This is a genomic window from Sulfuriferula plumbiphila, assembly GCF_009938015.1.
Taxonomy (GTDB): Bacteria; Pseudomonadota; Gammaproteobacteria; order Burkholderiales; family Sulfuriferulaceae; genus Sulfuriferula; species Sulfuriferula plumbiphila.
This window is the reverse complement of the sequence record NZ_AP021884.1, coordinates 3077250-3133017: the sequence shown is the minus strand read 5'-3', so window position 1 is coordinate 3133017 and position 55768 is coordinate 3077250. Positions and strand designations below refer to the sequence as shown.

Below are 55768 nucleotides of genomic sequence, written 5' to 3'. Positions count from 1 at the left end.
GATGTGGCGGCGCAAGTGCTGACACTTGATCGCCAGGGCCATGTCACCGAGCGCAGCGCAGCCGATTACACCCTGGGTTACCGCCATGTGGCATTGAACAGCGGCGCAGAAGAGTGGTTCGTCGGCGCCTGGTTCCGCCTGGCGCGCGGCGATGGCGCGCTGTCCCGGCAGCGCATCAGGGAACTGCTGAACCGGCGCATCGCCAGTCAGCCGCTGAATCTGCCCAATGCGGGCTCGGTATTCCGCAATCCGCCGGGCGATTTTGCCGCGCGCCTGATTGAATCGTGCGGCCTGAAAGGGATGCGTATCGGCGCCGCCCAGGTGTCGGAAAAGCACGCCAACTTCATCGTCAACCTTGGCGGAGCGACGGCGGCGAATATTGAAGACCTGATCGATGAAGTGGAATACCTGGTGAGCAGGCGCACCGGGGCGAGACTGCTACGCGAAGTACGCATCATTGGGACAAGACTGTGAGCAGGGTAATGAAAGCATTTGGAAAAGTCGGGGTACTGCTGGGCGGGCGCTCGGCCGAGCGCGAAGTGTCGCTGAAAAGCGGCGCCGCGGTGCTGGCCGCATTGTTGCGCCAGGGCGTGGATGCGCACGCGTTCGACCCGGCCGAACGTGATTTGCCGGACCTGGCGCGTGCGCATTTTGACCGCGTCATCATTGCGCTGCATGGCCGTTATGGCGAGGACGGCACGATCCAGGGCGCGCTGGAACTGCTGGGCATCCCGTACACCGGCAGCGGCGTGATGGCCTCGGCGCTGGCGCTGGACAAGTGGCGCACCAAGCTGCTGTGGCAGGCAGCAGGCGTGCCCACGCCGGAGTATGCGTTGCTCGATGCAGAAACGGATTTTGATGCGGTGGTGCGCAAACTGGGCCTGCCGATTTTCGTCAAGCCGGCGCGTGAGGGCTCCAGTATCGGCATGAGCAAGGTGACTGCGGCAGGCGATCTGAAGCCCGCCTGGGAAAAGGCGGCACAGTCTGACACGCTGGTACTGGCAGAGCGCTTCATTGGCGGAGGCGAATACACCTGCGCGATTGTGGGCGACAGCGTGTTGCCGATGATCCGCCTGGTGCCGAAAAAGGATTTTTACGATTTTGAAGCCAAATACCTGCGCGACGACACCGAGTACCGCGTGCCCTGCGGCCTGTCCGCTGCCGAGGAGCAGGCTATCCAGGCGCTGGCGCGCAAGGCATTCGAGGTGCTGGGGTGCAGCGGCTGGGCGCGCCTCGATGTGATGCTGGATGCGGCGGGCAAGCCGTATTTCCTGGAGGCCAACACTTCGCCGGGAATGACCGACCACAGCCTGGTGCCGATGGCAGCGCGTGCGGCCGGCATGGATTTTGACATGCTGGTGCTGAAAATCCTGGAGTCGGCCCGTGTGGGATGACGAAGTCGCGCTGGCGCGCCTGACCCGCTGGAGCCTGTGGGCAACCGCAGCCATCGTGCTGTGGGCGTTGCTGGTGATGGCCGCGCGCCTGCCCTGGTTCGACCTGCGCCAGATCAAGGTGAATGGCGCCCAGCATGTCACGCGCGAGCAGGTGGGCCTGGTGGTGTACCAGCACTTGCGCGGCAATTTTTTCTCGGCGGATCTGGAGGCGGCACGTGTCGCTTTCACCAAGCTGCCGTGGGTGCGTAGCGCCAGTGTGCGGCGGCATTGGCCGGATGCGCTGGAGGTGACGCTGGAAGAACACAAGCCGCTGGCGCGCTGGGGCGACGACGCATTGCTGAACACCTACGGCGAGGTATTCCAGGCGGCGACCGCGCAACCCTTGCCGTTATTGTCCGGCCCGCCCGGCAGCGAGAAGGAAGTGGCGCAGCGCTATGCCGATTTCAGCCGCATCCTGCTGCCGCTGCACCACCGGCCAGTAGAAGTGGCGCTGAGCGCGCGCCGCGCGTGGAGCATCCGCCTGGATGATGGCATGAGCATCGCGCTGGGGCGCGAACACATGGACACGCGCCTGGCCAGTTTTGTGGCGCTGTATCCGCGCACCCTGGCCGACGTGGCAACACCGGTGACTTATGTGGATTTGCGCTACCCCAATGGCTTTGCGGTGCGCGTGCCGGTCGCCGCCGTCAGGCATGCCGCATTACACCACGGTGAATTCAGCCAGAATCAATTACATACTGCCCGCATGGTAACGGGGCAAGGAAAGCAGGGATGAGCAGATACAAGGACACGCGCGAACTGATAGTCGGCCTCGACATCGGTACTTCCAAGATTCTCGCGATCGTAGCGGAGGTGTTGCCGGAGGGCGGGCTGGAGGTCATCGGCATGGGCAGCCATCCGTCGCGCGGCCTGAAAAAAGGCGTGGTGGTGAATATCGAATCCACCGTGGGCGCTATCCAGCGCGCGCTAGAGGAAGCCGAGTTGATGGCCGACTGCAAGATCCGCGAGGTATACACCGGTATTGCCGGCAGCCACATCAAGAGCTTCAACTCGCATGGCATGGTGCCGATCAGGGACAAGGAAGTGACACAGCTCGATGTGGACCGGGTAATCGAGACCGCGCGCGCGGTGAATATTCCCACCGACCAGCAAATCCTGCACATCCTGCCGCAGGAATATCTGGTGGACGGCCAGGAGGATGTGCGCGAGCCGCTCGGCATGAGCGGCGTGCGCCTGGAAGTGAAGGTGCACATTGTTACCGGCGCGGTGTCCGCTGCCCAGAACATCATCAAGTGCGTGCGCCGCTGCGGGCTGGAAGTGCGCGACCTGGTGCTGCAGCCGCTGGCTTCCGCGCTGGCCGTGCTGACCGAGGACGAAAAAGACCTGGGCGTGGCGCTGGTGGATATCGGCGGCGGTACCACCGACATCGCGGTATTTACCCAGGGCGCGATTCGCCACACCGCAGTGATACCGATCGCCGGCGACCAGATCACCAACGATATCGCGCTGGCGCTGCGCACCCCGTTGAAGGACGCAGAAGACATCAAAATCGCCCACGGCTGCGCGCTGCGTCAATTGGCCGGTGCGCACGACATGGTGGAAGTGCCCGGGGTGGGCGAACGCGGACCGCGCCAGCTGTCGCGCCAGACCCTGGCCGAGGTGATCGAGCCGCGCGTGCTGGAACTCTACGAACTGGTGCAGGCCGAGCTGCGGCGCAGCGGGTTCGAGGAACTGATGCGCTCCGGCATCGTGATTACCGGCGGTTCTGCGGCCATGCAGGGCATGGTGGATCTGGGCGAGGAGGTGTTCCACATGCCGGTGCGGCTGGGACTGCCGCAATACACTGGCGGCCTGTCGGAAATGATGCGCAACGCGCGCTATGCAACGGGCGTGGGTTTGTTGCTGGCAGGCATGGATCAACAGGAGCGGCATCAGCCGATGAAGCTGTCAGGGAGTTCGGTAAAACAAATATTCGAGCGGATGAAGGGCTGGTTCAGGAATTTTTGATGGGTTGGCAGCAGCGGGTTGAACAAACAGGCGGTTCGGGCAAGTTTTGATTGGTTAGATTAAGGAGATGGCAATGTTTGAAATCGTGGATACACAGACGCAGGATGCAGTTATTAAAGTCATTGGCGTGGGCGGCTGCGGCGGCAACGCGGTTGACCACATGATCGATTTTGGGGTGCAGGGCGTGGAGTTCATCAGCATCAATACCGACGCGCAGGCGCTGCACCGCAACAAGGCCAAAATCCAGCTGCAGCTGGGCACGGGTGTGACGCGCGGGCTGGGCGCAGGCGCCAATCCCGAAGTCGGTCGTGAAGCCGCGCTGGAAGACCGCGAGCGTATCGCCGAGTTGATCGAAGGCGCGGACATGCTGTTCATCACCGCCGGCATGGGCGGCGGTACCGGCACGGGCGCAGCGCCGGTGGTCGCCGAAGTCGCCAAGGAAATGGGCATCCTTACCGTGGCGGTGGTCACCAAGCCGTTCATGTTCGAAGGCAAGCGCGTGCGCCTGGCCAATTCCGGCATCGAGGCACTGGCGCGGCATGTGGATTCGCTGATCATCATCCCTAACGAGAAGCTGATGCAGGTGCTGGGCGAGGACGTCTCCATGCTCGATGCCTTCAAGGCCGCCAACAATGTGCTGCATGGCGCAGTGGCGGGTATCGCTGAAGTGATCAATTGCCCCGGTCTGGTCAACGTCGATTTTGCCGACGTGAAAACCGTGATGTCGGAAATGGGCATGGCGATGATGGGTTCGGCCGTGGCAAGCGGCGCCGAACGTGCGCGCCAGGCCGCCCAGCAAGCGGTGGCCAGCCCGCTTCTCGAAGACGTCAACCTGGCAGGCGCACGCGGTGTGCTGGTGAATATTACTGCCAGCGCCCACCTCAAGATGCGCGAGATTCACGAGGTGATGAACACCATCAAGAGCTTTACTGCCGACGAAGCGACCGTAATCGTGGGTGCAGTGGTGGATGAAAACATGGGCGAAGAACTGCGTGTGACCATGGTCGCAACAGGTCTCGGCAGCCCGGTGGCACGCAGTCAGCCGAAACCGGTGATTGTCAAAACCGGCACGGATGATTTCGTTGCCACCTCGATGGATTATCAAAGCATGGAAGCCGAGCCCGCGGTATTCCGCAACAATCGCCGTGAAGCGCAAGTCGAGGCAATGAAGCAGTCGGGCATGGAACTGCTGGATATTCCGGCATTCCTGCGTAAACAGGCTGACTGAACTGCGCCCGGCTGATCCGGCCTGTTTGGGGCCTGTGCGAATCCGCGCTATAATGCGCTGATTCATTTGGGATATTTGCAATGATCCGGCAACGCACACTAAAAAACGTGATTCGCGCCTCGGGCGTGGGCCTGCATACGGGCGAAAAAGTCCTGATGACATTACGTCCGGCAGCGCCCAATACCGGCGTGGTGTTTCGTCGCGTCGATCTGGCCAGTCCGGTCGATATGCCGGTTTCCGCCGGGCTGGTGGGCGATACCCGGCTGTGCTCCACGCTGGACAATGGTCACGCCAGCGTGGCCACAGTCGAACACCTGATGTCCGCGCTGGCGGGCCTGGGCGTGGATAACGTGTATGTGGATCTGGACGGTCCGGAAGTGCCGATCATGGACGGCTCGGCATCGTCGTTTGTGTTCCTGCTGCAATCGGCGGGGATAGAGGCGCAGAACGCCGCGAAAAAATTCGTGCGGATCAAAAAAACCGTCGAGGTGGTGGAAGGCGACAAACGGGTGCGTTTCGAGCCCTTTGACGGGTTCAAGATCAGCTTCACCATTGATTTCAAGCATCCGGTGTTCGAGAAATCCGGCCAGGAAATCACCCTCGATTTTGCCAGCACTTCCTACATCAAGGAGGTCAGCCGCGCGCGTACTTTCGGCTTCATGCAGGAAGTTGAATGGTTGCGCGCCAACGGCCTGGCGCTGGGCGGCAGCCTGGACAACGCCATCGTCATGGACGAGTTCCGCGTGCTCAACAACGACGGCCTGCGTTACGAGGACGAGTTCGTCAAACACAAGGTGCTTGATGCCATCGGCGACCTGTACATCCTCGGCCATCCCATTATAGGCGCGTTTTACGCGCACAAATCCGGCCACGCGCTCAACAATCGCCTGCTGCGCACTTTGTTGCAGGATCAGAGCGCCTGGGAATATGTCAGCTTTGACGACGAGGCGCGCGCGCCTGCCGGTATCCGGCAACTCCACGCCGCGGCGGTGTAAGTGGCGTGATTGTCGTTCGCCTGCTGTTTGTGCTGACGCTGCTGGCCCTGGCGGTTTCCGGCGGCCTGTATCTGTTCACCGGCAACCGGCGCTATGTCCAGTTTGTCTGGAATGTACTCAAGTTTGGCGTGGTGCTGGTGCTGATCTTCGGTGCGCTGGTGGTGGCTGAGCGGTTTATGCTGCTCTGATTGCGGCGTCCCGGCGCCGCTGCCAGCGGCATATCTGTTGACGCCAGCCTGCCGATTCCTGTGCGTTTCATGGCGCGCATATTTAAATATTCCAGTGTATGGAATATTTCTCCCACCCGCTCCGTCTATATTCGTGGAGCGAGCCAGTTTATTAGCCTGCCTTCGTCATTAATTAAAACCAAATGCGTAAACGCAAGGAGACAGCATGAAATCGAATCTTATCGGCAGTTTGATGATAACCGCTGCCCTGCTCGCAGCAGGCGCAAGTTTGACCGCAACAGCTGCCGGCACCCAGCCGGTCAGCGCATCGTCCGGAGAAATGAAGGGCCTGGCCAAGCAGAAAGTCGTGTTTCAGGTCAGTGACGCCGACCCCAAAAAATGGAATCTGACACTGAATAATGTGAAGAATATTCAACATGATCTTGGCAAGGGGAACGCAGATATCGAAGTCGTTGCCTATGGTCCCGGCATTGCCATGTTGAAACTGGATTCGGAGGTCGGCACGCGCGTGGCAGAGGCGCTTGGCTCGGGTGTGCAGGTCGTTGCCTGCGGCAACACCATGACCAACCTGAAGCTCACCAAAGAGGACATGTTGCCGAATCTCGGATACGTGAAGGCCGGCGTTGTGGAGCTGATGGAAAAACAGCAACAAGGCTACGCCTACATTCGCCCATAGCAGTCTGTCCCGGCCATGACGCCGCCTCGCGCCTTGCCCTGTGACAAAATCCATCCGTTTCTTTTGTTCCTCTGGCGCCGGGACAGCGCTTCGGGTAACGGCTGGCAATAACAGGATGTACATCGCTTGATCATGCAGCCACCGGTTTTTGTCGGTGGCTGTAATCTTTTGACAGGCAACCAGCACGCGTGATGTTCCCGCGCAAGCCGGGTCTTGCAGGAAGTCCATTCATCCCCCCTATCATGCCGTCTGTCGGCCCGCAGTGGACACAATCCAGACACTGGGTTCTGATACCAGTGCCTGGGCTATTCAGGCTTGAGATTAGCCCGGGCGGTCACGGATCATTACCCAACAGGAGAAGTTCATGTTTACTAAAACCCATATTGCTGCCGCACTGGGCGCAGCACTTTTGACCGGCGGTGCCAATCTTGTATTGGCTGCGGGCACGACCACCACCACGGTTTCCGGCGCTACCACCAGCACTGCCAGCACAAGCATCGCGACACCCAAGCAACCGCTCAGCCAGGCATTGACCAGTGTTGGCAAAAATCTTGACAAAAATCCGGACAATCGAGGGCTGAAAAACGCCAGGGAGCAGTTGGAACGCAATCAGGCGCGCATTGAAAAAACCGAAAAGCACGAAAAGGTGGAGCGCGTCGAAAAAGCCGAGCGTGTGGAAAAAGCGGAGCGTCCAGAAAAAGTCGAACGCCCGGAGAAGGTCGAACGCCCGGAAAAGGTCGAACGTCCCGAGAAGGTCGAACGTCCCGAGAAGGTCGAGCGTCCTGAGCAGGTCGAACGTCCAACCCATTCGTAATGTTCTGGCATTTCCAAGGTAAAGCAATGAAAAACATGACACAAAGTGCGATTCTGACTGGCGCCCTCGCTGCCATGATCATGGTCTCGGCCCAGGCAGCCGCCGGGGACTCCGGCTTCGGCCTCACCACGGGCCTGGACTACAGTTCGGGCAAGTACGGCGGCACGCAGTCCACCGACATCCTGTACATTCCTCTCACCGGCAGGTACGAAACCGGGCGCTGGGTTTTCCAGCTCACAGTTCCCTATGTCCGGATTACGGGTCCCGGCAACGTGACCCAGGGGGGAATCGTGTTGCGGTCTGCCCGGACGACACGCACTACCGAAGCGGGTCTGGGGGATGTCGTGGCGGGTGCCACCTATAACGTCTATGGCGAAACCGGGTCGAACCCATTGCTGATCGACCTGACCGGCAAGGTCAAGTTCGGAACGGCGGATGAGAAAAAAGGCCTGGGCACCGGCGCCAACGACTATTCTGCGCAAGTGGATATGTACAAAACCGTTGGCCTGTTCACCGCCCTGGGCACGGTGGGTTACAAGGTGATGGGCAACGCCCCCGGGCTTAAGCTGGACAACGTGTTCTATGGCTCGGTGGGCGGGGTATACAAGATCACGCAGCTAACCAGTGGCGGCCTGATCCTCGATCTGCGTCAGAAGGTAACGCCAACCGGCGCGTCGCAGCGCGGGGTTACCGCGTTTGTCAGCCACAAGATCAACCAGGACTGGAAAGCCCAGGCCTATGTAGTGGATGGCTTTTCGAATGCCAGTCCGGACTGGGGCGCGGGTGCAATGCTCACGCGGTCTTTCTGACCCGTACGCCACTGCCCGGCGATCTCTCCTGAACACCGCGGGATGGCAGAACGGGACCCCCCGGTCTCGTGGTTGCGGTGCCCGGGGAAACTGCGGTTGATCGACGCTAATCCGGACGGTGCCGGGCGAGCAAATGGTCCAGTGCGGACTTGAGCTCGCCCGCCTCCAGCCGGTCACGCAGCTGCGCGATATTGTCCAGCCCGGCGCGGCTGATTTCCCGTTTGTGCAGCGCGTGCATTTGCACCGCTATGGCCTGGGCGCGCACCTTCACCTGCAGGTTTGCCGTTGCTACGCCCTTGCCGCGCAATGCTTCTGCCAGCGTGGGTAACAGCTGACGCAGTTTGGCGGCGGCAGCGCCGTTGCCGCAATAAATCGTGACCTCACCGGCATCGCTTTTCCCGATATGGGATACCCCAGCCAGACTGGCTGGAACCACTGTCTCCCAGATGCGCTGCAAGGCGAGCAGCGCCTGAACCTGCGCAGCGAGCTGCCGCAATTTGTCGTTCTCGGCAAGAAAGGCGTGAGCCTGGCGGGCAGGCAAGGTGGGGCGCATGGGCTGTCTTCGGAATGCAATCCTGAGTATGGTAACATTGCCAGATTTTCTCGCAACGCGTCAAGGATTTACCCCTTAGCCATGATCTCTTCCCTGCTGAAAAAAATGTTTGGCAGCCGCAACGAGCGGCTGGTCAAGCAGTATATGGCCAAAGTCAAGGCCATCAATGCACTCGAACCCGCCATCCGGAAGCTCACCGACGCCGAATTGCGCGCCAGGACGGATGAATTCAAGTCCCGCGTGGAAAACGGAGAAACCCTCGACCAGCTGCTGCCGGAAGCGTTTGCGGTGGTGCGCGAGGCGGCTCATCGCGTGCTGGATCAGCGCCATTACGATGTGCAGCTGATCGGCGGCATGGTACTGCACGACGGCAACATCGCCGAGATGCGCACCGGCGAAGGCAAGACCCTGATGGCGACCTTGCCGTCCTACCTCAATGCCTTGTCGGGCAAGGGGGTGCACATCGTTACGGTGAACGATTATCTGGCCAGCCGCGATGCCGCGCAGATGGGGCGCATCCATAATTTCCTCGGCCTCAGCGTCGGGGTGAACCTGTCGCAGATGCCTCACGACGAAAAACAGGCCGCCTACGCCGCCGACATTACCTACGGCACCAACAACGAATTCGGTTTTGACTACCTGCGCGACAACATGGTCTACCAGGTCTACGAAAAAGTGCAGCGCGGCCTGAATTTCGCCATCGTGGACGAGGTGGATTCGATCCTGATTGACGAGGCGCGCACACCGCTGATTATTTCCGGCCAGGCGGAAAACAGCACCGAGCTGTATCTGGCGGTGAACAAGGTCATCCCCAGCCTCACCCGCCAGGAAAAAGAAGACGGCGAGGGCGATTACTGGGTGGACGAGAAAGCCCACACCGTGCTGCTGTCCGAGGCCGGACACGAGCGCGCCGAGCAGTTGCTGACCGACGCAGGCCTGTTGCCGCCGGGTTCCAGCCTGTATGAAGCAGCCAACATCGGGCTGATGCACCACATCTATGCCGGGCTGCGCGCCCACGCGCTGTATCACCGTGATCAGCACTATGTGGTGCAGGACGACGAAGTGGTGATCGTGGACGAATTCACCGGGCGGCTGATGTCCGGGCGGCGCTGGTCGGAAGGTTTGCACCAGGCGGTGGAGGCGAAAGAGGGCGTGGCCATCCAGAAAGAGAACCAGACGCTGGCATCGATCACCTTCCAGAACTATTTCCGTATGTACAACAAGCTGTCCGGCATGACCGGCACGGCCGATACCGAAGCCTACGAATTCCAGCAGATTTACGGGCTGGAGACCGTGGTCATCCCGACCCATCGTCCGATGATCCGTATCGACAGGATGGATCAGGTGTTTCGTACCGCGGCCGAGAAATACCAGGCCATCATCAACGATATCAAGGATTGCTACGAGCGCGGCCAACCGGTGCTGGTGGGCACCACCTCGATCGAAAACAACGAATTCCTGTCCTCCCTGCTGAAAAAAGCCAGGCTGCCGCACGAAGTGCTCAACGCCAAACAGCACGCGCGCGAGGCCGAGATCATTGCCCAGGCGGGTAAGCCCAAAGCCATCACCATCGCCACCAACATGGCGGGCCGCGGTACCGACATCGTGCTCGGCGGCAGTATCGAGAAGGAACTCGAAGCCATCCGCCTGGACGAGAGTCTGCCGGAGAGCGTTAAGCAGGCGCGCACCGAGGCGCTCAAGGCGGATTGGCTGCCCCTCCATGAGGCCGTGCTGGCCGCCGGGGGGCTGCATATCATCGGGACCGAGCGCCATGAATCGCGGCGCGTGGACAACCAGTTGCGTGGCCGCTCCGGGCGCCAGGGCGATGCCGGTTCCAGCCGTTTTTACCTGTCGCTGGAAGACCCGCTGCTGCGTATTTTTGCCTCCGACCGCGTGGCGGCGATCATGAACCGCCTGAAAATGCCCGAAGGCGAAGCCATCGAGCATATCTGGGTCACGCGCGCCATTGAAAATGCCCAGCGCAAGGTGGAGGCGCGCAACTTCGACATGCGCAAGCAGTTGCTCGAATACGACGACGTATCCAACGATCAGCGCCGTGTGATCTATCAGCAGCGCAATGAATTGCTGGAAGCGGATGATATTTCCGAAACCATTCACGCCATGCGCGCGGATGTGCTGAAGAATATCGTCGGCGAATACATCCAGCCCGGCAGCATGGCCGAGCAGTGGGACGTGGCCGGACTGGAACGCGCGCTGGCGGCGGAATTCCAGTTGCAGCTGCCGCTGCAGGAATGGCTGGAGCAGGACAGCAAGCTCGACGAAGACGGCCTGCGCGAGCGCATCGTGGCCGAGGCCAACACGCGCTACCAGGACAAAGTCACGCATGTGGGCGAGCCGGTGATGCGCCACTTCGAGCGTGCAGTCATGCTGCAAAACGTAGACAGCCACTGGCGGGAGCATCTGGCGGCGCTTGATCACCTGCGTCAGGGCATCCACCTGCGCGGTTACGCGCAGAAAAACCCCAAGCAGGAATACAAGCGCGAGGCTTTCGAGTTATTCTCCACACTGCTCGAGACAATCAAGCGCGAAGTCACGCAAACCACGGTCACCGTGCAGATCCGTTCGGAACAGGATGTCGAGGCGGTCGAGACAGTCAGCCCGCTGGCCAATGTGGAATACCGTCACGCCGATTTTGACGAGGTATTGGCAGACAATCCCGATGCCGCCGAAGCCCATGCACCGGCGCAGCCGATACGCAATGAGGACAAGGTGGGGCGCAACGACCCGTGCCCGTGCGGATCAGGCAAGAAATACAAGCATTGCCACGGCAAATTGAGCTGACGCGCTTTGGGGTGACGCCTTGCCGCGTTACCCAAACCAACCCGAACGATACTGATGAAACGACCCCGCCTTCCCCGCACACCGCGCCTGAGCCGCGACGCCAAACAGCTGCTCCGCCTTGCCATCGCGCTCAGTGTATCGGCCAGCCGTGTGGAAGACCGCTTTTGGGCGCACCAGCTGGATGCGCAGATTGATAGCGTGCTCGACAAGGGCCAGGAAGACACGCTGGAATCCGCCCTGGATCAGCTCTGGACCGCCAACCCGCCGGCCTACGATGCGCTGGCGCAGGCCATCGAGACGCGCAGCAGTGGTCTGCTCAGTGCAGACGGACAGGATATATTGCTGATTGCCGTGCCGGTACAGGCATGGTCGCGTTACAGCATTGCGGCGGGCGCGATTGCACCGGCGCGGCTAATGGAACTGCGCACCCAGTTGCACGGCCATGTGCTGGCGGCGGGCGCCCGGCTGGCGCTGGCGGATGTCCTGTTCAGCCCGGACCAGTTGCCGCGCGGTTTTGCCGCTACACGCACGTTTGCGCGCGGCCTGGCAGATGCCGCCGGGCAAGAACAGGACATGCATGTCGACCCGGCCAGCCTGGCGCAGGTCATTCCCTTCGTTGCCGATGTGCGCTATGTGGTGGGCGCGGTGATGGTTGCGCCGGGTACAGCGGTGTTTCGCTGGCAGGAAGCGCAGCACAGCCGCGAGCAGGTAATGCGCGACTGGCAGGCGTACGGCGGCGCAGTGCTGCAAACCATGCTGCCCGCTTGCATCATCGAGGCGCTGCTGCCCAATGCGTATTTCAACGCCTGGCGCGAGTCCGACCTGGCCGGACGCGGCTGGGGGCTGCGTGCCACGATGGACTATCTGAATGCCGTGCTGGCGCTGCCCGCAGCCAGCCTGTGCGCGGTGATAGCGCCATTCCATGACCATGTGCTGGAAGAATATCGGGTCGGTTTTACCCGGGTGGGCTCGAACGACGTGCTGCATGGCGTGGTGTGGCCGCTGATTGGTAATGAAGACGAAAACACCGAAGTGACCAGCGAAATCGAGACCATCGTGCGCGCGGCCGGGATTGGCGAAGTGCTGATGCTGAGTGAGCGGATGCCGCTGGAATATTGTGACGACTGCGGCGCGCCGTTGTTTCCCAATCCCGAGGGTGAGCTGGTGCACGCGCAAATCCCGGAATCGGCCGAACCTGCCCCGCATCTGCATTGAACCTAAAAACCGTAGTTGACCGCTCATTTCCCTCATGAGAGGCGCATGAATACTGAGTGTTCCGCCTTCGTTCGCATTCACCTTCTGGGTGACATCGCTACGCGCCCGCCGGTACGTCCGGTCGCGCGCCTGCCTTTGTCGCGCCTCGTTGCAGGCCCCGGCCTGCCGCCTCGTTGCTGCGCGGCAGCCACACGCCCAAACGCACCATCGGGCGCGTCCAACTGCGGTTTCTAGGTTGAACTTGAAAACGGCGTTATGCACGAGGAAGCAGTGAAGGCAAAAGGCAAGCATGGCAAGGGAAAAAGCAAAATCTAATTCCAATGTGAATTGGACTTGGATTTTTCCTTTTGCCTTCTTGCCTGCCTCCGTGCTCCGCGGTTAACTGTTTTTTCCAGGTTGAAAATGCCGCGCAGCGCGAGTTCATTGCGCGCGATGGCCATGCCGGTTTTTTCATCCCCAGTGCGGCCCGCCCGCACTTGATCGCACTGGCTTCCACACGGTGCCGGAACCCGCGGCGCCGGCCCTGATTGCCCTACAGTCTGCGCTGCCGGTCGCCCTGGATAAAGCCCAGCAGGGCAATGTCCAAGCCCTTGCACAAGGCGATCACCTTGAACAGTTCCCCCATCTCGGCGGGGCTCATCAGTTTTTGCAATGCGCTGGCCTGGGGCAGATACGCGCCGGCATCGCTTGCCGGAGTGAGCGCCAGCAGATCTGTTATGCCGCAGTTGATGAGAAATTGCGCCTGGCTGGTGTAGCCTGCCAGACGCATTCCCGCCTCGATGCCGGCTACGGCCATCGCGGTGAAATCCACATGGGCGGTGATGTCCTGCAAGCCGGGAAAATAGAACGGATCAGCGTGTGCACGATGACGGTAATGGCACATCAGCGTGCCCTGATTGCGTTGCGCGTGATAGTACTCGCGCTCGCCAAAACCATAGTCGATCAACACCAGCGCGCCGCGCTGCAGGCACTGCGCCAGGCTCCTGATGAAAGCGCTTGCCGCCAGATTGATTTCGCTGAGATAGTCGGCGGGTACGTCAAGCGCGCGCGCAGCATCATACAAACGCCCGGCGGTAAGGGCCTGGTCGCGCCACATGAAGGCGTTATCCGCCCACCCCACGCCACGCTCGAACACGGCACCCTGCGTCCAGCGCAGCAGATTCACCGGCATGGCGTCCAGCACTTCGTTCCCCACCATGCAACCGGTGAAAGTTGCGGGCAATGTATCCAGCCACTGCACCCGCGCCAGCATTTGCGGTGCCTGTTGCAGGATGGTCGTGCGCTGGCGTTCACGCAAGTCGGCGCTCACTTCGAGGATGTAATAGCGTTGCGGCAGGCAGTCCAGCAGCGCCAGTTCGTTGAGCAGATCGCATGCCAGCCGCCCGCTTCCGGCACCGGCTTCCAGCACGTCGCCGCCACAGGTTTGCAGCACCTGCGCCACCTGCCGCGCCAGGCTGCGGCCAAACAGGGGAGAAATTTCCGGCGCGGTGACAAAATCCCCCGCCGCGCCGAATTTGGCTGCCCCGCCGCTGTAATAGCCCAGGCCGGGCGCATACAGCGCCAGCTCCATGTAGCGGGCGAAACTGATCCAGCCGCCGGCCTGGTGAATGGCATCCGCTATATGGCGGGAGAGCACGGTACTATGGGCGAGGGCTTGCGGGCCGGGTGTGGGCAAAGACATGTGGCTTGATTGATAATCGGCAAACCTGAGAGGATAAGGAATAAAGCAATGCAAGGCAAAACAGTATTGATTACGGGCGGGGCAAAACGGGTGGGCGCAGCAATCTGCCGGCTGCTGCATTGCGAGGGCGCCAACCTGATGGTGCATTACCATACCTCGGTGCAGCAGGCGCGCACACTGCAGGACGAACTCAACGCCATCCGCGCGGATTCGGTGACCCTGATCCAGGGCGATTTGCTCAAAACCGAAGCGTTCCCGAACATGGTCGCGACCACCGTGGAAACCTTTGGCAGCCTGGACGTGCTGATCAACAACGCCTCCAGTTTCTACTCCACGCCGGTAGGCGAGATCACCGAAACCAACTGGAACGACCTGATCGGCACCAACCTGAAAGCGCCGCTGTTCCTGTCGCAAGCCGCGGCCAATGAACTGCGCCGTCGCCACGGCTGCATCGTCAACATCGCCGATATCCACGCCGAGCGGCCAATGAAAAGCTACGCGGTATACAGCATCGCCAAGGCCGGCGTGGTCGGGCTGACGCGCTCGCTGGCCAGGGAGCTGGGGCCGGAAGTGCGCGTCAACGCGGTCGCGCCGGGGCCGGTCTTATGGCCTGAAGACGATGCCATGTTCGACGAGCTGTCACGCCAGCGCATCATCTCCCACACCATACTCAAACAGGCCGGCGAACCTGAAGACATCGCGCGTGCGGTGCGCTATCTGGTGTCCGATGCCGGCTATGTGACCGGGCAGGTGCTGACGGTGGACGGCGGGCGCAGCGTGCGCTTGTAACAAAATAGCCGTTTTCAGGCTCATGTAAAATACATGCCGTTAAGCGATTGATAAAACGAACAGCTAAATCATGCGGCTTTCCCAGAAAACACAGAAAATTATCCGCGATACCGTCCATGAGATTTTCGGTGTCGAGGCGAATGTGAAACTGTTCGGATCAAGGATTAACGACGATGCACGGGACGGCGATATTGATCTGCTCGTTGAGCTGCCTCGATCACCGCGGAGCTGGAACGCAAAACCATGCGATTGGTCGCCAGGCTGCAGTTACGCATCGGCGACCAGCCTATCGATGTTCTGGTGCTTGACCCCTTAACACCACGAAAACCGATCCATGAGCAAGCCGCCAGTACGGGGGTAAAACTATGAAACCCACCGCAGGCTTGCCAATAGCACGATTTCTGCAAACCCTGGAAATAGTCGCGCGCACAGGAAAGCATCTGTCCTATAGCTGGAACAGCCTGTTCAGTCAGCCTATCGATGCGGCGTGGGTGCGCAACTTGGAACAAGATCCCGGTTGTGCCGAGCGACTCGAAGCCTTCGTGTCCCGTTTTGGCAGAATGCAGGATACGATGGCGGATAAATTATTCCCGCGCTGGCTGCTTGCGCTCGCCGAGACGCCGGGCAGCCAAATCGAGACACTCAATCGCGCCGAGCGGCTGGGCGTATTAAGCAGCACGGAACAATGGCTGGAAGCGCGCAATCTGAGTAATCGTCTGGTTCATGAATACATTACCGAGCCTGAAAAATTTGCCGAAGACCTGGCGCTGGCCAAAGAATACAGCTTGCTGCTGCTGGATACCTACAACCGTTTGCGCCAGGACGCAATCGAGCGCATGGGGCAGGAAGCGGAAAGCTTGCCTGAAGCGTTGACTTTGCCGCGACCGGGGTGAGAACACGCTAGACGAGAAACCGTTTCGAGAGATGTATCTTGCCCTGCTGAGAAAATACTGACGTAGGTCGAAGTTTGTTTATCATGAAATCTTCTCTTGAGTTCTTTTTAAAACCGCCTACGATGTTTATCAACTGATGATAAAGTAATCCATGCAGGCCGATACCGGACTTGAAACACTCCGGGATCTCAACGGCTATACCATGGACCAGGAGGGCGGCTACTGGGTCAAAGTCGAAGCCTGGCGAGTCCCGGTAACAGCTGATATTCCGCACGGCATCCGCTATTCGCTCACGCTGCACGAGCCGTACGGAAAGCGGATTTTGGGCTACGACAACAGCCACGCCATAAAGCCGCCCAGGAAATTCAAGTTTGTGGGTCAGCGTCTGCCGTATGATCACAAGCACCACCACGCGGCGGACAAGGGCGTCCCTTATGAATTCAAGAATGCCTACCAGTTACTGGCCGACTTTTTCACCGAAGTGGACCGCGTATTAGAGGAAGCAAGGAAATGAAAAAGATCGCAATCGGGATCATGTCCCAAGAGAAAATCCGCGAGCGCATGTTGGCAATCGCCAAGGGCGAATACAAACCCAAACCCGGCGAACCCAAAATCTGGTTCACCTCGATGAAGTCCCTGGCCGAAGTTCTGAGCGACGAAAACCGCGCCCTGCTCAACACCATTCGTGACGCACAGCCGCAATCCATCAGCGGCCTGGCTGTCATTACCGGGCGCAAACCCGGTAATCTTTCGCGTACACTGAAAACCATGTCCAATTACGGGATTGTGGAAATGCGCCGGGAGAATCGCCATGTGCGGCCCATCGTCAAGGCCACGGAATTCCAGATTCTTGCGGCATAGCAAAGGGCTTAAACCGCGGGAGTATCGCTCACGACAATCTGGATGAGAAACTTATCCGCGAAACGGCCCATATGACGGTAGAGACAGAGCGATAGCAAGGATCACCTGATGATCCCGACTCGATTACATTTCCAGTCACATGAATACGCAGCTGAATATCATGCGAACCAATTTGACGGAGCATTCCGCATTGTATAGACTTGCGTTTATACATGTCAGTTTCAGGAGTGAATCATGGCCGAAGCCGTTCTTGATATTAAGCAGTGGGGTAATAGTCTGGGTGTCCGGCTGCCTGCGTCGGTCGCCCGTGAAGCGCATCTGCGCGTTGACCAGCGGGTGCGTATTTCGGTGGAAGGCGGGCAGGTGGTCATTACGCCAGTCCCGGATGCTCCGCTTACCCTTGAGCAACGGCTGGCACGCTTTGACCCGGCGCGGCACGGTGGTGAAGTGATGGCAAGTCAAGCTGTCGGGGCAGAGCGTTGGTAGTCGCAAAGCGATCTGCACCCGGCAGGCGCGGCGCCTGGGTGCCTGATCGCCAAGCGGTCATCTGGATTGACTGCAACCCGCAAGTTGGCCAGGAAATGCGGGATATTCATCCATTTCTGGTACTCTCGCCACGCATTTTTAACGAGAAAACTTCGCTGGTCCTCGGCCTGCCCCTGACCACGGCAACATACAATGCCGATAATCCTTTTGCCGTGGCGGCCGGACAAGCCAGGGGACGCAAGGCAGGGCAGACCAGTTATGTGCTCTGCCACCAGCCCAAGTCCTTTGATTGGCGTTTACGCGGAGCCAAGCCACATCCGATCGGGTCATTGGCCGACGGCCTGTTTGCACAGGTATGTGAGCGCCTGAATCAGATCATCCGTGTGGGTTAGCGTGGGTTTCAATGAAATGTTTTATGGCTCTTGCCAGATGATTTACGGTGTCCGGCATTACCGCGCGCGCATGGGGAATAAAGCGGAAAGCCTGCCTGAAGCGTTGATTTTGCCACGACCGGGGTGATGACAGGCTGGATGGGAAACCGCTTCGTGGGATGTACTTGCCGAGCAGAGAAAATACTGACGCAGGTCGATGTTCGTTTATCATGAAACCTTCTGTTGCACTTGACCAGAAACGCAATGCTGTGCGCGCTTTGGCAAGCCACTTTCGCGTCGCCAACCCGCGTGTGTTCGGTTCCGTGCTGCACGGCAGCGACCACGACGGCAGTGACCTGGATTTGCTAGTAGACGCATTGCCCGGCGCTACCCTGTTCGACCTTGGCGGCTTGCAAGTCGAATTGGAAGAACTGCTCGGCGTCCCTGTCGATCTGCGTACCCCCGGCGACTTGCCATCGAGGTTCCGCGATCAAGTGCTTGCGGAGGCCACTCCGGTATGAGTGAGAGGCGCCTTGTTGATTACCTCGATCACATGCTTGAAGCCGCCCCGGCAAACATGCAGCTACGTCGAAGGCATGGTCAAGGAAGACTTTCTTGCCGACAAGCGTACTCAGCAAGCCGTGATCCTGAATATCGTCATTTGGAATAAATCCAAAAGGCTACCCAGCGGGTAGCCTGTTCCTGTCGACCATCACCATCCTGGAACTGTAAACCGGCGCGCTCCTGGTCGAGCGCCGCGACCCGGCGCAAGGTGCCATTCTCCGGACCTGGTTGGGCGGTCACATCCTGCCGGCGTTTGCCGGACGCGTGCTGGCTGTCGATACCGCTATCGCGCAGCGTTGTGTGAGGCTGCATGTGCCCGATCCCCGCGCTGATCGTGACGCCCTCATCGCCGCAACGGGCCTGGTACATGGCATGACGGTGGTAACGCAGAACGTGGCCGGCTTTGAGCTGACTGGCGTTCCGCTTCTCAACCCCTGGAATCAATGACAAAGGCCACGGCCTTACTGACGCATGATGGCGTTGGGTGGGTGGCATGGATTGGTGAGTAAGGCGGGAAAAATAGGGGAGTTGAAGGCCGACCTGCCATTGCCCGGCATTACGTTACCCAATTTAGGTGTTCCTGTACCAGACGCCGACTATCCGGTTCATGGAACGCGCAGGTGAACCTCATGCGAACCAAGCAGTTATATGCTTTGTCGCCAACTCAAGTCCTTTAAGTGGCGTATACGCCAGAAGGGGTAAAAGTTGGACGAGAACCTGAATTTAATGTACATTTAAATGTATGTTCGAATGTACAGAGGCTGTTATGAGACAAGTTGCTTTTACTGAACTGCGTAATCACGCCAAAGAGTTTTTCGATTTGGTGGAAACAGGCCAACCCATTCGGGTCTTACGTAATGGGAAACCTATCGCAGACATCGTGCCCATCGTACCTGACCTACCTTCATGGAAGCGCAGAACCGTACAACCGTTGGTGCTGGACGGCGTTTCAATCAGCAAGCTGATTCTCGAAGATAGGGAAGATTGAATAGATGCGGGTTTTCTTTGATTCGTCCGCATTCGCCAAGCGCTACATACAGGAGGCCGGTACAGAAATAGTGTTGTTGCGGTGTGACCGCGCTACAGAAATTGGGCTGGCTGTCATCGCCCTACCTGAGATTATTTCGGCTTTCTGTCGCCTGCAACGCGAAGGGAAAATTACGCAGATCCAATACCAACAGTTAAAGCAATCACTACTATCAGACGTTGAAGACTTGGCGATTTGCGATTTGACCACCGAAGTTATTCATCAATCAATTTTGAGCCTGGAATCCAATGCGCTTCGCGGGATGGGCGCGATCCATATTGGTTGCGCCGTGGCATTCCAAGCCGAGATATTTGTATCGGCAGATAAGCGCCAATGCGAAGCTGCGGCATGCGCCGGACTCAAGGTGGAAAAAGCCTGATCAATGGGGAGAGTCAAGCGCGTGGTCTGCACTTATCAGGCGGGCAAGGATTGTACGCCGCGCTAAACTGTAAACGAGCTCGCCTTCCGTAATGACAGGGACACCCAGGGTAGCCATTGGCATGGCTACCAGCGCTTGGTGACAGCCGGATGCTCCTTGATCAGGCGGCGCGCCGTATTGGTGTCGAGTGTCGAGCATGTGCCGCTTCATTCGCTCCAGCCCTCGAAGGGGTCGCGGTCTGCGCACTGTTTGCGCTCATTCTCGTCCAACCCAAGTCCTCTGATTGGCGGTTACGCGGGGCCAAACCACACCCGATCGGATCATTGTCCGATGGCCTGTTTGCACAAGTGTGTGAATGCCTGAATCAGATCATTCGTGTAGGTTAGCGGGAGTTTCGATGAAGTATTGCCGCGGGCATGGGCAGAGCGCAAACAGATTCAGCTTGCTTGGCTTGCGCCGGGATGTGATTGAACGCATGGGACTGGATGCGGACAGCTTGCCTGAGGCGCTGACGCTGCCGCGATTTTGCTGAAAGCAGCCCGGCATACCCGCCGCCAAACTTACCCATATACCATTGCAAGCACATGTTTTTTCATAAACCGGCTCAGCGAACAATTTCCCTTCCGTCGAATCGGTTACAATCCGGGCTCGATCGCGATTTTTTACTGTCCATGGCCTTGTTTTCCTTGCCGATTCCGCCGAATTTATCAGCAAAATCACCAGTTACTGGACATCCGGGTTTGCGCGCTGCATACGCTGGCATGACCCCGGGTCGTCATTCTCTGGCTGATCGAAGCATCCCCATCGGTTCAGCCAAAGCTACTCAGGGAACGAATCGGGCCAACGCCGAGGTATCTGCATGAATCCACACGCATCCCAACCGACCTCGCTCATGGCATTGGCGCGCAGCCTGTGGCGCAACCGGCAGCTCATTGTCCAGATGACGCGTCGCGAAGTCGCCGGCCGCTACAAAGGCTCTGTCCTGGGTCTGGCCTGGTCGTTCTTCAACCCGGTGTTCATGCTGGTGGTGTACACCTTTGTCTTCTCCGAAATCTTCAAGTCGCGCTGGGGAGGGGTCGGCGGCGATGAAAGCAAAACCCAGTTCGCTGTAATACTGTTCGTTGGCATGATCGTGATGAGCCTGTTTACCGAGGTGCTCAACCGCGCCCCCGGCCTGATTATTTCCAACGTCAATTATGTCAAGAAGGTCGTGTTCCCGATTGAGATACTGCCAGTCATTGCCATGGGCGCGGCATTGTTCCATAGCCTCATCAGCCTTGGCGTGCTGCTGGCCGCCTTTGCGCTATTCAATGGCTACCTGCACTGGACGGTGATTTTTGCCCCGCTGGTGGTGCTACCGCTGGTCATCCTCACCCTCGGCTTTGGCTGGATGCTGGCCTCCCTGGGCGTATTCCTGCGCGACGTGGGGCAAACCATCGCCATCATTACCACTGTGCTGATGTTTCTCACCCCTATCTTTTATCCGATCACTGCAGTGCCGGAAAGATTCCGCCCGTTCATCATGGCCAACCCGCTTACCTTCATCATCGAGCAAGCGCGTGAAGTGCTGATCTGGGGTCATCTGCCCAACTGGATGGGTTTGGGTATTTACACCCTTGTTGCCACCGTCATTGCATGGGCCGGCTACGCCTGGTTCCAGAAAACCAGGAAGGGGTTTGCCGATGTCCTCTAACGATATCGCCATCCGCGTCCAGAACCTTAGCAAGTGCTACCAGATCTACGACACCCCGCGCGACCGGCTCAAGCAGTTTTTCGCCCCTCGTCTGCAAAGCTTGGTCGGGCAAACGTCCAAGCAATACTTTCGCGAGTTCTGGGCACTCAAAGACATTTCGTTCGAGATCAAGAAAGGCGAGACTGTCGGCATCATTGGCCGAAATGGTTCTGGCAAGTCTACCCTGCTGCAAATCATCTGTGGCACGCTCACGCCCACCAGTGGCAGCGTGGAAACCCGAGGCCGCATTGCCGCACTGCTGGAGCTGGGCTCCGGTTTCAACCCCGAATTCACCGGGCGTGAAAACGTCTACATGAACGCCGCCGTGCTCGGCTTGAGCAAGGAAGAAATCGACGCACGCTTTGACGACATTGCCGCTTTTGCAGACATAGGGGATTTCATAGAGCAGCCGGTTAAAACCTATTCCAGCGGGATGACGGTACGCTTGGCGTTTGCCGTCATCGCTCATGTGGATGCGGATATCTTGGTGATTGATGAGGCATTGTCTGTAGGCGATGCCTTTTTCACCCAAAAGTGCATGCGCTTTTTGCGAAAATTCATGGAAAAAGGGACGGTGTTATTTGTTAGCCATGACACAGGTGCAGTAATTAATTTTTGTCAGCGAGCCATCTGGTTAAATAAAGGCATTTCAAAATACCAAGGTGAGCCTAAAGATGTGGCACAAAAGTACCTTGCTGAATTGTATGAGTCTCAACAAGGTGAAAGTGTAGCGGTACCCAATGTGAGTCATAGTGATAATAGTTTACCTACTGGGCAACTGCGTGACATGCGCTTGGACTTCATAAACACAACAAACCACAGGAATGATATAGAGCTTTTTAGCTTTGTACCCGACGCAGCGAGTTTTGGAAAAGGCGGCGGTAACATTACTTTAGTGCAATTGCTTGATGAAACTGGCCAGCCTTTGGCATGGGTAGTGGGTGGTGAAAAGGTGAGGCTTATAATTACCTGCCTTGCAAATACCAACATGTTTAGCCCGATTATAGGTTTCCTTGTCAATGATCGATTGGGGCAGCCAATTTTTGGTGACAATACATTCAACTTTTCTAAACAATCACCGCTTATTATTTCTTCAGGTGAAAAGTTTGAAGCTGAGTTTGAATTTAGAATGCCCATCCTCCCAATGGGTGACTATTCGATCACTGTCGCGTTAGCGGAAGGAACCCAGCAAGATCATATTCAGCATCATTGGGTGCATGATGCACTCTCGCTGAAATCACATAGCAGCAGTGTAAGCACAGGATTGGTTGGGGTGCCGATGAGCAACGTTAGTGTGAGTGTTAGATGAAGAAAAATAATTTGTTAGATATCGCAGCGTTCTCTCCTGATTTACTTCAGTCTCCGAGCGCTTGGCTGGGGCATTTGCCTTTTGCGGCGTGGGTAAATCATGAGGTCTCCCCCAAGATATTTGTCGAACTGGGCACCCATTACGGCCATTCATACTTCTCATTCTGCCAATCAGTTGTAGAAAAGGGTATTGTAACTAAATGTTATGCCGTTGATACATGGCAGGGAGATGAACACGCTGGCCAATACAACGATGAGATTTTTTCTGGCGTAAACGCGTATAACGAAGAACACTATGCGGAGTTCTCCCAATTGTTACGGATGACCTTTGATGATGCCGTAAGCTATTTTGCGGATGAATCGATAGAATTATTGCACATTGACGGTCTGCACACCTATGATGCGGTTCACCATGATTTTGAGACTTGGTTGCCCAAACTTGCCCCCGGTGCTGTTGTCATATTTCACGACACCAATGTTCGCGAGAAAAATTTTGGGGTGTGGAAATTATGGGAAGAACTGCAAGCGCGTTACCCGAATAATTTAGAATTTGTGCATTCACACGGGCTCGGAGTGTTGCAGTTGAATAATGCTCAAGATAACAAGAAACTGGAATGGCTTCAACCCAACTCACCAGAAAAGCAAAGATTGATACATTATTTTGCTGCGTTGGGATCGCGGCAATTGGAGCGTTATGATTTAAACGAACTCAGGCAGCAGTTCGCCCTCCTCAACCAAGCCATGGCCGAACGCGATGGGCAGCTCGCCCTCCTCAACCAAGCCGTGGCCGAACGCGATGGGCAGCTCGCCCTCCTCAACCAAGCCGCGGCCGAACGCGATAGGCAGCTCGCCCTCCTCAACCAAGCCGTGGCCGAACGCGATAGGCAGCTCGCTGTTGTGTACACGTCAATTAGTTGGCGAATTACCCAACCCTTGCGATTTGTTGATCGTCAAGTTAAGAAAATTCTGCGCATATTTAACATTTAGACAGCAGATAGATTCGATATTGTGATTTGGCTATTCAGAAAGTGCATGACTTAGGATTGGAATACTAATTGATTGATCACATCTACAAGGTTTATTGCTATTGGCGCACTCATGGGACCGCTACACTACGACAGCTCATTTTTCGTAAGCTGGCATATAAATTCCGGCGTCCTACCGATCAATTCCAGCATCCTACTGAGCAATTTCTGGATTCAAAGCCTGACCACAACAGGGCTATAGACGTTGCGCAAATTTCTCATGCCCGCTTCCAGGCGGTCACACCTTTGCGCACCTATTTTTTGCCGGAGTCACAGACACGTCGCGTAAACATCGTGACCGACAGTATCAGTAGTGGCAGCTTGTTTGGTGGCGTAGGTACCGCCCTGATTTTTGCGGCGCTTCTTGCAAATAAATTGAATGCACAGTTGCGGATTATTACCCGTACGGAACGCGCTAAACCTGAAAATGTTGACCATGTCCTGTTGCTATATGGCATAAAGCTAGAACACGAAGTCCAGTTCAAGTTTGCAGCGTTTTACGATCAAAAGTACGAACTTGATATTGTCAAGGACGATTTGTTCATAACCACTTCATGGTGGACCACCGCAGCCACATTACCGAGTGTGCCTAACGACAAAATCATTTATTTGCTGCAAGAAGATGAGCGGATGTTTTATCCATTTGGTGATGATCGGCTTAGGTGCGAAACAATTTTACGCAATCGTAATATCCGTTTTCTAATCAATACTAAATTGTTGTTCGACTACTTGGTCCATGACGGCTTTGATAATATTGCCGCTCAAGGAATGTGGTTCGAACCAGCTTTTCCGGTCCAAGTTTTTCATCCTGGAGCAAAGGATCAAGGCGGCAAGCGCAAGTTTTTCTTCTATGCTAGACCGAACAATCTGCGTAATCTTTTCTATCTGGGCATTGAGGTCATTGAGCAAGCGATCGTGCAGCAGGTTCTGGATCTTGAACATTGGGAGATTTTTCTGATCGGGAAAGATATTCCAACAGTGACGTTCAACGACGGCTACACACCGATCAAATGCGAAAATTTCTCATGGTCAGAATATGCGGAACTGGTGGGTACGGTCGATCTTGGGTTGAGTCTAATGTATACACCCCATCCGAGTTATCCACCGCTCGATCTGGTGGCAAGTGGTGCTGTAGTGGTCACTAATCGATTCGCCAACAAACGTGATTTGAGCGACTATTCTGCGAATTTAATTTGTGCGGATCTGGACCACAATGCGCTCGTCGATGCGCTCCGGCAGGCGGTGGCCATTGCAATGGATTCCCGCGTACGCGAGCAAAATTATCGCAACAACGGGCTTCTCACTGACTGGCAACAGGCGTTAGATGGAATCATTCAACAATTATCCGGAGAGGCCTGATGTTTGCTTCCAACATTCCGGAGGTGCCGTATTCGGATCCGTGGATCGCCCCGCTACATGAGCGTATTAAGACGCTTGCACGCGGCAAGCGCCGGGTAGCCTATTTTTACGAAACTGCTAATAACAGCACCTTTCGTTACCGCGCCTACAACATGGTGCAAGTTTTAAACGATGACAAGAATCGCGATGTTTCGGCCAGTTATTTCTTTTTGAACGACTTGTACCGGATGGATGAAATTGCTGAATACGCTGATCTACTTGTGATATGCAGATCAGGCTATAGCCATCGCATTAACCAGCTGATAACGAGATTTAGAACTCAACGAAAGCGCGTGCTATTTGATATAGATGACTTTGTTTTCAACACGAGCTATGCCCATCTGATCATAAGTACGCTGGGCCAGGATACCGACCAACCCGAGATATGGGATTATTGGTTTGCCTATATCAGTCGAATGGGCGAGACACTGCGCTTGTGCGATGGCGCCATCACGACTAACGACTACTTGGCTGCCAGAATCACGGAGTTTTCAGGGTTGCCGGTGAACGTGGTGCCCAACTTTATAAACAAGGAACAACTGAATCTTTCCGAGATGCTGTTTCGTAGCAAAGAAGTATCGGGGTTTTCAAGAGACAATAAAATTTGCCTCGGCTACTTTAGCGGCTCCCCATCACATAATTTGGATTATGCAATCATCACATCCGCACTGGAAGGTGTGCTGGAGAATGATCCGAGAATCGAGCTTATGGTCGTGGGATACATTGAAGCAGGGCCAGAACTGAGCCGATTTGGTCGCAGGATCAAGCGCCAGCCGTTCCACGATTATGTCAATTTGCAACGTCTCGTCGGTAGCGTCGAGTTCAATCTAATGCCCTTGCAGGTGAATGATTTCACCAACTGTAAATCCGATCTAAAATACTTTGAAGCGGCGATTGCCGGTACGCTAAGTATCGCTTCGCCTTCCAGTACCTATGCCGCTACGATCCGGGACGGAGAGAATGGTTATATCGCTCAGGCACATCAGTGGGCATCTGTTATTCAGCGGGCGATAGAGAACATCGATACGTATCCTGATATGGCCGCGACTGCTTATGCTGATGTGCGCTTAAAGTATGCTTGGTTCAACCAACGTGAAAGTATTCTCCAAGCATTGGGTATGGAATGAAACTTATGCAAATTACTATTCCAATTTCAGGATTCGGTGAGCGGTTTCGTTGTGCAACTGCTTCTCAGGCAGAAACGCAATCCGGTAGAGGCCAATGACACAGTCGCATGAAGCGGGCGTTGTTGCCGTGGTGGTGACCTATCAGCCTGTACTTGTAGACTTGGAAAAACTTTTAGATGCGCTGATCCCGCAGGTTGAGTCGGTAGTAGTGGTGGACAATGGTTCTCATGCAGATTTGGAAGCTTGGAACAATAAGTACCAAACACATGCGGTTAAATTTGTTTTGTTAGGTGAGAATCGAGGCATTGCTGCTGCGCAAAATGCTGGTATTCAATGGGCGCGTAATCGTGGGGCACGATTTGTTCTGTTAATGGATCAGGACAGCATTCCCGCGCCTGATATGGTTGAGAAACTGGTTTCTGCTATTTCTGAACAGGCTTCACCGGCTACGGCAGGGCCGCGATATCTGGATGAGCGGCAAGATAACCCTCCGCCATTCATCCGGATTCGTGGCTTGCGCTTGGAGCGATGTGCTTGCTCGACTGGGAAATCCGTCGTTCCAGTGGATTACCTGATTTCCTCAGGTTGTCTGATACCGATGCCGGTGCTGGATAAGGTTGGCGGCATGCGGGATGATCTGTTCATCGATTATGTTGATATCGAATGGGGTTTGCGTGCACGCCATCATGGCTTTCAAAGCTATGGGGTTTGCTCTGCCCACATGCAGCACAGCCTTGGGGATCACCCTATCGAATTCTTTGGTAAAAATATCCCCTTGCATAGCCCGCTCCGGCACTACTACCATTTTCGAAATGCGGTGCTTTTATACAAAAAGCCGTGGGTGCCATTGAACTGGAAGCTGGTGGATGGCTGGCGCTTGTGCCTCAAGTACGTTTTTTATTCACTGTTTGCAAAGCCACGCATGGCTCACTGGCGCATGATGACGTCGGGTGTGTGGCATGGATGGCTGGGTAAGACGGGGAAATTTGAGAGGAGTTGAAGGCCGACCTGCAATTGGGCGGCATTACGTTACCCAATTATGGGGTATCCGGATTTGAGTGTGTTTTTTCCGCATCGGCGGGCGGATGTTCACTTGGAGTGAAACCGGACTTGTTGCTGCTGATCAGTCGATATTCATTTATCGTGAAACCGGATTTTGCTGTGGAAGTCTCGCATGAAACCCTCTGTTGCACTTGACCAGAAACGCAGTATCGTGCGCGCTGCGGCCCGAATGGTTCCAGGATGAAGGATGGCGACCCCCGCAGCGTTCACCTCGCGAAACTTGTCTTCTGTTTTGAAGAGCAGTTCCCGATATGGTTTCGTGGCAAATCGATGCTCGCCAAACGCAACAGGCCCCGCCCCCACCTGACAACGGGAGATTGGGGCTGGGGTTGTTGTCATTGCGCATAAGCCAGGAATAGAGGCTGCGGAAGGTTTCGGTCGGCAGTCTTCAAAGCTGTGCACGGTTTCGACGAGATGTGCCAATTCTCGCAACAGCGCGGGCTTTCAAACAACGGGGGTAGAGCTCCTGAATCCCTGGCATTACGGTGCGGTTTAAAGTTTCGACACATGCCAGGTTGTTCATGGCGCGGCCAGTCTGGGCAGATTTGGCGGAGATTGGGTAAGCGTGTGTTCGGCATCTGGATGTTGCCGCTCAGTCACCTGTTTGATGGCTTCAATCTTGATATCTTCTGTGTAACGCTGCTGCTCGCTCATGGCATTTCCGGGTGAACCGTGGTTCAAGGTTCAGGAAGTGTCTGGAAAAGACAGGGCGATTCAATCATGGGTGTCGTGGCGACGTTGACAGATATCAATCTATTGCTCGCACAAGTGAAAAAAGGGCATCATTCGTATGATTTATGTATAAAAAGAGGTCCGGTATGCGGGTGTCCATGCAGGAATTCAAGTCGCATTTGTCTCGTTATGTCCGGGAAGTGCAATCGGGACGACAGATTGAGCTCACCTCGCATCGCAAGGTGGTGGCGCGCCTGATTGGCGTACCTGCTGCTGAAAGTACCGGATTGTCGTGCCTGTTGGCTGCGGGCACGGCCAGTTGGCAAGGCGGTAAGCCCGCAGGCGCTGAACTCCGCTTACAGGCGCAGGGTGTACCCGTTTCTGCGATGGTGCTGGAAGATCGTGGATGATTCTGTTTTGCGACACCCCGGCACTCATAAAGCTCTACATTGTCGAGGAAGGCAGTGATGTGCTCAAGACGCAGTTGAGTTCGGCCGAGGCGGTCGCGGTCTGCCGCATCGCATGGGCAGAGGCGCATGCGGCATTGTCGAGGCGTGCGCGAGAAGTGCCACAGGATGCGTTGGTCGTCGAACAGGCAAAGGCAGCTTTGGCAGCAGATTGGCCGCACTTTGTGGTGCTGGAAATCGACCAGGCGCTGGTGGAGCGTGCGGGTGAATATGCAGATACTTTTGCGCTACGTGGTTACGACAGCATACAACTTGCTGCTGCTTATGAAACGGGGCGCATTTCGCAATTACCCATATTTTTTGCTTGCTTCGATATTCGATTGAACAAGGCAGCCAGGCTCCTGGGCATGTCATGTTTCTGATTACGTGAACTACCCCGCCATGAATGACGGAGCTTCCAACTTCAACGACGCTGTCAGCCGAATGGCTCGCCATGTAAGCCATACCGCCCGGCTATTGGCGCTCAACGGTACCTATTTGGCATCGCCGCTTTATAATTGCATTGCTTCAGAATATGCACCACACCAAATATTAAACGCAATACTACGCAAATATGTATATAATAGACGACATATTACGCAAATGACCGTAACTAGCTCGACCTGTTTAGCGCGAGGCTACGCAAACCTTAAAAATAAAACATACGCTTAACTACGCCAATGCTATAACATTAACGTTTAATTACGCATTTTGGCATGAGCGAAAACAACTATTCGCATGAATCTACGCAACCCACCCGAAAGCGAGCTGATATTCGCTCCCGCTGCTCAGCGGGCATTGTCCTCACTCATGCAGCGGAAAGTGGCGGCAGGCACCGCCGCCAGAATCAGCCCTGGCGTATTCACAACTCAGCTGACGATACCGCTGGAATCTGTGGTGCGCCGAAACTGGAAGACCTTGCTGGAGCACGAACTGCCAGGAGCCGTGCTCAGCTACAGATCAGCCATACACGGTGGACCCGACAAGGACAACGTCGTTGTGGTCAGCTACGGCAAACGCGCCCCTTCGCGGTCCTACCCGGGCCTGACTGTGGAGGTTCGACCTGGCGGCCCCTTGCCGGGCGATGCCCCATACGGGAAGTTGTTCGTTGCCAGCGAAACCCGCTGGTTGCTGGAATGCCTGGAGGCGGTCAAGGGCAGTGCGTCCAGAACCGTCCCGGCCGAACAAATCGAACTTTATCTGGACAAGGCGCTGCAACTACGCGGGGAGAGCAATCTTAACGCCTTGCGCGACAAGGCACGGGAGTTCGCGCAAGCCCACGGCCGGGAAAGAGAGTTCAAACGTCTGGACAGGATTGTAGGGGCCTTACTGGCGACCCGTAACGCCAGGAGCCTCACCTCAAGGCAAGCATTGGCCAGGGCGGCAGGCAAGCCCTACGATGGCGAATGTCTCAAGCTGTTTGACACCTTGTTCGCCGCTTTGCAGCAAGCAGCCTTGCCTGACATCAAAGAAGTGGCTAACAGCCCTGCAGCGAAGGACAACCAGGCGTTTTTCGAGGCCTATTTCTCGAACTATATCGAAGGCACTGCCTTCACGGTGGAAGAAGCGGAGGACATCGTTTACCGAGGCGCCGTCCTGGTAAACCGCCTTGAAGACACGCACGACATCCTGGGCACCTATCAGGCGGCGACGTCTTCACCTTGGCGCGATGCGTTCCCCAAATCTGGCGAAGATTTCCTGGCCTGGCTAAAATCCGTCAACGGCCTGGTCATGTCCAGGCGCCTGGACAAGAAACCCGGAGAATGGAAAGACAAGACCAATCAGGCCGGCAGCACGGTATTCGTCCATCCCGACCTGGTGCGAGGTACTTTGCTGGAAGGGTTCGACCGCATCACCGGGCTGTCCAGTCCAGCCGCCCGTGCATTCATGGCCATGTTCATTGTGGCCGAGGTTCATCCGTTTATGGACGGAAACGGCCGTACAGCCCGGTTGGCGCTCAACTGCGCGCTGACAGAAGCTGGGTTGTCACGCATCTTGGTACCAACGATATTCCGGGAAGACTATTTGCTGCCACTCAAGGCCCTAAGCCATCAAGGCACACCAGACGCCTACATCAGCATGCTGGTCAGGCTGCAAACTTGGGCCTCTAGCCTGAACTATGCCCAGACCAGAGAAGACTTGCGGGCCCAGCTTACGCGTTGCAACACTTTCCAGGAGAATCGCAACCTCTATCGGCTGATAAACCCCTATTAGCCAATCAACTCCACAGGTTTTTGAAACTGCGTGGATAACGTGGATAAACCTGTTTTGGAAGGCGAGTTTAACTGGTATCCCGCGTTATGCGAGCCGGTCGCGCCGCCTTCTCCTGGCGCTCAACGATAGGCCTCGCGCCGGTTGCCGATCTCGATTACGAGGACGCAAAGCGCGCTGTCCTGTGTGTCGCAGATGATCCTAAAAACCGTAGTAGACCGCTCATTTCCCTCATGAGAGCCGCATGAATACTGAGTGTTCCGCCTTCGTTCGCATTCACCTTCTGGGTGACATCGCTACGCACCCGCTGGCACGTCCGGTCGCGCGCCTGCCTTTGTCGCGCCTCGTTGCTTCGCGCAGCCACACGCCCAAACGCACCATCGGGCGCGTCCAACTGCGGTTTCTAGGATGATTCGATAGTCGCCGACGCGGTAGCGCCAGTATGCGCCGAGATGCGGGCCTGTGAGCGCCTTACCTGTGGTGCGTGGGTCATCGAGCACAGCGAGGCGTTGTCGAAGAAAGCTTGTGATGCGTTTGGCTTCGCCCTTGTCGAGTTTCGCGAGCCGCTTGGCCGCCGTGGCCGTCAGCTCAATCCGCCAAACCAAGATTGCGCTCCACTTCCTCCAGCGTGAAAACGCGTTCTTCGCCCTTGCGGATGCGCTCCATCGTCGCGGCAGCCAGGTAGTGGTCTTCCAGGTCTTTCAGGCCATTCGCGATTAGCTCGCGCAGGTAATATGCCTTGGTACGGCCTGTCTGTGCGGCCAGGTGGTCTAGCCGCTGCTCGATTTCCGGATCGAGCCGGATTGAAGTTGCCATGATATGATGTCCTGATTGAATACGTGTATTCATTGTATCGCATCGTCGTTGCCGGGATGGCCGCGTGCTTTATTTTCTGGTTTCGGGGACGCCTCTCATGCATCCAGCCTATGCTGCGCGCCCAAGTTTTTTCTTGGCTGTTTCACTTGGAGGTCCTGAATTTTTAGCGGCTCCTAAATTACGAATGAGCTTCCCTCGGGCTTTCGTCTGTCAGGGAAGGAGTAAGCCGGCGGCTTTCCAGCCGTGTTCAGCGGTGACCCGGTTTTTTAATCAGGCCCGTCTATCTTTTTCACCATCTGCTGATTTGGGTGTGTACTCCGGCACCCACTCGCGCAGTTTCTGTTTCACTTCCGCCTCCGCCACCACGCCATCCTGCATCAGCCAGTCGAGTGCCGCCGTCAACCACCCGGCATCCACATCGCGCGCCTGGGCGATGCGCAGTTTGGGGTGCGGGGTGGGCAGGGTGTGCTCGTCGTCGGCGAGCAGTTCCTCGAACAGTTTCTCGCCGGGGCGCAGGCCGGAATAGACGATCTTGATATCCTGCCCGGTATAGCCGGACAGGCGGATCATGTCGCGAGCGAGGTCAACGATTTTTACTGGCTCGCCCATGTCGAGCACGAAAATCTCGCCGCCTGTGCCCATCAGTCCGGCCTGCAGTACCAGTTGGCAGGCTTCCGGGATGGACATGAAGTAGCGCGTGATGTCGGGATGGGTGACGGTAATCGGCCCGCCTTTGGCAATCTGCTCCTGGAACTTCGGGATCACGCTGCCCGAGCTGCCCAGCACATTGCCGAAACGCACCGCGACAAAACGCGTGCCTGCGGCTTGCTGCAGGCTCTGGCATACCATCTCCGCGGTGCGTTTGCTGGTCCCCATCACGTTGGTCGGGTTGACTGCCTTGTCGGTGGAAATCAGCACGAATTTGGCGACACCTTGCGCCTGCGCCGCGCTGGCCAGGGTATAGGTGCCGAGCACATTGTTCTGTAGCGCCTGCCAGGCGTTTTGCTGTTCCATCAGCGGCACGTGCTTGTAGGCGGCGGCGTGGAACACCACGGCGGGGCAGTGGCGCCGCATCAGGTCGTCGAGCACGGCGCGGTTTTTAACGTCGCCGATGGCGCACAGGATGGGCACGTCGGCAAAACGGCCGCTGAATTCCTGCTCGATCTGATACAGGGCGAATTCACTCAGCTCGAACAGGATCAGCAGGCGGGGCCGATAACGCGCAATCTGCCGCGCCAGCTCCGAGCCGATCGAGCCGCCCGCGCCGCTCACCATGACCACCTGGTCCGTCAGCAGGCCATGCAGCCCGGCGTCGTCGAGCTGCACCGGGTCGCGCCCGAGCAGGTCATCCAGCTCGATCTTGCGCAGGCTGGAGACGGTTACCTTGCCGCTCACCAGGTCTTCAAAGGCGGGCACGGTGAGCGCCGCCACACCGGCTTCATTGCATAGCTGGGCGGCGTGGCGGCGCACCGAATGCGGGGCGGAGGGCATGGCGATAACCGCGTGTTTTACGTCCATCCGGCTGGCGTGAGCGCGCAGGCTGTCCAGCGTACCCAGCACCGGCACGCCGTGGATATCGCGCCCCTGCTTGCTGGCGGCGTTGTCGAGCAGGCCCACCACACGCCATTCCTTGCTCTGCGCGAGTTCGCGTACCAGCGACGCCGCTGCGCTGCCCGCTCCCATTATCAGCAGGGGTTCGCGCTCGGTCTGCAACAGGCTGGAAAAGCGATGCTCTTTCCAGGCGCGGTAGAGCAGGCGGCTGCCGCCCATGAACAACACCAGCAGCAGCGGGTCGAGCAGCAGCACCGAGCGCGGCACCACGGCGTGGGTGCGAAACATCAACAGCCCGAGCGGCACCAGCAATGCCGCCACGCCCACCGCCATCAGAATGCGGCGCAGATCCGGCAGGCTGGCAAAGCGCCAGATCCCGCGATACAGGCCAAAGCGCCAGAATGCCAGCGCCTGCAGCGGCACCACCCAGGCCAGGGTATCCAGCGCGCTGGACCAGAATTCCGGCGGAATGGCGAGGTTGAAGCGCAGCCAGTAGGCGATCAGCCACGCAGCCGCTGCGGCGCTGAGGTCGTGCAGGAAGGCGAGGGCGGTACGGGGATTAAAACCGATGGATGGAATCATTGAAGTTCAATTTGAAGTCGGGGTCGAGGTGTTGCCAGGATACATATTGCCTTGTTCAAACAGCGCAACTACACGTCTGGTTTGCGTTGCGTCATCGCCGGCAAGCAGAGGGGCGAGAACATGGTATCAATCGCGATCATGACCGGCTTCAACGCCGGTTGCGATGGCGGCATCCATGTTAGTCAGTGTTTTTGCGGGCCCCCTGTAACCAGCGCAGCCCACAACATCCTGCAGTCGCGTCGGTTTGAACGGTTTCAGTGGGCGCAACAATATCCCCCCAGAGGTATCCTCGACCGAGAGCGCGACGCCAGCCTGCCATTTGTGCGCAGCACGGATCTTGATTGGCAAAATGACCTGTCCTTTGCTGGATAGTTTGGTGGTATCCATGGGATACGCCCTTTCCCCATGCAGTAAGAATATAAACAAGATAGCGTATTTGATGGTCCCCATTTGGAACAATCAATCAGGCGATCAGGGTGGTACTCCTGTTTAAGCTTGGGTAATGGCCTGATTTACCTGAAAATCACGCCAGCGGCTGTCCACCAGCCACATCAGTGTAATGAGCACAGCGCCCCAAAGCACTGCGATCAAAATCGCTATGGACGTCGGTGCAGATAAGGTGACCAACGCCATGCCGCCGCTGCCGCCCATCACGGCGTATTCGGCAAGCGCGGTCTGGCGGTGGCTCCAGCCCATGCGGATCAGGCGCTGGTAATAATGCTCCTTGTGCGCGTGCCAGACCTTTTCGCCGCGCCAGCCACGGCGCAGCAAGGTGGCTGTGGCATCAGCGATGAACGGCAAGAACACCAGCACCGGAAACCAGGCCGGCCAGGCATCGTGCACCGCGCCCAGCATGCCCAATCCTGCTGCCAAAAACCCCAGGGAAATCGACCCTGTATCTCCCATGAACACCCGCGCCGGAGGCAGGTTGAAAGCCAGGAAGCCGAGCGCTGCCGCCGCCACAGTGAGCGTCGCCAGCGCCAGCTCGGACTGTCCGTGCGTCGCCGCGGCGATGGCGAAAAACCCGAAGCCGAACAGCGCCATCCCCCCTGCCAGCCCGTCCGAGCCATCCATGAAGTTGTACAGGTTGGTCATCCAGACAATGGCGGCTACGGCCAGTGGCCACAGCCAAGGATTCCAGCCCGTCCCCAGTGCCGCCACCAGCCATACCGCAGCCACGATGTGGGCGAGAAAGCGCACGCTGGTCGGCAGGCCGTAGCGGTCATCGGCAAAGGACAGGACCGCGAGCAGCGCGGCGCCACCCCACAATGCCACGGGTAAAGTGCCGTCCGCCGCCGCCCAGCCCGCCGCGACTCCGGCGACCACGCCGAGTCCGCCGGTGCGCGGGATGGGGGTGGTGTGCAGGGAGCGCTGGTTGGGGTGGTCAAGCGCGATGCGTGCCGTCCGGCCGCGCGACACCAGCCAGACAGTGAGCGCGCTGACCGGCAGCGCCAGCAATGCCAGCCACACGCCGCCCGGATTAAACAATCAGCATGCCCGTGTCTTCGTAGAGATCGTCCAGCGTCAGCATCGGATGCAGGTCGCCGCAGCCCACTTCCAGACTGTCCTCGGGGGAAAGCTCCTGCTCGAACCAGCCCTCGCCCTCGCGCCGGAAAAACACTTTTGCCCACAGGCGCTCGGCATCCACCAGCAGGTAATAACGCAGGCTGGGCAGGGTGCGGTAAGCCTGCCATTTTTCGCGCAGATCCACGCTGGCGGTAGCGGGCGAGAGTACTTCAGCAATGAAGCACGGCGCGCGTTTATAAATCGGGTGGTCGTCTGCCGGGTCGCATACCAGCATCACGTCCGGGTAGTAATACGTCGCCCCGGCGGCCACGCGCAGTTTCATGTCGGCCATGAAAGCACGGCAGGGCTTGCCGCGCGTTACCGTGCGCAGATGGTAAGCGATGTTGAGCGCGATGCGGTTGTGCCGCTCGCTGGCACCGGCTATGGCATACATTTCGCCATCGACCAGCTCATGGCGGGTAGCGGCTTGCTGTTCCAGGCGCAGGTAATCGTCTTCGCTTAAAAACGTGTGGGACTGGGCATGTGACATGGCGGACTATCCTCCAATGTGGGTACCCGGATTTTAACCCAGGCGTGTCTGTGGCGTAAGCCGGGCTATCCGGCGCTGTCCAGCCACGCGCGCGCCATCTGTGCCAAGCCCTCATCCAGCGTGCGCGGCGGCACCCAGCCCAGTTCGCGCCGAATCCGGCGGTCGTCCACGATCAGCGAGCCGGTCAGGCGCTGCACGTCGGCGCGCCGCCCTGCCAGCCCCGCCAGGCCTTCCAATAATGGCGCGGGCAGCGCAAACAGCCGCGCCGGCTTGCCCAGGTGGCGACCCAGGCGGCGCACCAGTTCGGGCGTCGAAACATCCTCGCCATCGCGTACCAGATAAGTCCGTCCCGCTGCAGCGGGGCAGGTGAGGCAGGCGTGCAGCGCGCTGGCGAGATTGTCTATGCCGATCAGGCTGCGCGCGTTGCGGATACCCGCCAGCGGCAGCGGCACGCCGCGTTCGATCCAGCCCAGCAGGCGCGCCAGATTGCCTTTCACGCCCGGCCCGTAAACCAGCGGCGGCCGCACCGTCACCACTTCCAGGCCGGTTTCCCGGGCAACCCGGGCAAGCATTACTTCTGCTTCCCATTTGGTCTGGCCGTAGGGGTCTTGCGGCGCAGGCGCATCGTCCTCCCGAAAGTTCCCCGTCTCTCCTCGCGGGGGAGGGGAGGCCGTCTCCTCGCCGTTCACCTTGATGCTGCTGATGAAAACCAGCCGCTTCACTCCCGCTGCCACGGCCTGGCGGGCAAGCCGCCCGGTTCCGGCAACATTGGCGGATCTGAACGCCGCCAGCGGATCGTCTGCCGTCTCGCGCATCACATGCACGCGCGCGGCGCAGTGGACGATGGCGTCCACCCCAGTGAGCGTACCGCGCCAGTCAGTGTCGGCATCCAGGCCGCCCACGATGCGGTAGTCCACGCCCGCCAGCGGCCGGGCGGGCAATTGCCGCACCGCGCCGGCGACATCCATACCATGCGCCACCAACCGGGCGCAGGTCGCGCTGCCGACGAAACCGGAAGCGCCAGTGATTAATACCTTCATGGGGAAATCACGGTGAGGTTAAGCTGTTTTCTGCCAGTAGCACACGTTCGGCAAGCCTGCAAAATGGGCATCGGATGTGAGTAGCTGGCCCCCGGCGGCAAGTGCGCTGGCATAGACCACAGCATCTGCCATGGCAAGTTTGTACTGTGTGGAAAGATCGGCTGCCGACAGCGCGATGCGAGTGTCAAGAGGCCGCACCAGGCAAACCTCGGTGATACCGATGATATCCAGCGCAACAGCTTCGTTTTTTTCGCGCAGACACCATCTATATAACTCAAACTGCACCAGTGTCGGAACAATCAGGTTGGCGCTGTCAACCAGAAACGGCGCGAATTTTTCTGCTAACAGGCCGTCGGTCAACCATTCTATCCAGCCACAAGTATCCACTACATGCATCAGCTTCGCTCCGTACGGTCGCGCACGTTTTCAAGGTTGGCGCCCTTCAGAAAGCCACGCACTTCGCTAATCTCGCGTCGCGGAATCATGATGATGGCGTCACCCTTGGCAACAAAGACGAATTGCTGCCCGGCTCTAAGTCCGAGGTCATCGCGAAATGCTTTAGGGATGCCAATTTGAAATTTCTCAGTGAGGGTTGCGGTATACATGCTTACTCCTTAAGTGTCGTCTTGAATATTGTAAGAATACAAGGCGGCAAGATGCAGTTCAATATTTATTGAGATATCGCCGAATTGCTCAATCATTGTGGTGGATTTACTGAAATGACAAAATGCGAATTTTTAAATATTCAGCCATGCAATTGTTGTTTTTTCTAAAACATGGGGAAGGAGAGCGAGGCGGGATGAATACAAGCGGAAGTACAGGATTTGTGTTCATTGCACGCAGCGCACATTCGGGCCATAAGCCGTTAGTGCGGCATCTGCGGTTAGCAGAATCAAATGTTGTTGCCAGGCCTGCGCCACCAGCAAACGGTCGAACGGATCAGCATGGAGTGCGGGTAATTCGGCAGCAGCTACGGTATGTTCCGGAATGATGGGCAGTAAGCGCATTCCCGCAACCACCATAATGCAATATGCGTATCGAGTAACAAGCGGGGCGGCATTACGCCGAGTCCTTCCCAAACAAGCGCGCCACTTCGCTCTCTACCGCAGGTGCAAACGCCGCATCCAGTTGCGTAGCATCAATCTTCAATGTCCCCCATCCACCCGTCGCTGGTTGGGCGGACACGACAGGTACAAGACGCACCGCCACTTTACCGGCGCGTGCGATCAAAACCTCCTCACCATCCAGAGCGGCCTGAACCAGTTGCGAGAGTTGGGTTTTTGCCTCATACAGATTGTATTGACGCATCACGTTCTCCATGCACTATTGATCGATCTAGTCTAGTTGGTCAAGATTTGGCAGTCAAAGGCTCACCCGGCGAATGTTACGCGGGTTGTGAGCCGCTCAAATGAGCCGTACCAGTTCCGAATAAGGCACTAGCGCCGAATCGGCGGTGAGCAGCTGCGCAGGCATCTTCCGGATATCGGATTGGGCGCCAGGTGATGAGGCAATTTATTCATCTAACAGCAGGCAACCTGAATAAATGCTTACGGAAATAGCGGCCCATGCTCGACAGATGCCAGCGCATATAGCGCAGATCGCGGCGACTGGCGCGGCGCGCATCATGCACCACGCTTGCCTGAGGACAGGCCATGACCCGACGCCCCCTTTTCCAAAGGCGCGCGCAGATGTCCACGTCTTCGTAGTAGAGGAAGAAGCCTTCGTCAAACCCGCCCACAGCAGCGAAATCGGTTGCACGGAACAGCATGAACATGCCGCCCACCCAGTCGGCGGCAAAAGGTGCTGTGCCCGGTTCGATAGGGTAACAGCTGCCGTCAAGATCAAGGGCTTTTGTAATCAGCCCGAAGGGGCTGGGAAAATGCCGCACGCTGTCCTCTATTTTGCCCTGCGGGTTGAATACGATAGGAGCGACGGCAGCGACATTTCTGTCATTCAGGCAAGCCAGTAAAGCCGGAAAGGGATTCGTTTCCAGGCGGATGTCCGGGTTAATAATGCAAAAATGAGGCGTGTCGCATTGCCCAAACGCCGCATTATGGTTGGTCCCGAAGCCACGGGGTTTGTCGTTATGCAATACCGTGACAGGAAAAGAAAAATCTTCAGGCTGCCATCCCAAACGTTCAGGAAGATTTAGTGTGACCAACACTTGCAAGCTCCGGTGGGATATTCGGCCAAGATCTTCGAGTAGCGCCCCTACCAGGGCCTCTTGCATGTGGCTGACTACAGATAAGGTAATCAGCCGAGTGTCCGGGAGAGGCGTTTCGGCGGCAGACAAATAATTTGGCTGATATAAACCAGCGAGAGTTACATCCATGTTTTAAGGATGCCCCATAATAATGAAGAAACAGGATTGGACTTCCTGATCCATGTCAAAAAAACGATTGCGGCACATCAGCAAAATCGAGAGTGCCGGTACCTATATCCAACGACACTTGGGGGTTCGATTGCGCAATGACCCTTACCGCCACCATTGCGATCATTACAACTGAAATTCCGATTGAGCTGGACAGAAAAGGGTTGGTGAAGCTGACTAAATACACAAATGTGGCAGCCATAAAATATGGCAACGCAAGAAACTGGTGATTCGGATCCCTGATTGCGTGCATCCGCCAGATCAGATAGGCCATGGGCAAAAGCCAGAATATGAGCCACGCCAGTCCTTGCCTGTACAGAATGTTGATGTAAGTGATCTCGATGGCCTCACGCCCAACGATGGTGCCGTTAAAACCTTTGCCGAACAATACTGTTTGCCAATCCAAAATTGACGGTAGTGCGTGCATATCCTTCATTCGTATCGCATCGGATATAACCACGGTCAGCAATGTTTTATTTATCCATACCACACCGATAGCGCCGATGAACAGGAATGTCGCCGCAATCGCCGCGCCTTTGAGGCGGTTGCCAGTATAAAAAAAAGCCCACGCCGCCAAAACCATAAAAACAGACAGCCACACGCCTCGCGTCATGGTGAGTGCTATCGCCAGCATCAGCAGCAGAACCGTGCTTTTCCTGACCCGGTTTTTTTCAGCCGCGAAAAAAAACACCCCAACACCAACATACAGAATTGCCTTGAAGAAAAAGGTGGTGTCTCCCCGAAAGAAAACCTCGGGATGCGTATCGCCCGCAGGATTCAGCCACTGAAATAACTGCCCGGATGTCACAAAACCAGATTTCCATATCGCCATCGTTGCGATGAATAAAATTGCAAGAGTCAATGCCGAAAACTTCAGCGCCTTGCTGACCATCGCCACGTCGTCGATATTTCGCATGACCAGGGCAAAGAAAGGCAGCAGCAAGAAATATGTCTGCGGTCTCAAACCTTTAGCGGTTTCCCATAAGCTTTGACCATTCAGCATTGAGACTGACAGGGAAAACAGGGTCAACGCAATGAATAACACCGTCAGGAAAAGAAATTCACGTGGGATTCTTTCAGGGGATGCCCCTGCACCATTTGCTGGTCGAACCAATAATGCAATAACGAAATACCCCAGCCCAAAGCAAAACAGCACTATGCGGGGCAGGCCTGTGGCATCCATCCATCTGCCGCCGCCGCCAAGGCCAAGCTCAAGGACGATAAGGATCAGTAAAGCTTTGCCAAGAGCCTTCATATATCGCGTTTCTGCTGCCCTTCCCTGGCCAGGCGCACACAAAAAAACAGCCCTAGATTACGCACCACACCGGGTCTAAGGATGCCATGGCGCAGCATAAAAAAACGCCGTGCCAACCAGCTTTTATCCTGCAATTTACTGAACCCCGCGACAAATCCAGCGTGGTCTGGTTCAAGATAGTCACCATAGCGGCGGTACAAAACCTCAGCCTGATGTCGTAACTTGCTGATGTCGGTATGGCCGCAGCCTGAAATCAGCTTCCCGAGCATGGTCCGCCAGCCGTAAGCCTGCGCTCCCACGGCATTGCGGCCATGTTGCCTGTAAGCGACGAGACTCTCGTAAACTGGCTCGACGTGCCCCAAGGCAGCAGCCACCAGAGCAAACCAATGATCGTGCATGACGGCTTCCTGCGGAATAGGCGTGGCTCGCTCAACCAAGGCCCGATTCGCAAGCATAGCGCAGCCGGTCACCGTGTTGCTGATCAAAAGCTGTGCCAAACCATGACGCCTCGCATCCAATCCGGAATACGTCCAGAACGACGGGTGAATCCTCTGCAAATTCCGGTTGACTACCGCAAGGTCGCTGTGCACGAGTATCGGCGTGTCCTTGCCCAGGCGGGCTTCGAGCGCCTGCATGCGTTCCAGCAGGATATGCAGTTTATCGGGCTCCCACACATCATCCTGGTCACAAAACGCAATATAGGGGGCGCTGGATTGACTTAGCAGCCAGTCAAAGCTGCCTATCGCACCGAGTCTACCCTGTTTTTCACCCAGTACAATTTGGCTAGGAAAGCTTTGTGCATAGCGCTGGAGAATATCCAGAGTTGTATCGGTAGACCCGTCATCACGAGCCAGAACGGTACAGACTCCCCCCTTCTGGGCAAGCAGGGAGTCTAGCTGTTCAGCGAGAAAGGCTTCGCCATTGTAGGTCGCCAGCAGAACTTGGATCATGGATGTAGCTAACCAGGGGTTATTTTCTGCAGACAATCACGGCGACTTCGCCGCGACCCGGGAGGAGCACATGCAGCCACCCAATGACCAACCCTGTAATCTGCAGCAAAATGCGACGATGCAGGCCAACTTCAGCATTCATGTCATGTCTACCATCTTTTGCTATCTCGGCTGATGCGTGCCAGATATAGATGGCGCCTTGCATGGATGTAAAACTTTCGACAGTATCGTAGTCGGCGCCGTAGGCCATGCTGGCCAGGGAGCGGGCGGTAAATACCTGCAAATGGCGCGGTGGCTCCAATCCACGCCAGTTTCGCCTATAGTGCCCATGCCCTCGCGAATCTGCATTGGGTGTGAGTGCGACCAGAACCCCTCCTTTTTTGAGAACCCGCCGGCACTCGCCCAGCAATGCGCCAGGCGAGGGCACATGCTCAATCACGTGGCTCATGACCACCGCATCGAAGCTTTCATCCGCAAACTCCTGCGCGGACAGTTGCCCATGCCGCACATCCAGGCCTTTGCTTCTGGCATTTTTTACGGCGTCCTCGTCAAAATCAAGGCCGGTCACGCTCCAGCCTTTTTGTTCCATTGATTGCAGCGTCGCGCCGCTGCCGCAGCCGACCTCCAGCAAACGTCCACCGCGCTGGGCAGACAGATAAAAGACGCTGGCCTCCAGATTCTCTTTCCAGGCGGGATGGATATAGGCGAACAAGCCCAGCAGTTTGTTTATCCAGGAGGCCGAGAGGGGGGCATAACCAAACCGGGCATGAAGATGCGAAGCGCGCACCCGGTCGAGAAAACGTCCCAAGGGGTTACGGACAGAGTTGGGCAGGGAAGCCTGATGCGTATAATAATCGGTGTAAAGTTTGGCCAAGTCGGCTTCTGCGGGCATGGGATCAAGCCATAAGGCGCCGCAATCCGGGTTATGGCATTTTTTCATATCCCACGTGCCCGGCGTATTAAAAAGACGATCCGTCAATTTAGCGTACAACAGGCTGCCTTGCGATCCGCACACGGGGCAATCAGGGCATGGCCGAGTTTGAATTTCGTTATTGTGCATGATTCAGGGGGCAGTGGAAAACTCAGGTTCGAAGAAAGCGCTGGGCTGATTTCCGGATTGCATTCTTCTCTTCTGGCGTGACAGCAAAAAAATAGACCACCAAGATGAGGGCAAGAAAGGCGGCGCCTGTAAAAAACAGTTTCCCGACTGTTTCATCCAGCATCATTCCGGCGGCGAACAGGACTAACAGGGTTGCAAGCATAGGGAATATCTGCCTGCTGGCTGCAGCCATATCCTTGGACAGCCAATGCGCCACCAGGGTCAGTAGCACAGCGTCCACGGCGATCCGCAGCAGCCAGGCGATCGCCACGCCGATAATGCCGTGTGTGTTCAGCAACCAGAACATCAGGGCTATATAAATGGGCAACTCCAGAAGGTGAAGTTTGGCAGTAATATCCGCCCGCCCGATTCCCTGAATGAACGCAAACGGCACTTGGGCATAGCTGTTGAGATAAACGCCCATGGCGAGCCATTGTAAGACAGCGGCGCTCTTTTGCGAAAAATCGCTACCCAGCCAGACGTTCAGCCCCTCTTTCGCAAAAACCACCAACACCAGCACGATAGGCGCCAAAATCACCAGAATGGCCCGTCCGCCCATCGAATAAAGTGCGGCCGCATGGCTTGAGCCATTGTTCTTTGAAGCAGCAAAAGCAGGAAAAAGGACTGTCACTATCGCAGCCGGTATGGCCCAAAGCCGGGTGACCATTTCATAGGGCGTCACATAATAGGCAACGGCTGAAATGGACAACGCCGCGCCGATTACGAAGCGATCCATATACACCATGAACGGTCCGATAACATTGGTCACCGTCATCCAGCCGCCAAAATTCAACAGCCTCCTGATTTCCGAGCGTTCTATGCCCACGTGAGCCCGCAATGACGGAAAAGCGTAGAAACATACCACCGCATGCAAAACTAGAAAGAGGAATCGGATAACCATCAAACCCGCGCAAACATACGCCATGCTTTTCGAGTAGGGCAGAATGGCGAGGGGGACCAGAAAGATCATCATGCCCATCGGAATCCGCAGGGCGTTGATCAGATCAAAGCGCTGTATCGCAGCAAGCACCCCGGCAAAACCGGCGCTCAAAACGACTGCGGGTATTGCCGCCGCAAGCATGATGAAGGCCCATATGGCTTCTTCTCTCAGCGCCTCGGGCATATTGAGCACGGAGGAAACAAACCACGGAGTCAGGCTAGCGGTGAAGATGGCCCCAATCAACGCAAAAACCGCCATCATCAACAAACCCGTCCACGCCAGTCGGGCCACATCTTCTGCGGGGGACTTATCCAGGCGCTCGGCTATCAACTGCGTAATTGCCCGGCCAATCCCCAGGTCAAACAGGCTGAAGTAGCCAATGACCGCCCACGCCAAGGTAAGCAAGCCAAACCGTTCAACGCCAAAACCACGCACAATCAGCGGTATCGTTATCAGCCCGACAGTTAGCGGGAGGGCAAAACCGGCGAGATTGATTAGCGAATTTTTAACAAGCGCCTTACGCGACAATAAATTCTCACCCGTAGCGGGCCGGATTTTTTCAATGCTTGACTTTGACATTCTTGCGTAAAATGGGGTCAGACTCGAATTTATTTGTCATGTGTTGCACGCATAAAATTGGGTCAGGCACCGCTTCTCGGTGGGTGGGAACGGTTCAGCGGAATTCATTGTGTTTTATCCACCGGCGGCAGATTTTTCCCGGCATAGGCCTTTATGCCGTGAAAGGTCTTGTATAACTCACCGGCCGTTTCGCGCGCCTTTGCCGGCGCGGCAGCCAGTTGCGCCAAGTCATCGACATATTCGTGAACGAGATGGTTGCGCAGTCGGCGCATGGCCAGCCACTGGTCTGGGTCACTGACTATGCCCAGCCGTTCTGCGCGGCGCAGGTTGTCCAGGGCAGTGCCTGGTTCTTCGCCTACGGCCAGCAGAAAATGCGGCAGTAACTTATCGACGAGCGTGTCTTGCATGCGGGAAAACTTGCCGACGAAAGATTCCAGGCGGTCTATGCCTTCCGGTGTGGCAAGCTGTCCTTCCAGCCATGCAGGCGATATTGCACCGTGCCCAGGGAAGCGTCGTTGCATGACTGCCTGCAGGGAGTGCGCTTCTTTTTCGACCACGCGCAGTATCTGCCACAGACGATTGATGGTTTCAGTCACAACGGTACCCCGGTTCTGCGTGCTTCTTCGTCGATGGTGCGTAGGGATGTGCCGCGCCGATGGACGACGATGTCGATGCGCTGCTCGCCCAGTCGGCGCTGGAGTGCGGCGTAGAGCTGGAGCTCGCGCGTTAATGCCTGTTCGGCGCTGCCTTCGGCTTCAACGTAGAGGTCGATATCGCCGCCCAGCGCGTCGTCACGCACACGCGAGCCAAACAGCAGGACGCGCGCGCTGTCACCGAAGTGCCGTTGCACTTCTTCGCGGATGGTGGCGCTCTGGGTGTCGGTGAGTCTCATCTTGGCAGGTGCGTCCGATCAATCAGGAATAACGGGGACACGCAGGAGCGCATTGTATCAGCCTCCACTCATGACTGGGGTTCAGGCCACGCCACGCCGCTGCCTGCGTACAGGTCATCCATGCTGATTTGCATATCCGCTGATTCCAGTGTGATTTCATCGTCTGGCGCGAAAATGTCGGCGCTCCAGCCAGCTTCATTGCGGCGGTAAACCTCTACCCAGCGCCGTTCCTGGTCGATCAGCACGTATTCCCGCAGGCTGGCGATGTGGCGGTAGGCGAGCATTTTTTCGCGGCGGTCGATGGCTTCGGTGGCGGGGGAGAGCACTTCAACCAGCAGCACCGTGGATTCGATGTAATCCCTGGGGCTGTCGCTGGCGAGGTCGCCCGGTGCGCAGGTAACGGCGACATCGGGATAGTAGTGGCGGGCCTGCGTGGCGATGCGGACTTTCATGTCGGCGATGAAGGTCTGGCAGCCGCTATCGCGCAGTTTGTTGCGCAGCAATACCGCCATGTTCAGAGAGATCGTGTTGTGCGCCTTGCTGCCACCGGCCATGGCGAAGATTTCACCAGCGACATATTCATGCCTGACCTGGCTGGCGCGTTCGGTTTCGAGATATTCCTGCTCGCTGAGTTGCAGAACAATCGCGTGTTTCATGTCGCACTCCATTGTGGCCAGCTGGTTGGGCGCCGCTTGTTGGTTGGGGTGGGCATCACCCGGCCTGATGATAATAGCTGCGATACCACGCCACGAATTTCTCTATCCCCTCGGCGAGCGGCGTCTTCGGCTCAAACCCCACGTCACGTTTGAGGTCGGCCACATCGGCATACGTAGCCACCACGTCGCCCGCTTGCATCGGCAGGAAGTTTTTCACGGCCGGCCTGCCCGCTGCGCGTTCGATGGTTTCAATGAAAGTCATCAGTTCCACCGGCGCGTGGTTGCCGATATTGTAGACGCGGTAAGGGGCGTAGCTGGTGCCGGGGTCCGGCGCGCTGGTATCGAATTGGGGAGCAGGCGTGGCGACGCGGTCGAGGATGCGCACCACGCCTTCGACGATGTCGTCGATATAGGTGAAGTCGCGCTGCATTTTTCCCTGGTTGAACACGTCGATCGGTTCGCCGCGCAGGATGGCGCCGGCGAATAGCGAGGGCGACATGTCCGGGCGTCCCCATGGACCGTACACGGTGAAAAAACGCAGGCCGGTGGTGGGCAGCTTGTACAGGTGGCTGTAGCTGTGCGCCATCAGCTCGCCGGCTTTTTTGGTGGCCGCGTACAGGCTGACCGGGTGGTCGACGTTGGCGTGCACGGAAAACGGCATGTGCGTATTGGCGCCGTACACGCTGGAGCTACTGGCGTAGACCAGGTGCTCGACCTGGTTGTGGCGGCAGCCTTCGAGGATGTTGGTCAGGCCGACGATGTTGGACTGGATATAGGCGTGCGGGTTTTTCAGCGAGTAGCGCACGCCGGGCTGGGCGGCGAGGTTGATGACGCGCTGGAATTTCTCTGTGGTGAACAGGGTTTCCATGGTGGCCCGGTCGGCAATGTCGAGCTGGATGAAACGGAAGTTGCCATGCGCTGTGAGTTGCGCCAGACGTGCGCGTTTGAGCTTGACGTCGTAGTAATCGTTGAGGTTGTCCACACCGACAACTACATCGCCACGCGCCAGAAGCCGCAGGGCGGTGTGCATTCCGATGAAACCAGCTGCGCCGGTGAGCAGAATTTTCATGGTGTCTCCTGAATTGTTGGGCAAATTCTAGCATGTTCGTTTGGGCTTTCAGGCGCTGTTAGAATGCCCCCATGAAACTGTTTTTTTCCCGTCATGCCTACGCCTTGCTGCTGTTCGTGGCATTCCCTTACACGATGCTGCACCTGCTCTGGCGCGCGCGTCGCCAGCCTGCCTACCTGCGGCACTGGGGCGAGCGCTTCGGGTTTTATCCGGACCGCCCAGCGCAACCGGTGATCTGGCTGCACGCCGTGTCGGTGGGGGAGACGCGTGCCGCGGTGCCGCTGGTGCAGGCGTTGCTGGCGCGTTATCCCGGGTATCGGATTTTGCTGACGCATACCACGCCCACCGGGCGCGCGACCAGCGAGTCGCTGTTTGGCGAGCGGGTGTTGCGGGCGTATCTGCCCTACGACTACCGTTTCGCTGTGCGGCGCTTCGTGCGGCATTTCCGGCCGGCGATAGGCTTGCTGATGGAAACTGAAATCTGGCCGAACCTGATCGATGCCTGTCACGCAGGCAGCACGCCAGTGCTGCTGGTGAACGCACGCCTGTCGGCGCGCTCGGCACGGCGCTATGGCTGGCTCGGCGCGCTGGTGCGTAGCAGCCTGGGCAAGCTGGCGGCCGTGGTGGCACAAACGCGCGCCGATGCGGATCGCCTGAGCCAGCTGGGCGCACCGCATGTCGAGGTGGCGGGCAACCTGAAATTTGATTGCGCGCCGCCGCCCGCGCAAATCCAGGCCGGGGTGCGGCTGCGCGCGCAACTGGGCAAAGGTCGGCCCGTATTCGTGGCGGCCAGTACGCGCGAAGGCGAGGAGGCGCTGGTGCTGGATGCGCTGGAGCGGGTCGCGCTGCCCGATCTGCTCACGCTGATTGTGCCGCGCCATCCGCAGCGTTTTGACGAGGTGGCTGCGCTGCTGGAACAGCGCGGCACGATCTATCAGCGGCGCAGCGCGGGCCAGCCCGTGGCGGCGCAGACAGCGGTGCTGCTGGGCGACAGCATGGGTGAGTTGTTTGCCTATTATCGCGCCGCCGATGTGGCGTTTGTGGGGGGCAGCCTGCTGCCATTCGGCGGACAAAACCTGATTGAAGCCGCTGCCGTGGGCTGCCCGGTGTTGATTGGCCCGCACACCTGGAATTTTGCCGATGTCGCGCGCCAGGCAGTCGCGTGTGGCGCGGCACAGCGGGTGGCGGATGTTGCCGGTCTGGCGCGGGAACTGAAGGGCTTGCTGGATGCCCCATTACGCCGCCGCCAGATGTCGGAAGCGGCGCTGGCGTTTAGCCACGCCCATCGCGGCACGGTACAGCGCCTGATGCAGACGCTCGAGGTGTATTTGAAACCTGAGTAAGGAGGACGGCAGCGGGGGAACAAGGCAAAAGGCAAAAGGCAAAAGGCAAAAGGCAAAATCAAGCCCAGGGAGAGATTTTAAATTTTGCCTTTTGCCTTCTTGTTCTCCCCCGTGGTTAGTGCCGTTAAACAACCTATTCGCTGCTCACCAGCCATTTGTCCACTTCGCCGAGGTCGGTTTCGCTCAGTGTCCCGGCTGCGGCTTTCAGGCGCAGGCTGGAAAGAATGTAGTTGTAACGCGCAGCGGCCAGATCACGTTTGGCGGAATACATCTGTTGTTGTGCATTGAGTACATCCACCGTGGTGCGCACGCCGACCTCGAGGCCGAGCCTGGTGGAATCGAGTGAAGTCTGGCTGGATAACAGTGCCTGTTCCAGTGCCTTGACCTGGGCTTCGCCGCTGGTTACGCCGAGGTAGGCCTGGCTGGTATTGAGGTCGACCTGGCGCCGCGCGTCTTCGAGGTCTTCGCGTGCCTTGTCCTGGTTGGCCACGGCTTCACGCACGCGCGAACCGACCAGGCCGCCCTGATACAACGGCAAGTTGAGCTCTACCCCGATCACGGCGTTTTTGGTGTTGACCTGAAACCCGCCAAAATTCTGGTTGCGGTTGTCCGAGTAGCTGGCCACCGCATCCAGGGTCGGGTAGTGTCCGGCGCGGTTACGCTCGACCTCGCGCTGGGCGATCTCGTAGCCGGCACGCTGCGCCTTGAGCGCCGGGCTGTCCTGCTCGGCGCGAGCGATCCACGCGTCGATGCTGGCTGGATTGGGCGGCGCCAGTTGTAGCTTGTCCCCCAGCACGTCGAGCCTGGGTGGCAGTTTGCCGATGATGCGTTGCAGTGCGCGCTGTTTGATTTGCAGGTCGTTGAGGGCGGCGATTTCCTGGGCGCTGGCGAGATCGGACCGCGCCTGCGCTTCGTTGCTGTCGGTAATAGTGGCGGTGCCGACTTCAAAATTGCGCCTGGCTTGTGCCAGTTGTTCGCCGATGGCGGCCTTCTGGGCGCGCACGAAGTTGAGGTTGTCCTGACTTTGCAATACATCAAAATACGCCTGCGCGGTGCGCAGGATCAGGTCCTGCGCGGCACTGGCGAGCTGCGCCTCGGCTACGCTGACTTGTTGTTTGGCCTGTTCGTAGTGTTCCCAGTTCTGCTTGCGGTAGATGGGCTGGATGACGGTGATACCGACGCCCCTTGAGGTGTAACTTCTGTCTCCGAACACCGATGAGCTGGTGTTGTTATTGAGCACGCTGGCGTTGAGGCTGGCCTGTGGCAGCAAGCCGGCACGGCCCTGCGGCAGTTTTTCCACGCCGGCGCGATAGGCCGCGCGGGCAGAAGCGTAGGCTGCGTCGTTGCGTTGCGCCTGATGATAAATGTCGGAGAGATCGGCGGCGAGCGCCAGGTGGATAAATCCGATACCCATGAGGGCAAGAGACAGTCGTTTCATCAAGGCATCCCGAAATAGGCGCCGATGGGTTTCAGTAGGTGGGCATGCTGGTGTCCACCAGCTGCGCCCAGCTGTCCACGCCACCCTGCAGATTGTAGATCCGATCAAACCCGGCGTGCTCGAGGAAACGCGCCACTTGCATACTGCGCATGCCGTGATGGCAGATCACCACGATTTGCGCGTGTTGGTCGAGCGTATCGAGTTTGCCGGGCACGCTGTGCATCGGCACCAGCCGGGCATTGACGATATGGCAATACTCATATTCCCAGGGCTCGCGCACGTCCAGCAAAAGCGGGCTGGCGCGGTCTGCATCCTGCAACCACTGCTGGAGTGCGCGCGCGCCGATCTGCTGCATTGGGGTGGTTAAAATACGAAGCGTTCGGGTTGCAGCGCGTTGACGAGCGGCTTGATGTTGGTTTCAAACAGCGTCACCGTGTTGTATGCGCCTTCGGCCACACAGGTGACGAGCTGGGCCTGCATCGCAGGCGCATCGCCGACAATGGCGAACAGCCGTCCGCCGGGCTTGAGGTCATGCACGAAGGCTTCCGGCAATATCGGGGTGGAGCCGGTGAGTACGATCACATCATAGGGACCATGACGCGGCCAGCCGCGCGCAGCGTCGCCCACCTCCAGCGAAGCGTTGGCAAAACCATGCGCCCTGAGCTTGGCCTCGGCCTGGGTTTTGAATTCCGGCACGATGTCCACGCTGTGTACATGGTGTCCCTGGTGTGCCAGTAGCGCGGTGAGGTAGCCGCTACCGGTGCCGACTTCGAGAATCTTGTCGGTTTTTTTGATGGCCAGCTCTTGCACGATGCGCGCCTCGAGCTTGGGCTGCATCATCAGTTCGTTGTGGCCGAGCGGGATTTCCATGTCCACAAATGCCAGGGTGCGATAAGTTTGCGGAACAAATTCTTCGCGCTTGACCTTGGACAGCAAGTTGAGGATTTCCTGATCCAGCACATCCCAGGTACGGATCTGCTGCTCGATCATGTTGAAACGGGCTTGTTCGATATTCATTGTCGAGACACCAAAATGCACTAATCCCTTGCGATTATTCCATAATTCCTTTAATTTAACATCTCTGCTAGGGGTCTGCGCAGAAGTTGGTCGGCGCAGTGAGACACACCCTTTGAACCTGATACGGGTCATGCCGTCGTAGGGAAGCATCTGGCCGTGCTCCTTACGCTATTCTGCTTAAGGATTTTCCGATGAATGCCAATCCCCAGTTTATTGCCGCCACTGCCCATGTCGACGAGGCGGCGGTCCAGCCCTTGCCCAATTCGCGCAAGGTGTATGTCGAGGGCAGCCGTCCTGATATCCGCGTACCGATGCGCGCAATCAGCCAGGCTGACACCCCGGCCTCGTTCGGCGCGGAACCCAATCCGCCGGTTTATGTGTACGACTGTTCCGGCCCCTACACCGACCCGGAAGCGCAAATTGATATCCGCACCGGACTGGCCGCGCTGCGTGCTGGCTGGATCGAGGAGCGCAATGACACCGATGCGCTGACCGGGCCAAGCTCCGAGTACGGGCTTGAGCGCCTGAATGATTCCGCGCTCACCGCCATGCGCTTTCCCGGCCTGGTTCGCCAGCCGCGTCGTGCCAAAGCAGGCAAAAATGTCACGCAAATGCATTACGCGCGCCAGGGCATCATCACCCCGGAGATGGAATACGTGGCCATCCGTGAAAACCTGCGCCGTAAGGAGTATATTGCCGCGCTCAAAAGCGCTGGCCCCACCGGGCTGAAAATGGCCGAGCTGCTGGGCCGCCAGCATCGCGGGCAAAATTACGGCGCGGCGCTGCCCGAGGAAATCACGCCCGAATTCGTGCGCAGCGAAATCGCCCGCGGCCGCGCCATCATCCCCGCCAACATCAACCACCCGGAAACCGAGCCGATGATCATCGGGCGCAATTTCCTGGTGAAAATCAACGCCAACATCGGCAACTCCGCGCTCGGCTCCTCGATCCAGGAGGAAGTGGAAAAAATGACCTGGGCGATCCGCTGGGGCGGCGACACGGTGATGGATCTCTCCACCGGCAAGAACATCCATGAAACGCGCGAGTGGATTATCCGCAACTCGCCCGTGCCCATTGGCACCGTGCCCATTTATCAGGCGCTGGAAAAAGTCGACGGCAAAGCCGAGAACCTGACCTGGGAAATGTTCCGCGACACCCTGATCGAGCAGGCCGAACAGGGTGTCGACTACTTCACCATCCACGCCGGCGTGCGCCTGGCGCATGTGCCGCTGACAGCCAAACGCATGACCGGCATTGTGTCGCGCGGCGGCTCGATCATGGCCAAGTGGTGCCTGGCGCATCACAAGGAGAGCTTCCTCTACACGCATTTCGAAGACATCTGCGCGATCATGAAGGCGTATGACGTGAGCTTCAGCCTCGGCGACGGCCTGCGCCCCGGCAGCATTTATGACGCCAACGATGAAGCGCAGCTGGCTGAACTGAAAACCCTGGGCGAGCTCACCCAGATCGCCTGGAAGCACGATTGCCAGGTGATGATCGAAGGCCCCGGCCACGTGCCCATGCAGCTCATCAAGGAAAATATGGATTTGCAACTGGCGTGGTGTGATGAAGCGCCGTTCTATACGCTCGGACCGCTCACCACCGACATCGCCCCCGGCTACGACCACATCACCAGCGCCATCGGCGCCGCGCAAATCGGCTGGTACGGTACCGCCATGCTGTGCTATGTCACGCCCAAGGAACACCTGGGCCTGCCGGACAAGGATGACGTGAAAGACGGCATCATGGCTTACAAAATCGCCGCCCACGCCGCCGACCTGGCCAAGGGCCACCCCGGCGCGCAGATACGCGACAACGCGCTGTCCAAGGCGCGCTTCGAGTTCCGCTGGGAAGACCAGTTCAACCTCGGCCTCGACCCGGACAAGGCGCGCGAATTCCACGACGAAACCCTGCCCAAGGATTCGGCCAAGGTCGCGCATTTCTGCTCCATGTGCGGACCGCATTTCTGTTCCATGAAGATCACCCAGGATGTGCGCGATTATGCCGCCCAGCAGGGGCTGTCGGAACAGGATGCCTTGCAAAAGGGAATGGAGGTGAAGGCGGTTGAGTTTGTGAAACAGGGCGCGGAAATCTACCGTAAGGCATAATCCACATACTTGACTCACGTCCTTAAGGACGCTTTTTTGCGCGGGGAGCGATGGACTATCTGATATATCTCAAGGCCTTGATCATGGGGCTGGTGGAAGGGCTGACGGAGTTTTTGCCGGTATCGTCTACCGGACATCTGATCATCGCCGGCGACCTGTTGAATTTCAACGATAACGTGGGCAAGGTATTCGAAATCGTTATCCAGCTGGGCGCGATTCTGGCCGTGGTGTGGGAGTTCCGGGCACGTATCGGCAAGGTAGTGGGAGGGCTCGGTCACGATCCTGTCTCCCAGCGCTTTGCCGCCAATATAATGCTTGCCTTTTTGCCGTCAGCGATTTTCGGGCTGCTGTTCATCAAGGCGATCAAGGCGCATTTGTTCAACCCGTTCTGGGTCGGGGTGTTTTTCATCCTGGGCGGCTTCGTGATTTTTGCGGTGGAGCGCTACGCGCGCAGCCCGCGTATTCATCATGTGGATGACATGACCTGGAAAGACGCACTTAAAGTGGGTTTTGCCCAGGCGTTTTCCATCGTGCCGGGCACTTCGCGTTCGGGCGCGACCATCATGGGCGGAATGATCTTCGGGCTGTCGCGCCAGGCAGCAACGGAATTTTCCTTTTTCCTCGCCATTCCCACCATGTTTGCCGCCACCCTCTACGAACTGGCGAAACATTGGCATGAACTCCATGTGCACGATTTCGTGGTGTTCGGGGTTGGCTTCGCTACCGCCTTCGTCAGTGCATTTTTCGCCGTGCGCGCCTTGCTGCGCTACATTTCCAGCCACAGTTTTGCAATATTTGCCTGGTATCGCATTGTGTTCGGCGTGGTGTTGCTGATCTATTTCCGCGACACGCTGTTCGCCAGCGCGGGCTGACCGGGGTCTTGGCTATGGCGCGCGGGCGGCCCGCTGTGTGGCGGGCCTGGATTCAGGCTGTTTCAGGCTGGTGCATGTAACGGGCGACGTGGGCCAGCAACTGTTCTTCCTGGAATGGCTTGCCGAGGTAGGCATTGACCCCCAGGCTCAGGGCATGGTCACGATGTTTGTCTGCGGTGCGCGAAGTGATCATGATGATCGGCACCCCGGCCAGCTGGGCATCCGCGCGCATGGCCTTGGTCAGTTCGAAGCCATCCATGCGCGGCATTTCAATATCCAGCAACATCACATCCGGGATCACATCCTGCAGTATCTGCAGCGCATCCAGGCCGTCCTTGGCGGTGATCACTTCGTAGCCCTCGCGTGCCAGCAGGCGGCCGGTAATCTTGCGCACGGTGAGCGAGTCGTCGACCACCATCACTACTCTGGCGCGTGCGGCTTCTATGACGGGTGCCTGTACTGCTGCGGTCCCGGTGTGCTCACCCTGGCGCAGCGCCAGTTGCACCGGGTTGAGGATGAGCACCACCTGGCCATTACCGAGTACCGTGGCGCCGGCAATACCACTGACCCGGGCCAGCTGGGGCCCGATATTTTTCACCACCACCTCGCGGTTGCCAGTCAGTTCATCCACCAGAATGGCGCAGCGTTGCGTGCCGCTGCGCAGCAGAATGACCGCGTTGTAGCGCTGCGCGAGATGCACCCGGTCGGTCTGCCCCAGCAGGTGTGGCAGGTAAAACAGGTCATAGCGATTGCCCTGCCACTCGATGGTTCCTGCAGCGAGCAATTCGGCCAGCGTGTCGCTCTTGTATTCCTGCACCTGTTCGACCATGGTGGAAGGCAGGGCATACAGGTGATCCCCGGCCGTTATCAGGACTGTCTGCGTGACCGCCAGCGTGAGCGGCAGGTACACCATGAATTGCACGCCCTTGCCGGCTTCGGAGGCCACTTCGAGACGACCGCCGAGGCCCGTGATTTCGCTTTTCACCACGTCCATGCCGATACCCCGGCCAGACAGTTCGGTGACCGCTTCGGCGGTGGAAAAACCCGGCGCAAAAATAAACTGCATCAGCTGGTTGGGCGCCACGCTTATCCCGGGCTGCAGCAAGCCTTTGGCAATGGCGCGCGCATGGATCGCATCCAGATTGAGCCCGCGTCCGTCGTCGCGCAACGATAGCATGACCTCGTTACCTTCCTGGCGCGCGTGCAATACAATCTCGCCGTATTCGGATTTGCCTGCCTGTATTCGTTCTGCAGGCAGTTCCAGGCCATGGGCGACGGCGTTGCGTAACAGGTGTTCGAATGGCGCGACCATTTTTTCCAGCACGCTGCGATCCATTTCCACCTGTTCGCCGATAATCTGCAGGCTGGCTTTCTTGCCCATATCCTTGGCCGCACGCCGCACCGTGCGGTGCAGGCGATCGGCAACGCTGGCCAGCGGCACGATACGGATATGCATCAACGCCTGTTGCAGGTCACGCGTCATGCGGGCTTGCTGCGTTAATGCGGCCTCGGTTTCGTTGAGACCTACGGCGATGTTTTGCTGCACGGTGCCGACGTCATTGATACTCTCGGCAATCATGCGGGTGAGTTCCTGCAGACGCGTGAAACGGTCGAATTCGAGCGGGTCGAACTGGTGGTCGTCCTTGTGCATATGCGACAGCGTGGACTGCATCTGGCTTTCTGCCTGGATTTCCAGTTCACGCAATTGAGCGCGTAAACGCCCGATGTTTTCCGCGAGTTCGCCGGCATTCTGTTTGATGCCGGATACGCTGCTCTCCAGGCGCGAACGCGTGATACTGATTTCGCCGGCCTCGTTGACCAGGCGGTCTACCGTATCAGCGCGCACCCGCAGCATGCGCGCGCTGGTTTCTGGTTCGATCAGGGCCTTGGCTGGCGTGTGTGCATGGAGCGCATGCGGCGCATCCTGCAGGGCTGCATGCGTATCTTCCGTCTCAATCTGCGCTGTGGCAGCATCAGTGTGCCGCAGTCGGTTCAACGCGTCGCCCAGCCGATCCAGCTCGATTTCAAACCCATCGAAATATGCAGCTTCCAGTGCGCCGGATTCGAGCGCGTTCACCACCCGGGTTTCCATGATATGGGTGAGCTCACCGAGACGCATGGCACCGGCCATGCGTGCGCTGCCCTTGAGCGTATGCAACAGGCGCTGCAGGCTGGCCGGAGCGTCGCCCCGGGCTGGATCGGCACGCCAGTTGCGGCTTTCGGCGCTGATTTTTGGCATCAGTTCAGCCGCTTCCTCAAGGAAAATCGGCAGCAGTTGATCGTCCAGGTCATCCACAATATTGCGGCGCGCCTGTTGCTCATCGGCAGCGGCGAGCAGCGTGTTGAGATGCGGGATGTCGGCGGGTTCGGCAATATTTACCGGATTTATCCGGGTTGTGCTGGCCTGGCTTGCCCCGGTCT

At 57.6% G+C, this 55768-nt stretch carries 62 protein-coding genes, 1 pseudogene and 1 riboswitch (2 of these 64 only partly in view); of the genes and pseudogenes, 35 read left to right on the top strand and 28 right to left on the bottom strand.

Features of this window, described 5'->3' with window-relative positions:
- The 10 genes from murB to GZH91_RS16045 all read left to right on the top strand — a co-directional run.
- On the top strand, positions 1-474 hold the 3' portion of the coding sequence (gene murB, locus GZH91_RS16090; protein WP_371860386.1) for a UDP-N-acetylmuramate dehydrogenase. Its footprint begins 510 nt before the window's first position; the window shows 474 of its 984 coding nt (coding positions 511-984); the start codon falls outside the window, past its left edge; its stop codon occupies positions 472-474.
- Between the two features lie 8 nt (positions 475-482).
- The gene (locus GZH91_RS16085; RefSeq protein ID WP_170227462.1) at positions 483-1394 is read left to right on the top strand and encodes a D-alanine--D-alanine ligase; all 912 of its coding nucleotides are present in this window, start codon (positions 483-485) and stop codon (positions 1392-1394) included.
- Positions 1384-2169 (top strand): cell division protein FtsQ/DivIB, encoded by a 786-nt coding sequence (locus GZH91_RS16080; protein ID WP_223264637.1) that lies wholly within the window; start codon positions 1384-1386, stop codon positions 2167-2169. The genes GZH91_RS16085 and GZH91_RS16080 overlap by 11 nt, the downstream gene beginning before the upstream one ends.
- Positions 2166-3401, top strand: a complete 1236-nt coding sequence (gene ftsA / locus GZH91_RS16075; protein ID WP_147074801.1) for a cell division protein FtsA — start codon at positions 2166-2168, stop codon at positions 3399-3401. The genes GZH91_RS16080 and ftsA overlap by 4 nt, the downstream gene beginning before the upstream one ends.
- Before the next feature lie 73 nt (positions 3402-3474).
- Complete coding sequence (gene ftsZ / locus GZH91_RS16070) at positions 3475-4629, top strand: cell division protein FtsZ (RefSeq protein WP_147074800.1); 1155 nt, start codon at positions 3475-3477, stop codon at positions 4627-4629.
- Positions 4630-4709: 80 nt separating this feature from the next.
- Positions 4710-5624, top strand: coding sequence for a UDP-3-O-acyl-N-acetylglucosamine deacetylase (gene lpxC, locus GZH91_RS16065; RefSeq protein ID WP_147074799.1), 915 nt, complete (start codon positions 4710-4712; stop codon positions 5622-5624).
- A gap of 5 nt (positions 5625-5629) precedes the next feature.
- Entirely contained in the window at positions 5630-5812 is a 183-nt protein-coding gene (locus GZH91_RS16060) for a hypothetical protein (RefSeq protein ID WP_147074798.1), read from the top strand.
- 205 nt (positions 5813-6017) lie between these two features.
- Complete coding sequence (locus GZH91_RS16055; RefSeq protein WP_147074797.1) at positions 6018-6488, top strand: DsrE family protein; 471 nt, start codon at positions 6018-6020, stop codon at positions 6486-6488.
- Between the two features lie 364 nt (positions 6489-6852).
- Positions 6853-7302: a hypothetical protein gene (locus tag GZH91_RS16050; protein WP_147074796.1), complete on the top strand. Its 450-nt coding sequence runs from the start codon at positions 6853-6855 to the stop codon at positions 7300-7302.
- 26 nt (positions 7303-7328) lie between these two features.
- Positions 7329-8111, top strand: a complete 783-nt coding sequence (locus GZH91_RS16045) for a transporter family protein (RefSeq protein ID WP_147074795.1) — start codon at positions 7329-7331, stop codon at positions 8109-8111.
- A 106-nt stretch (positions 8112-8217) separates the two neighbouring features.
- Here GZH91_RS16045 and GZH91_RS16040 read toward each other — a convergent pair whose 3' ends face one another.
- Positions 8218-8664 (bottom strand): DciA family protein, encoded by a 447-nt coding sequence (locus GZH91_RS16040; protein ID WP_147074794.1) that lies wholly within the window; start codon positions 8662-8664, stop codon positions 8218-8220.
- A gap of 81 nt (positions 8665-8745) precedes the next feature.
- On the opposite strand from GZH91_RS16040, the gene secA reads away from it, so the two are divergent.
- Positions 8746-11466 carry a preprotein translocase subunit SecA gene (gene secA / locus GZH91_RS16035; protein WP_147074793.1) on the top strand — a complete coding sequence of 907 codons (2721 nt, stop codon included), beginning with the start codon at positions 8746-8748 and terminating at the stop codon, positions 11464-11466.
- A gap of 54 nt (positions 11467-11520) precedes the next feature.
- A complete protein-coding gene (locus GZH91_RS16030; protein WP_147074792.1) occupies positions 11521-12681 on the top strand; it encodes a DUF2863 family protein in 1161 nt (386 codons plus the stop codon).
- A gap of 532 nt (positions 12682-13213) precedes the next feature.
- On the opposite strand, the gene GZH91_RS16025 is transcribed toward GZH91_RS16030, so the two are convergent.
- The gene (locus GZH91_RS16025) at positions 13214-14362 is read right to left on the bottom strand and encodes a class I SAM-dependent methyltransferase (RefSeq protein WP_147075085.1); all 1149 of its coding nucleotides are present in this window, start codon (positions 14360-14362) and stop codon (positions 13214-13216) included.
- A 48-nt stretch (positions 14363-14410) separates the two neighbouring features.
- Here GZH91_RS16025 and GZH91_RS16020 point away from each other — a divergent pair, with 48 nt between their 5' ends.
- From GZH91_RS16020 to GZH91_RS15990, 8 genes are all read left to right on the top strand, one after another.
- Positions 14411-15151 carry a pteridine reductase gene (locus tag GZH91_RS16020; RefSeq protein WP_147075086.1) on the top strand — a complete coding sequence of 247 codons (741 nt, stop codon included), beginning with the start codon at positions 14411-14413 and terminating at the stop codon, positions 15149-15151.
- 70 nt (positions 15152-15221) lie between these two features.
- On the top strand, positions 15222-15467 hold the full coding sequence (locus GZH91_RS18470) for a nucleotidyltransferase family protein (RefSeq protein ID WP_371860400.1): 246 nt from the start codon (positions 15222-15224) through the stop codon (positions 15465-15467).
- Between the two features lie 49 nt (positions 15468-15516).
- On the top strand, positions 15517-16044 hold the full coding sequence (locus GZH91_RS16015) for a hypothetical protein (RefSeq protein ID WP_147075087.1): 528 nt from the start codon (positions 15517-15519) through the stop codon (positions 16042-16044).
- A gap of 151 nt (positions 16045-16195) precedes the next feature.
- On the top strand, positions 16196-16558 hold the full coding sequence (locus tag GZH91_RS16010) for a toxin-antitoxin system TumE family protein (protein WP_147075088.1): 363 nt from the start codon (positions 16196-16198) through the stop codon (positions 16556-16558).
- The gene (locus tag GZH91_RS16005) at positions 16555-16905 is read left to right on the top strand and encodes an HVO_A0114 family putative DNA-binding protein (RefSeq protein ID WP_147075089.1); all 351 of its coding nucleotides are present in this window, start codon (positions 16555-16557) and stop codon (positions 16903-16905) included. The genes GZH91_RS16010 and GZH91_RS16005 overlap by 4 nt, the downstream gene beginning before the upstream one ends.
- A 234-nt stretch (positions 16906-17139) precedes the next feature.
- On the top strand, positions 17140-17391 hold the full coding sequence (locus GZH91_RS16000; protein ID WP_147075090.1) for an AbrB/MazE/SpoVT family DNA-binding domain-containing protein: 252 nt from the start codon (positions 17140-17142) through the stop codon (positions 17389-17391).
- 38 nt (positions 17392-17429) lie between these two features.
- On the top strand, positions 17430-17783 hold the full coding sequence (locus GZH91_RS15995; protein WP_223264660.1) for a type II toxin-antitoxin system PemK/MazF family toxin: 354 nt from the start codon (positions 17430-17432) through the stop codon (positions 17781-17783).
- A 209-nt stretch (positions 17784-17992) separates the two neighbouring features.
- Positions 17993-18283 carry a nucleotidyltransferase family protein gene (locus GZH91_RS15990; protein ID WP_147075092.1) on the top strand — a complete coding sequence of 97 codons (291 nt, stop codon included), beginning with the start codon at positions 17993-17995 and terminating at the stop codon, positions 18281-18283.
- 136 nt (positions 18284-18419) lie between these two features.
- On the opposite strand, the gene GZH91_RS15985 is transcribed toward GZH91_RS15990, so the two are convergent.
- Entirely contained in the window at positions 18420-18776 is a 357-nt protein-coding gene (locus GZH91_RS15985) for a hypothetical protein (protein WP_161984303.1), read from the bottom strand.
- A gap of 316 nt (positions 18777-19092) precedes the next feature.
- On the opposite strand from GZH91_RS15985, the gene GZH91_RS15980 reads away from it, so the two are divergent.
- The 8 genes from GZH91_RS15980 (at position 19093) to GZH91_RS15945 (ending at position 27322) form a co-directional block, all read left to right on the top strand.
- Complete coding sequence (locus GZH91_RS15980) at positions 19093-19314, top strand: type II toxin-antitoxin system Phd/YefM family antitoxin (RefSeq protein ID WP_147075093.1); 222 nt, start codon at positions 19093-19095, stop codon at positions 19312-19314.
- A 4-nt stretch (positions 19315-19318) separates the two neighbouring features.
- Complete coding sequence (locus GZH91_RS15975; RefSeq protein ID WP_147075094.1) at positions 19319-19732, top strand: type II toxin-antitoxin system VapC family toxin; 414 nt, start codon at positions 19319-19321, stop codon at positions 19730-19732.
- 859 nt (positions 19733-20591) lie between these two features.
- Positions 20592-21425 carry an ABC transporter permease gene (locus tag GZH91_RS15970; RefSeq protein WP_147075095.1) on the top strand — a complete coding sequence of 278 codons (834 nt, stop codon included), beginning with the start codon at positions 20592-20594 and terminating at the stop codon, positions 21423-21425.
- The gene (locus tag GZH91_RS15965) at positions 21415-22773 is read left to right on the top strand and encodes an ABC transporter ATP-binding protein (RefSeq protein ID WP_147075096.1); all 1359 of its coding nucleotides are present in this window, start codon (positions 21415-21417) and stop codon (positions 22771-22773) included. The genes GZH91_RS15970 and GZH91_RS15965 overlap by 11 nt, the downstream gene beginning before the upstream one ends.
- Positions 22770-23759 carry a class I SAM-dependent methyltransferase gene (locus GZH91_RS15960; RefSeq protein ID WP_161984302.1) on the top strand — a complete coding sequence of 330 codons (990 nt, stop codon included), beginning with the start codon at positions 22770-22772 and terminating at the stop codon, positions 23757-23759. Before GZH91_RS15965 ends, GZH91_RS15960 begins: the two co-directional genes overlap by 4 nt.
- Positions 23760-23827: 68 nt before the next feature.
- Positions 23828-25156, top strand: coding sequence for a rhamnosyltransferase WsaF family glycosyltransferase (locus tag GZH91_RS15955; RefSeq protein WP_147075105.1), 1329 nt, complete (start codon positions 23828-23830; stop codon positions 25154-25156).
- Positions 25156-26322 (top strand): glycosyltransferase, encoded by a 1167-nt coding sequence (locus GZH91_RS15950; protein WP_147075106.1) that lies wholly within the window; start codon positions 25156-25158, stop codon positions 26320-26322. Before GZH91_RS15955 ends, GZH91_RS15950 begins: the two co-directional genes overlap by 1 nt.
- Positions 26323-26416: 94 nt before the next feature.
- A complete protein-coding gene (locus GZH91_RS15945) occupies positions 26417-27322 on the top strand; it encodes a glycosyltransferase family 2 protein (protein WP_147075107.1) in 906 nt (301 codons plus the stop codon).
- A gap of 581 nt (positions 27323-27903) precedes the next feature.
- Here the strand turns inward: GZH91_RS15945 and GZH91_RS18305 are convergent.
- Positions 27904-28038: a hypothetical protein gene (locus GZH91_RS18305; protein ID WP_262982473.1), complete on the bottom strand. Its 135-nt coding sequence runs from the start codon at positions 28036-28038 to the stop codon at positions 27904-27906.
- Positions 28039-28202: 164 nt separating this feature from the next.
- Here GZH91_RS18305 and GZH91_RS15940 point away from each other — a divergent pair, with 164 nt between their 5' ends.
- The 4 genes from GZH91_RS15940 to GZH91_RS18195 all read left to right on the top strand — a co-directional run bounded on the left by GZH91_RS15940 (position 28203) and on the right by GZH91_RS18195 (position 31125).
- Positions 28203-28466, top strand: coding sequence for a type II toxin-antitoxin system Phd/YefM family antitoxin (locus GZH91_RS15940; protein ID WP_147075108.1), 264 nt, complete (start codon positions 28203-28205; stop codon positions 28464-28466).
- Complete coding sequence (locus tag GZH91_RS15935) at positions 28463-28885, top strand: type II toxin-antitoxin system VapC family toxin (protein WP_147075109.1); 423 nt, start codon at positions 28463-28465, stop codon at positions 28883-28885. Before GZH91_RS15940 ends, GZH91_RS15935 begins: the two co-directional genes overlap by 4 nt.
- A gap of 355 nt (positions 28886-29240) precedes the next feature.
- Positions 29241-30716, top strand: coding sequence for a Fic family protein (locus GZH91_RS15930; RefSeq protein WP_147075110.1), 1476 nt, complete (start codon positions 29241-29243; stop codon positions 30714-30716).
- A 241-nt stretch (positions 30717-30957) separates the two neighbouring features.
- A complete protein-coding gene (locus tag GZH91_RS18195; RefSeq protein WP_232522254.1) occupies positions 30958-31125 on the top strand; it encodes a hypothetical protein in 168 nt (55 codons plus the stop codon).
- Between the two features lie 49 nt (positions 31126-31174).
- Here the strand turns inward: GZH91_RS18195 and GZH91_RS18190 are convergent.
- The 20 genes and pseudogenes from GZH91_RS18190 to GZH91_RS15830 form a co-directional block, all read right to left on the bottom strand.
- Positions 31175-31318: pseudogene (locus GZH91_RS18190) on the bottom strand (type II toxin-antitoxin system RelE family toxin); the annotation flags it as partial.
- Positions 31302-31529: a type II toxin-antitoxin system RelB family antitoxin gene (gene relB, locus GZH91_RS15920; RefSeq protein WP_147074160.1), complete on the bottom strand. Its 228-nt coding sequence runs from the start codon at positions 31527-31529 to the stop codon at positions 31302-31304. The gene relB and the pseudogene GZH91_RS18190, both read right to left, overlap by 17 nt.
- Positions 31530-31799: 270 nt before the next feature.
- Positions 31800-33662, bottom strand: coding sequence for a polysaccharide biosynthesis protein (locus GZH91_RS15915; RefSeq protein ID WP_147074162.1), 1863 nt, complete (start codon positions 33660-33662; stop codon positions 31800-31802).
- A gap of 126 nt (positions 33663-33788) precedes the next feature.
- On the bottom strand, positions 33789-34049 hold the full coding sequence (locus GZH91_RS15910; protein WP_147074163.1) for an AbrB/MazE/SpoVT family DNA-binding domain-containing protein: 261 nt from the start codon (positions 34047-34049) through the stop codon (positions 33789-33791).
- 102 nt (positions 34050-34151) lie between these two features.
- A complete protein-coding gene (locus tag GZH91_RS15905; RefSeq protein ID WP_147074165.1) occupies positions 34152-35150 on the bottom strand; it encodes an MraY family glycosyltransferase in 999 nt (332 codons plus the stop codon).
- Positions 35143-35718 (bottom strand): Uma2 family endonuclease, encoded by a 576-nt coding sequence (locus GZH91_RS15900; protein ID WP_147074167.1) that lies wholly within the window; start codon positions 35716-35718, stop codon positions 35143-35145. Before GZH91_RS15900 ends, GZH91_RS15905 begins: the two co-directional genes overlap by 8 nt.
- 65 nt (positions 35719-35783) lie before the next feature.
- Entirely contained in the window at positions 35784-36758 is a 975-nt protein-coding gene (locus GZH91_RS15895) for a UDP-glucose 4-epimerase family protein (protein WP_147074169.1), read from the bottom strand.
- An 18-nt stretch (positions 36759-36776) separates the two neighbouring features.
- Positions 36777-37154: a type II toxin-antitoxin system VapC family toxin gene (locus tag GZH91_RS15890; protein WP_147074171.1), complete on the bottom strand. Its 378-nt coding sequence runs from the start codon at positions 37152-37154 to the stop codon at positions 36777-36779.
- Complete coding sequence (locus GZH91_RS15885; protein ID WP_147074172.1) at positions 37154-37363, bottom strand: AbrB/MazE/SpoVT family DNA-binding domain-containing protein; 210 nt, start codon at positions 37361-37363, stop codon at positions 37154-37156. The genes GZH91_RS15890 and GZH91_RS15885 overlap by 1 nt, the downstream gene beginning before the upstream one ends.
- Before the next feature lie 225 nt (positions 37364-37588).
- On the bottom strand, positions 37589-37765 hold the full coding sequence (locus GZH91_RS15880) for a PIN domain-containing protein (protein ID WP_147074174.1): 177 nt from the start codon (positions 37763-37765) through the stop codon (positions 37589-37591).
- Positions 37766-37817: 52 nt separating this feature from the next.
- Positions 37818-38066, bottom strand: a complete 249-nt coding sequence (locus GZH91_RS15875) for a type II toxin-antitoxin system Phd/YefM family antitoxin (RefSeq protein WP_147074176.1) — start codon at positions 38064-38066, stop codon at positions 37818-37820.
- Positions 38067-38274: 208 nt separating this feature from the next.
- The gene (locus tag GZH91_RS15870; protein ID WP_408646875.1) at positions 38275-38922 is read right to left on the bottom strand and encodes a glycosyltransferase; all 648 of its coding nucleotides are present in this window, start codon (positions 38920-38922) and stop codon (positions 38275-38277) included.
- A gap of 223 nt (positions 38923-39145) precedes the next feature.
- Positions 39146-40384 (bottom strand): hypothetical protein, encoded by a 1239-nt coding sequence (locus GZH91_RS15865; RefSeq protein ID WP_147074181.1) that lies wholly within the window; start codon positions 40382-40384, stop codon positions 39146-39148.
- Positions 40381-41334, bottom strand: a complete 954-nt coding sequence (locus GZH91_RS15860; protein WP_147074182.1) for a glycosyltransferase family 2 protein — start codon at positions 41332-41334, stop codon at positions 40381-40383. Before GZH91_RS15860 ends, GZH91_RS15865 begins: the two co-directional genes overlap by 4 nt.
- A 19-nt stretch (positions 41335-41353) precedes the next feature.
- On the bottom strand, positions 41354-42394 hold the full coding sequence (locus GZH91_RS15855) for a class I SAM-dependent methyltransferase (protein ID WP_147074184.1): 1041 nt from the start codon (positions 42392-42394) through the stop codon (positions 41354-41356).
- Positions 42395-42416: 22 nt separating this feature from the next.
- Positions 42417-43952, bottom strand: a complete 1536-nt coding sequence (locus tag GZH91_RS15850) for a flippase (RefSeq protein ID WP_147074186.1) — start codon at positions 43950-43952, stop codon at positions 42417-42419.
- A gap of 104 nt (positions 43953-44056) precedes the next feature.
- The gene (locus GZH91_RS15845) at positions 44057-44548 is read right to left on the bottom strand and encodes a hypothetical protein (protein ID WP_147074187.1); all 492 of its coding nucleotides are present in this window, start codon (positions 44546-44548) and stop codon (positions 44057-44059) included.
- Positions 44545-44844, bottom strand: a complete 300-nt coding sequence (locus GZH91_RS15840) for a nucleotidyltransferase domain-containing protein (RefSeq protein WP_147074189.1) — start codon at positions 44842-44844, stop codon at positions 44545-44547. The genes GZH91_RS15845 and GZH91_RS15840 overlap by 4 nt, the downstream gene beginning before the upstream one ends.
- 68 nt (positions 44845-44912) lie before the next feature.
- Positions 44913-45500, bottom strand: a complete 588-nt coding sequence (locus GZH91_RS15835; protein ID WP_147074191.1) for a Uma2 family endonuclease — start codon at positions 45498-45500, stop codon at positions 44913-44915.
- Positions 45501-45555: 55 nt separating this feature from the next.
- Entirely contained in the window at positions 45556-46569 is a 1014-nt protein-coding gene (locus tag GZH91_RS15830; protein ID WP_147074193.1) for an NAD-dependent epimerase, read from the bottom strand.
- Between the two features lie 71 nt (positions 46570-46640).
- Between GZH91_RS15830 and waaA the strand changes: the two genes are divergently transcribed.
- Positions 46641-47912 carry a lipid IV(A) 3-deoxy-D-manno-octulosonic acid transferase gene (gene waaA / locus GZH91_RS15825; protein ID WP_147074195.1) on the top strand — a complete coding sequence of 424 codons (1272 nt, stop codon included), beginning with the start codon at positions 46641-46643 and terminating at the stop codon, positions 47910-47912.
- 133 nt (positions 47913-48045) lie between these two features.
- Here the strand turns inward: waaA and GZH91_RS15820 are convergent, their stop codons facing one another.
- From GZH91_RS15820 to GZH91_RS15810, 3 genes are read right to left on the bottom strand one after another with little or no spacing between them, the layout of a single operon-like run.
- The gene (locus GZH91_RS15820; protein ID WP_147074196.1) at positions 48046-49350 is read right to left on the bottom strand and encodes a TolC family outer membrane protein; all 1305 of its coding nucleotides are present in this window, start codon (positions 49348-49350) and stop codon (positions 48046-48048) included.
- A gap of 31 nt (positions 49351-49381) precedes the next feature.
- Positions 49382-49705, bottom strand: a complete 324-nt coding sequence (locus tag GZH91_RS15815; protein WP_147074198.1) for a rhodanese-like domain-containing protein — start codon at positions 49703-49705, stop codon at positions 49382-49384.
- Positions 49706-49713: 8 nt separating this feature from the next.
- Positions 49714-50367, bottom strand: a complete 654-nt coding sequence (locus GZH91_RS15810) for a protein-L-isoaspartate O-methyltransferase family protein (RefSeq protein WP_147074200.1) — start codon at positions 50365-50367, stop codon at positions 49714-49716.
- A gap of 59 nt (positions 50368-50426) precedes the next feature.
- A riboswitch (TPP riboswitch) is annotated at positions 50427-50529 on the top strand.
- Between the two features lie 29 nt (positions 50530-50558).
- Between GZH91_RS15810 and thiC the strand changes: the two genes are divergently transcribed.
- Together thiC and GZH91_RS15800 are read left to right on the top strand one after the other, a co-directional pair.
- Complete coding sequence (gene thiC / locus GZH91_RS15805; protein WP_147074203.1) at positions 50559-52475, top strand: phosphomethylpyrimidine synthase ThiC; 1917 nt, start codon at positions 50559-50561, stop codon at positions 52473-52475.
- Positions 52476-52525: 50 nt separating this feature from the next.
- The gene (locus GZH91_RS15800; RefSeq protein ID WP_147074205.1) at positions 52526-53347 is read left to right on the top strand and encodes an undecaprenyl-diphosphate phosphatase; all 822 of its coding nucleotides are present in this window, start codon (positions 52526-52528) and stop codon (positions 53345-53347) included.
- Between the two features lie 52 nt (positions 53348-53399).
- On the opposite strand, the gene GZH91_RS15795 is transcribed toward GZH91_RS15800, so the two are convergent.
- Positions 53400-55768, bottom strand: partial view of an Hpt domain-containing protein gene (locus tag GZH91_RS15795; protein ID WP_147074207.1) — the 3' portion only. 3160 nt of this gene lie beyond the right edge of the window; 2369 of the gene's 5529 nt are visible here — the last part of the coding sequence; its start codon lies off the right edge, out of view; it ends in the stop codon at positions 53400-53402.

Coding starts and splice junctions, on each gene's coding strand:
- GZH91_RS15990 (WP_147075092.1), top strand. CDS start 17,993: ATGAAACCTTCTGTTGCACTTGACCAGAAACGCAATGCTGTGCGCGCT.
- GZH91_RS15885 (WP_147074172.1), bottom strand. CDS start 37,363: ATGTATACCGCAACCCTCACTGAGAAATTTCAAATTGGCATCCCTAAA.
- GZH91_RS16040 (WP_147074794.1), bottom strand. CDS start 8,664: ATGCGCCCCACCTTGCCTGCCCGCCAGGCTCACGCCTTTCTTGCCGAG.
- GZH91_RS15810 (WP_147074200.1), bottom strand. CDS start 50,367: ATGAATATCGAACAAGCCCGTTTCAACATGATCGAGCAGCAGATCCGT.
- GZH91_RS15915 (WP_147074162.1), bottom strand. CDS start 33,662: ATGATTCCATCCATCGGTTTTAATCCCCGTACCGCCCTCGCCTTCCTG.
- GZH91_RS18305 (WP_262982473.1), bottom strand. CDS start 28,038: ATGAGCGAGCAGCAGCGTTACACAGAAGATATCAAGATTGAAGCCATC.
- GZH91_RS15900 (WP_147074167.1), bottom strand. CDS start 35,718: ATGTCACATGCCCAGTCCCACACGTTTTTAAGCGAAGACGATTACCTG.
- thiC (WP_147074203.1), top strand. CDS start 50,559: ATGAATGCCAATCCCCAGTTTATTGCCGCCACTGCCCATGTCGACGAG.
- GZH91_RS15865 (WP_147074181.1), bottom strand. CDS start 40,384: ATGAAGGCTCTTGGCAAAGCTTTACTGATCCTTATCGTCCTTGAGCTT.
- GZH91_RS16045 (WP_147074795.1), top strand. CDS start 7,329: ATGAAAAACATGACACAAAGTGCGATTCTGACTGGCGCCCTCGCTGCC.
- relB (WP_147074160.1), bottom strand. CDS start 31,529: ATGGCAACTTCAATCCGGCTCGATCCGGAAATCGAGCAGCGGCTAGAC.
- GZH91_RS16000 (WP_147075090.1), top strand. CDS start 17,140: ATGGCCGAAGCCGTTCTTGATATTAAGCAGTGGGGTAATAGTCTGGGT.
- GZH91_RS15835 (WP_147074191.1), bottom strand. CDS start 45,500: ATGAAACACGCGATTGTTCTGCAACTCAGCGAGCAGGAATATCTCGAA.
- GZH91_RS16055 (WP_147074797.1), top strand. CDS start 6,018: ATGAAATCGAATCTTATCGGCAGTTTGATGATAACCGCTGCCCTGCTC.
- GZH91_RS15965 (WP_147075096.1), top strand. CDS start 21,415: ATGTCCTCTAACGATATCGCCATCCGCGTCCAGAACCTTAGCAAGTGC.
- GZH91_RS15855 (WP_147074184.1), bottom strand. CDS start 42,394: ATGCACAATAACGAAATTCAAACTCGGCCATGCCCTGATTGCCCCGTG.
- GZH91_RS15890 (WP_147074171.1), bottom strand. CDS start 37,154: ATGCATGTAGTGGATACTTGTGGCTGGATAGAATGGTTGACCGACGGC.
- GZH91_RS15930 (WP_147075110.1), top strand. CDS start 29,241: ATGAATCTACGCAACCCACCCGAAAGCGAGCTGATATTCGCTCCCGCT.
- ftsZ (WP_147074800.1), top strand. CDS start 3,475: ATGTTTGAAATCGTGGATACACAGACGCAGGATGCAGTTATTAAAGTC.
- GZH91_RS15935 (WP_147075109.1), top strand. CDS start 28,463: ATGATTCTGTTTTGCGACACCCCGGCACTCATAAAGCTCTACATTGTC.
- GZH91_RS18470 (WP_371860400.1), top strand. CDS start 15,222: ATGCGGCTTTCCCAGAAAACACAGAAAATTATCCGCGATACCGTCCAT.
- GZH91_RS16010 (WP_147075088.1), top strand. CDS start 16,196: ATGCAGGCCGATACCGGACTTGAAACACTCCGGGATCTCAACGGCTAT.
- GZH91_RS15860 (WP_147074182.1), bottom strand. CDS start 41,334: ATGATCCAAGTTCTGCTGGCGACCTACAATGGCGAAGCCTTTCTCGCT.
- GZH91_RS16015 (WP_147075087.1), top strand. CDS start 15,517: ATGAAACCCACCGCAGGCTTGCCAATAGCACGATTTCTGCAAACCCTG.
- GZH91_RS15800 (WP_147074205.1), top strand. CDS start 52,526: ATGGACTATCTGATATATCTCAAGGCCTTGATCATGGGGCTGGTGGAA.
- GZH91_RS15840 (WP_147074189.1), bottom strand. CDS start 44,844: ATGAGACTCACCGACACCCAGAGCGCCACCATCCGCGAAGAAGTGCAA.
- GZH91_RS15850 (WP_147074186.1), bottom strand. CDS start 43,952: ATGTCAAAGTCAAGCATTGAAAAAATCCGGCCCGCTACGGGTGAGAAT.
- GZH91_RS15820 (WP_147074196.1), bottom strand. CDS start 49,350: ATGAAACGACTGTCTCTTGCCCTCATGGGTATCGGATTTATCCACCTG.
- GZH91_RS15975 (WP_147075094.1), top strand. CDS start 19,319: ATGCGGGTTTTCTTTGATTCGTCCGCATTCGCCAAGCGCTACATACAG.
- GZH91_RS15815 (WP_147074198.1), bottom strand. CDS start 49,705: ATGCAGCAGATCGGCGCGCGCGCACTCCAGCAGTGGTTGCAGGATGCA.
- GZH91_RS15895 (WP_147074169.1), bottom strand. CDS start 36,758: ATGAAGGTATTAATCACTGGCGCTTCCGGTTTCGTCGGCAGCGCGACC.
- GZH91_RS15950 (WP_147075106.1), top strand. CDS start 25,156: ATGTTTGCTTCCAACATTCCGGAGGTGCCGTATTCGGATCCGTGGATC.
- GZH91_RS16005 (WP_147075089.1), top strand. CDS start 16,555: ATGAAAAAGATCGCAATCGGGATCATGTCCCAAGAGAAAATCCGCGAG.
- GZH91_RS15940 (WP_147075108.1), top strand. CDS start 28,203: ATGCGGGTGTCCATGCAGGAATTCAAGTCGCATTTGTCTCGTTATGTC.
- GZH91_RS18195 (WP_232522254.1), top strand. CDS start 30,958: ATGAATACTGAGTGTTCCGCCTTCGTTCGCATTCACCTTCTGGGTGAC.
- ftsA (WP_147074801.1), top strand. CDS start 2,166: ATGAGCAGATACAAGGACACGCGCGAACTGATAGTCGGCCTCGACATC.
- GZH91_RS16030 (WP_147074792.1), top strand. CDS start 11,521: ATGAAACGACCCCGCCTTCCCCGCACACCGCGCCTGAGCCGCGACGCC.
- GZH91_RS16025 (WP_147075085.1), bottom strand. CDS start 14,362: ATGTCTTTGCCCACACCCGGCCCGCAAGCCCTCGCCCATAGTACCGTG.
- GZH91_RS16050 (WP_147074796.1), top strand. CDS start 6,853: ATGTTTACTAAAACCCATATTGCTGCCGCACTGGGCGCAGCACTTTTG.
- GZH91_RS15960 (WP_161984302.1), top strand. CDS start 22,770: ATGAAGAAAAATAATTTGTTAGATATCGCAGCGTTCTCTCCTGATTTA.
- secA (WP_147074793.1), top strand. CDS start 8,746: ATGATCTCTTCCCTGCTGAAAAAAATGTTTGGCAGCCGCAACGAGCGG.
- GZH91_RS15945 (WP_147075107.1), top strand. CDS start 26,417: ATGACACAGTCGCATGAAGCGGGCGTTGTTGCCGTGGTGGTGACCTAT.
- GZH91_RS15830 (WP_147074193.1), bottom strand. CDS start 46,569: ATGAAAATTCTGCTCACCGGCGCAGCTGGTTTCATCGGAATGCACACC.
- GZH91_RS16085 (WP_170227462.1), top strand. CDS start 483: ATGAAAGCATTTGGAAAAGTCGGGGTACTGCTGGGCGGGCGCTCGGCC.
- waaA (WP_147074195.1), top strand. CDS start 46,641: ATGAAACTGTTTTTTTCCCGTCATGCCTACGCCTTGCTGCTGTTCGTG.
- GZH91_RS16020 (WP_147075086.1), top strand. CDS start 14,411: ATGCAAGGCAAAACAGTATTGATTACGGGCGGGGCAAAACGGGTGGGC.
- GZH91_RS15970 (WP_147075095.1), top strand. CDS start 20,592: ATGAATCCACACGCATCCCAACCGACCTCGCTCATGGCATTGGCGCGC.
- GZH91_RS15880 (WP_147074174.1), bottom strand. CDS start 37,765: ATGCGCTTACTGCCCATCATTCCGGAACATACCGTAGCTGCTGCCGAA.
- GZH91_RS15980 (WP_147075093.1), top strand. CDS start 19,093: ATGAGACAAGTTGCTTTTACTGAACTGCGTAATCACGCCAAAGAGTTT.
- GZH91_RS15875 (WP_147074176.1), bottom strand. CDS start 38,066: ATGCGTCAATACAATCTGTATGAGGCAAAAACCCAACTCTCGCAACTG.
- GZH91_RS15910 (WP_147074163.1), bottom strand. CDS start 34,049: ATGGATACCACCAAACTATCCAGCAAAGGACAGGTCATTTTGCCAATC.
- lpxC (WP_147074799.1), top strand. CDS start 4,710: ATGATCCGGCAACGCACACTAAAAAACGTGATTCGCGCCTCGGGCGTG.